Source organism: Paraburkholderia sp. JHI2823, from assembly GCF_038900695.1.
Taxonomy (GTDB): domain Bacteria; phylum Pseudomonadota; class Gammaproteobacteria; order Burkholderiales; family Burkholderiaceae; genus Paraburkholderia; species Paraburkholderia mimosarum.
Genome location: NZ_JAYMRY010000046.1, coordinates 1 through 56,924 on the forward strand (window position 1 = coordinate 1; position 56,924 = coordinate 56,924).

General features: G+C 66.2%; 51 protein-coding genes (1 of these 51 running past the window's edge). 32 read left to right on the plus strand and 19 right to left on the minus strand.

Annotation, left to right across the window (positions count from 1 at the left end; all coding sequences use genetic code 11):
• Positions 1–328: 328 nt before the first annotated feature.
• Positions 329–1,633: an MFS family transporter gene (locus VSR34_RS32150; RefSeq protein ID WP_028214173.1), complete on the plus strand. Its 1,305-nt coding sequence runs from the start codon at positions 329–331 to the stop codon at positions 1,631–1,633.
• Positions 1,634–1,657: 24 nt separating this feature from the next.
• On the opposite strand, the gene VSR34_RS32155 is transcribed toward VSR34_RS32150, so the two are convergent.
• Complete coding sequence (locus VSR34_RS32155; protein ID WP_342964516.1) at positions 1,658–3,076, minus strand: PLP-dependent aminotransferase family protein; 1,419 nt, start codon at positions 3,074–3,076, stop codon at positions 1,658–1,660.
• A gap of 120 nt (positions 3,077–3,196) precedes the next feature.
• Here VSR34_RS32155 and VSR34_RS32160 point away from each other — a divergent pair, with 120 nt between their 5' ends.
• From VSR34_RS32160 to kch, 4 genes are all read left to right on the plus strand, one after another.
• Positions 3,197–4,120 (plus strand): DMT family transporter, encoded by a 924-nt coding sequence (locus VSR34_RS32160; RefSeq protein ID WP_342964517.1) that lies wholly within the window; start codon positions 3,197–3,199, stop codon positions 4,118–4,120.
• A 108-nt stretch (positions 4,121–4,228) separates the two neighbouring features.
• Positions 4,229–4,771 (plus strand): GNAT family N-acetyltransferase, encoded by a 543-nt coding sequence (locus tag VSR34_RS32165; RefSeq protein WP_028214170.1) that lies wholly within the window; start codon positions 4,229–4,231, stop codon positions 4,769–4,771.
• 141 nt (positions 4,772–4,912) lie between these two features.
• Complete coding sequence (locus VSR34_RS32170; RefSeq protein WP_342964518.1) at positions 4,913–5,800, plus strand: mechanosensitive ion channel family protein; 888 nt, start codon at positions 4,913–4,915, stop codon at positions 5,798–5,800.
• On the plus strand, positions 5,797–6,978 hold the full coding sequence (gene kch / locus VSR34_RS32175; RefSeq protein WP_342964519.1) for a voltage-gated potassium channel protein: 1,182 nt from the start codon (positions 5,797–5,799) through the stop codon (positions 6,976–6,978). Before VSR34_RS32170 ends, kch begins: the two co-directional genes overlap by 4 nt.
• A gap of 33 nt (positions 6,979–7,011) precedes the next feature.
• Here the strand turns inward: kch and VSR34_RS32180 are convergent, their stop codons facing one another.
• Positions 7,012–7,593, minus strand: coding sequence for a putative glycolipid-binding domain-containing protein (locus tag VSR34_RS32180; protein ID WP_028214167.1), 582 nt, complete (start codon positions 7,591–7,593; stop codon positions 7,012–7,014).
• 281 nt (positions 7,594–7,874) lie between these two features.
• Here VSR34_RS32180 and VSR34_RS32185 point away from each other — a divergent pair, with 281 nt between their 5' ends.
• The 7 genes from VSR34_RS32185 (at position 7,875) to VSR34_RS32215 (ending at position 13,786) form a co-directional block, all read left to right on the plus strand.
• Positions 7,875–8,840 carry an urea transporter gene (locus VSR34_RS32185; RefSeq protein WP_063625111.1) on the plus strand — a complete coding sequence of 322 codons (966 nt, stop codon included), beginning with the start codon at positions 7,875–7,877 and terminating at the stop codon, positions 8,838–8,840.
• A gap of 10 nt (positions 8,841–8,850) precedes the next feature.
• Positions 8,851–9,627, plus strand: coding sequence for a class II aldolase/adducin family protein (locus tag VSR34_RS32190; RefSeq protein WP_342964520.1), 777 nt, complete (start codon positions 8,851–8,853; stop codon positions 9,625–9,627).
• A gap of 45 nt (positions 9,628–9,672) precedes the next feature.
• Entirely contained in the window at positions 9,673–9,861 is a 189-nt protein-coding gene (locus VSR34_RS32195; RefSeq protein ID WP_028214165.1) for a 4-oxalocrotonate tautomerase, read from the plus strand.
• Positions 9,862–10,261: 400 nt separating this feature from the next.
• Positions 10,262–11,701, plus strand: a complete 1,440-nt coding sequence (locus VSR34_RS32200) for a cytochrome ubiquinol oxidase subunit I (RefSeq protein ID WP_028214164.1) — start codon at positions 10,262–10,264, stop codon at positions 11,699–11,701.
• A 37-nt stretch (positions 11,702–11,738) separates the two neighbouring features.
• Positions 11,739–12,743: a cytochrome d ubiquinol oxidase subunit II gene (gene cydB / locus VSR34_RS32205; protein ID WP_167334433.1), complete on the plus strand. Its 1,005-nt coding sequence runs from the start codon at positions 11,739–11,741 to the stop codon at positions 12,741–12,743.
• Positions 12,718–12,918 carry a hypothetical protein gene (locus VSR34_RS32210; protein ID WP_028214162.1) on the plus strand — a complete coding sequence of 67 codons (201 nt, stop codon included), beginning with the start codon at positions 12,718–12,720 and terminating at the stop codon, positions 12,916–12,918. The genes cydB and VSR34_RS32210 overlap by 26 nt, the downstream gene beginning before the upstream one ends.
• A gap of 88 nt (positions 12,919–13,006) precedes the next feature.
• On the plus strand, positions 13,007–13,786 hold the full coding sequence (locus tag VSR34_RS32215; RefSeq protein ID WP_154671344.1) for a hypothetical protein: 780 nt from the start codon (positions 13,007–13,009) through the stop codon (positions 13,784–13,786).
• 7 nt (positions 13,787–13,793) lie between these two features.
• On the opposite strand, the gene VSR34_RS32220 is transcribed toward VSR34_RS32215, so the two are convergent.
• Together VSR34_RS32220 and VSR34_RS32225 are read right to left on the minus strand one after the other, a co-directional pair.
• A complete protein-coding gene (locus VSR34_RS32220; protein ID WP_028214160.1) occupies positions 13,794–14,471 on the minus strand; it encodes an isoprenylcysteine carboxylmethyltransferase family protein in 678 nt (225 codons plus the stop codon).
• 96 nt (positions 14,472–14,567) lie between these two features.
• Positions 14,568–15,434: an arylamine N-acetyltransferase gene (locus VSR34_RS32225; RefSeq protein ID WP_342964521.1), complete on the minus strand. Its 867-nt coding sequence runs from the start codon at positions 15,432–15,434 to the stop codon at positions 14,568–14,570.
• 305 nt (positions 15,435–15,739) lie between these two features.
• On the opposite strand from VSR34_RS32225, the gene VSR34_RS32230 reads away from it, so the two are divergent.
• The 6 genes from VSR34_RS32230 (at position 15,740) to VSR34_RS32255 (ending at position 23,636) form a co-directional block, all read left to right on the plus strand.
• A complete protein-coding gene (locus VSR34_RS32230; protein WP_342964522.1) occupies positions 15,740–17,254 on the plus strand; it encodes a carbohydrate porin in 1,515 nt (504 codons plus the stop codon).
• Between the two features lie 92 nt (positions 17,255–17,346).
• Positions 17,347–18,507 carry a hypothetical protein gene (locus VSR34_RS32235; protein ID WP_342964523.1) on the plus strand — a complete coding sequence of 387 codons (1,161 nt, stop codon included), beginning with the start codon at positions 17,347–17,349 and terminating at the stop codon, positions 18,505–18,507.
• A gap of 2 nt (positions 18,508–18,509) precedes the next feature.
• On the plus strand, positions 18,510–19,817 hold the full coding sequence (gene efeB / locus VSR34_RS32240) for an iron uptake transporter deferrochelatase/peroxidase subunit (RefSeq protein ID WP_342964524.1): 1,308 nt from the start codon (positions 18,510–18,512) through the stop codon (positions 19,815–19,817).
• Between the two features lie 95 nt (positions 19,818–19,912).
• The gene (locus VSR34_RS32245) at positions 19,913–20,869 is read left to right on the plus strand and encodes an iron ABC transporter substrate-binding protein (RefSeq protein ID WP_342964538.1); all 957 of its coding nucleotides are present in this window, start codon (positions 19,913–19,915) and stop codon (positions 20,867–20,869) included.
• A gap of 79 nt (positions 20,870–20,948) precedes the next feature.
• Entirely contained in the window at positions 20,949–22,568 is a 1,620-nt protein-coding gene (locus tag VSR34_RS32250; RefSeq protein ID WP_342964539.1) for an iron ABC transporter permease, read from the plus strand.
• 18 nt (positions 22,569–22,586) lie between these two features.
• Positions 22,587–23,636, plus strand: a complete 1,050-nt coding sequence (locus VSR34_RS32255) for an ABC transporter ATP-binding protein (protein WP_342964525.1) — start codon at positions 22,587–22,589, stop codon at positions 23,634–23,636.
• Here the strand turns inward: VSR34_RS32255 and VSR34_RS32260 are convergent.
• On the minus strand, positions 23,624–24,493 hold the full coding sequence (locus tag VSR34_RS32260; protein ID WP_028214153.1) for a LysR family transcriptional regulator: 870 nt from the start codon (positions 24,491–24,493) through the stop codon (positions 23,624–23,626). The genes VSR34_RS32255 and VSR34_RS32260 overlap by 13 nt on opposite strands.
• Before the next feature lie 146 nt (positions 24,494–24,639).
• Here VSR34_RS32260 and VSR34_RS32265 point away from each other — a divergent pair, with 146 nt between their 5' ends.
• The gene (locus tag VSR34_RS32265) at positions 24,640–25,566 is read left to right on the plus strand and encodes a DMT family transporter (RefSeq protein WP_028214152.1); all 927 of its coding nucleotides are present in this window, start codon (positions 24,640–24,642) and stop codon (positions 25,564–25,566) included.
• A gap of 28 nt (positions 25,567–25,594) precedes the next feature.
• On the opposite strand, the gene VSR34_RS32270 is transcribed toward VSR34_RS32265, so the two are convergent.
• Positions 25,595–26,896 carry an MFS transporter gene (locus VSR34_RS32270; RefSeq protein ID WP_028214151.1) on the minus strand — a complete coding sequence of 434 codons (1,302 nt, stop codon included), beginning with the start codon at positions 26,894–26,896 and terminating at the stop codon, positions 25,595–25,597.
• 217 nt (positions 26,897–27,113) lie between these two features.
• On the opposite strand from VSR34_RS32270, the gene VSR34_RS32275 reads away from it, so the two are divergent.
• From VSR34_RS32275 to mdcH, 8 genes are read left to right on the plus strand one after another with little or no spacing between them, the layout of a single operon-like run.
• Positions 27,114–27,893: a GntR family transcriptional regulator gene (locus VSR34_RS32275; RefSeq protein WP_028214150.1), complete on the plus strand. Its 780-nt coding sequence runs from the start codon at positions 27,114–27,116 to the stop codon at positions 27,891–27,893.
• Positions 27,877–29,550 (plus strand): malonate decarboxylase subunit alpha, encoded by a 1,674-nt coding sequence (mdcA, locus tag VSR34_RS32280; RefSeq protein WP_342964526.1) that lies wholly within the window; start codon positions 27,877–27,879, stop codon positions 29,548–29,550. The genes VSR34_RS32275 and mdcA overlap by 17 nt, the downstream gene beginning before the upstream one ends.
• Positions 29,551–29,555: 5 nt before the next feature.
• The gene (locus VSR34_RS32285; RefSeq protein WP_342964527.1) at positions 29,556–30,512 is read left to right on the plus strand and encodes a triphosphoribosyl-dephospho-CoA synthase; all 957 of its coding nucleotides are present in this window, start codon (positions 29,556–29,558) and stop codon (positions 30,510–30,512) included.
• Complete coding sequence (locus VSR34_RS32290) at positions 30,500–30,814, plus strand: malonate decarboxylase subunit delta (protein WP_028214148.1); 315 nt, start codon at positions 30,500–30,502, stop codon at positions 30,812–30,814. The genes VSR34_RS32285 and VSR34_RS32290 overlap by 13 nt, the downstream gene beginning before the upstream one ends.
• Complete coding sequence (locus tag VSR34_RS32295; RefSeq protein WP_342964528.1) at positions 30,811–31,692, plus strand: biotin-independent malonate decarboxylase subunit beta; 882 nt, start codon at positions 30,811–30,813, stop codon at positions 31,690–31,692. The genes VSR34_RS32290 and VSR34_RS32295 overlap by 4 nt, the downstream gene beginning before the upstream one ends.
• On the plus strand, positions 31,689–32,504 hold the full coding sequence (gene mdcE, locus VSR34_RS32300) for a biotin-independent malonate decarboxylase subunit gamma (RefSeq protein ID WP_342964529.1): 816 nt from the start codon (positions 31,689–31,691) through the stop codon (positions 32,502–32,504). The genes VSR34_RS32295 and mdcE overlap by 4 nt, the downstream gene beginning before the upstream one ends.
• Positions 32,504–33,190 (plus strand): malonate decarboxylase holo-ACP synthase, encoded by a 687-nt coding sequence (locus tag VSR34_RS32305; RefSeq protein ID WP_342964530.1) that lies wholly within the window; start codon positions 32,504–32,506, stop codon positions 33,188–33,190. The genes mdcE and VSR34_RS32305 overlap by 1 nt, the downstream gene beginning before the upstream one ends.
• The gene (gene mdcH / locus VSR34_RS32310) at positions 33,187–34,119 is read left to right on the plus strand and encodes a malonate decarboxylase subunit epsilon (RefSeq protein WP_036020518.1); all 933 of its coding nucleotides are present in this window, start codon (positions 33,187–33,189) and stop codon (positions 34,117–34,119) included. Before VSR34_RS32305 ends, mdcH begins: the two co-directional genes overlap by 4 nt.
• A gap of 142 nt (positions 34,120–34,261) precedes the next feature.
• Here the strand turns inward: mdcH and VSR34_RS32315 are convergent, their stop codons facing one another.
• On the minus strand, positions 34,262–34,870 hold the full coding sequence (locus VSR34_RS32315) for an alpha-ketoglutarate-dependent dioxygenase AlkB (protein WP_342964531.1): 609 nt from the start codon (positions 34,868–34,870) through the stop codon (positions 34,262–34,264).
• 94 nt (positions 34,871–34,964) lie between these two features.
• Positions 34,965–35,297, minus strand: a complete 333-nt coding sequence (locus VSR34_RS32320; protein WP_028231890.1) for a hypothetical protein — start codon at positions 35,295–35,297, stop codon at positions 34,965–34,967.
• A 409-nt stretch (positions 35,298–35,706) separates the two neighbouring features.
• Between VSR34_RS32320 and VSR34_RS32325 the strand changes: the two genes are divergently transcribed.
• Positions 35,707–36,876 (plus strand): metallophosphoesterase, encoded by a 1,170-nt coding sequence (locus VSR34_RS32325; RefSeq protein WP_028231891.1) that lies wholly within the window; start codon positions 35,707–35,709, stop codon positions 36,874–36,876.
• A 111-nt stretch (positions 36,877–36,987) separates the two neighbouring features.
• On the plus strand, positions 36,988–38,079 hold the full coding sequence (locus tag VSR34_RS32330) for an AI-2E family transporter (RefSeq protein ID WP_028214140.1): 1,092 nt from the start codon (positions 36,988–36,990) through the stop codon (positions 38,077–38,079).
• 45 nt (positions 38,080–38,124) lie between these two features.
• On the opposite strand, the gene VSR34_RS32335 is transcribed toward VSR34_RS32330, so the two are convergent.
• From VSR34_RS32335 to VSR34_RS32360, 6 genes are all read right to left on the minus strand, one after another.
• Positions 38,125–39,567 (minus strand): heavy metal sensor histidine kinase, encoded by a 1,443-nt coding sequence (locus VSR34_RS32335; protein ID WP_342964532.1) that lies wholly within the window; start codon positions 39,565–39,567, stop codon positions 38,125–38,127.
• Positions 39,564–40,253, minus strand: a complete 690-nt coding sequence (locus tag VSR34_RS32340) for a heavy metal response regulator transcription factor (RefSeq protein WP_028214139.1) — start codon at positions 40,251–40,253, stop codon at positions 39,564–39,566. The genes VSR34_RS32335 and VSR34_RS32340 overlap by 4 nt, the downstream gene beginning before the upstream one ends.
• 156 nt (positions 40,254–40,409) lie before the next feature.
• Positions 40,410–41,921: an efflux transporter outer membrane subunit gene (locus VSR34_RS32345; RefSeq protein WP_342964540.1), complete on the minus strand. Its 1,512-nt coding sequence runs from the start codon at positions 41,919–41,921 to the stop codon at positions 40,410–40,412.
• Between the two features lie 2 nt (positions 41,922–41,923).
• Positions 41,924–43,195, minus strand: a complete 1,272-nt coding sequence (locus VSR34_RS32350) for an efflux RND transporter periplasmic adaptor subunit (protein ID WP_342964533.1) — start codon at positions 43,193–43,195, stop codon at positions 41,924–41,926.
• The gene (locus VSR34_RS32355; protein WP_342964534.1) at positions 43,192–46,422 is read right to left on the minus strand and encodes an efflux RND transporter permease subunit; all 3,231 of its coding nucleotides are present in this window, start codon (positions 46,420–46,422) and stop codon (positions 43,192–43,194) included. Before VSR34_RS32355 ends, VSR34_RS32350 begins: the two co-directional genes overlap by 4 nt.
• A 246-nt stretch (positions 46,423–46,668) precedes the next feature.
• Positions 46,669–47,724: a LysR family transcriptional regulator gene (locus tag VSR34_RS32360; protein ID WP_081716188.1), complete on the minus strand. Its 1,056-nt coding sequence runs from the start codon at positions 47,722–47,724 to the stop codon at positions 46,669–46,671.
• A 288-nt stretch (positions 47,725–48,012) separates the two neighbouring features.
• On the opposite strand from VSR34_RS32360, the gene VSR34_RS32365 reads away from it, so the two are divergent.
• Together VSR34_RS32365 and VSR34_RS32370 are read left to right on the plus strand one after the other, a co-directional pair.
• Positions 48,013–48,720: an MgtC/SapB family protein gene (locus tag VSR34_RS32365; RefSeq protein ID WP_028214137.1), complete on the plus strand. Its 708-nt coding sequence runs from the start codon at positions 48,013–48,015 to the stop codon at positions 48,718–48,720.
• Positions 48,721–48,907: 187 nt separating this feature from the next.
• A complete protein-coding gene (locus VSR34_RS32370) occupies positions 48,908–49,159 on the plus strand; it encodes a GlsB/YeaQ/YmgE family stress response membrane protein (protein ID WP_028214136.1) in 252 nt (83 codons plus the stop codon).
• 90 nt (positions 49,160–49,249) lie between these two features.
• On the opposite strand, the gene VSR34_RS32375 is transcribed toward VSR34_RS32370, so the two are convergent.
• From VSR34_RS32375 to VSR34_RS32385, 3 genes are all read right to left on the minus strand, one after another.
• On the minus strand, positions 49,250–50,782 hold the full coding sequence (locus VSR34_RS32375; protein ID WP_028231893.1) for an acetyl-CoA hydrolase/transferase family protein: 1,533 nt from the start codon (positions 50,780–50,782) through the stop codon (positions 49,250–49,252).
• Between the two features lie 194 nt (positions 50,783–50,976).
• Entirely contained in the window at positions 50,977–51,198 is a 222-nt protein-coding gene (locus tag VSR34_RS32380) for a hypothetical protein (RefSeq protein WP_028214135.1), read from the minus strand.
• Between the two features lie 130 nt (positions 51,199–51,328).
• Positions 51,329–53,533 carry an FUSC family protein gene (locus VSR34_RS32385; RefSeq protein ID WP_342964535.1) on the minus strand — a complete coding sequence of 735 codons (2,205 nt, stop codon included), beginning with the start codon at positions 53,531–53,533 and terminating at the stop codon, positions 51,329–51,331.
• A gap of 169 nt (positions 53,534–53,702) precedes the next feature.
• On the opposite strand from VSR34_RS32385, the gene VSR34_RS32390 reads away from it, so the two are divergent.
• Positions 53,703–54,716, plus strand: a complete 1,014-nt coding sequence (locus VSR34_RS32390; protein WP_042290931.1) for a LysR family transcriptional regulator — start codon at positions 53,703–53,705, stop codon at positions 54,714–54,716.
• Positions 54,717–54,789: 73 nt separating this feature from the next.
• On the opposite strand, the gene VSR34_RS32395 is transcribed toward VSR34_RS32390, so the two are convergent.
• A complete protein-coding gene (locus VSR34_RS32395; RefSeq protein ID WP_342964536.1) occupies positions 54,790–55,899 on the minus strand; it encodes a cupin domain-containing protein in 1,110 nt (369 codons plus the stop codon).
• Between the two features lie 258 nt (positions 55,900–56,157).
• Positions 56,158–56,924 carry the 3' portion of an amino acid permease gene (locus VSR34_RS32400; protein WP_342964537.1) on the minus strand. Its footprint extends 322 nt past the window's final position, so 767 of the gene's 1,089 nt are visible here — the last part of the coding sequence; its start codon lies beyond the right edge, outside the window; its stop codon occupies positions 56,158–56,160.

The window sequence follows — 56,924 nt, forward strand, 5'->3', positions numbered from 1 at the left end:
GAGGTGAATGGTGGCTGGCGCTGGCGGTTTGAGCGGCTTTCTTTTGCCTACTTTTCTTTGCCGCGGCAAAGAAAAGTAGGTGCCGCCCCGCAAAGGGGCAACGCTTGCATACCGACGCGAACACAAGGAAGGCCAAAAAAGCAAAGAACCACGACAAAGACAACTCCTCAGCGCTTTCCCTGACGCGCACCCCACACACACTTACAGTTAGCTAAAATGCGCGAGGCATCGCGCACCGGCACCGGCGGCGCGCGTTCGTGCTCGCGCGGCGGCCACGCCCCCCCCCCGTCGCTCCCCACAAAAAAACACACAAAGGAAACACTCCCCCATGGACGTCCAGAGCGACCAAGCCACGCTATCCGCGCAAGATACGAGGCGACGCGTTTTCGCCATCGTCGGCGCCTCGTCGGGCAATCTCGTCGAGTGGTTCGACTTCTACATTTACTCGTTCTGCGCGCTGTATTTCGCACCCGCCTTCTTCCCGAGCGGCAACACCACCACGCAACTCCTGAACACCGCCGGCGTATTCGCCGCCGGCTTTCTCATGCGACCGATCGGCGGCTGGCTGTTCGGCCGCATCGCCGACCGCCACGGCCGCCGCGCCGCGATGATGATCTCGGTGCTCATGATGTGCGGCGGCTCGCTCGTGATCGCCGCGCTGCCCACCTACGCGCAGATCGGCGCACTGGCCCCGCTGCTGCTTCTGGTCGCGCGCCTCTTTCAGGGGCTCTCGGTGGGCGGCGAGTACGGCACCAGCGCGACCTATATGAGCGAAGTCGCGCTCAAGGGCCGACGCGGCTTTTTCGCCTCGTTCCAGTACGTCACGCTGATCGGCGGGCAACTCTGCGCGCTCCTCGTGCTCGTGATCCTGCAGCAGACGCTCTCCACTGAAGAGCTGAAAGCGTGGGGCTGGCGCATTCCGTTCGTGGTCGGCGCGTGCGCCGCGCTGGTCTCGCTCTACCTGCGCAAGTCGCTCGACGAAACCTCGACGAGCGAGTCGCGCCGCAAGCGCGACGCGGGCACGATCCGCGGCGTGTGGCAGCACAAGGGCGCGTTCTTCACGGTGGTCGGGTTCACGGCGGGCGGCTCGCTGATCTTCTACACGTTCACGACCTACATGCAGAAGTACCTGGTCAACACGGCCGGCATGCACGCGAAAACCGCCAGCAACGTGATGACCTGCGCGCTGTTCGTCTACATGCTGATGCAACCGGTGTTCGGCGCGCTCTCCGACAAGATCGGCCGCCGCACGTCGATGATCCTCTTTGGTTCGCTTTCGGTGCTCGCCACCGTGCCGATCATGCACGCGCTCAAGGACGTCTCGAGCCCGGTGGCCGCGTTCGTGCTGATCATCGTCGCGCTTGCCATCGTCAGTTTCTACACGTCGATCAGCGGCCTCATCAAAGCCGAGATGTTCCCGCCCGAAGTGCGCGCGATGGGCGTCGGCCTCTCTTATGCGGTCGCCAACGCGCTGTTCGGCGGCTCGGCCGAGTACGTCGCGCTGTGGTTCAAGTCGGTCGGCAGCGAGACCACGTTCTACTGGTACGTCACGGCACTCTGCGCGGTCGCGCTCGTGGTGTCGTGCCGCATGCGCGATCCGGGCAAGGAAGGGTATCTGCGCCACGAGCCGTGATCCGGCGCTCGCGCAGCCGGTGTCTCACGCCGGCTGCGCCGCGCGCTCCATCGCACGCTGCAACGTCTCATAGACTTTCGGTCGATTGCACTGCGAAACGTTGAAACGCAGAAACGCGCCCGCGCCGCGCGACACGCTGAACACATTGCCGGGCGCGAGCACCACGCCGTCCGCCAGCGCCTCGCGCGCGATGCGGGCGGCGTCGAGCCCGTCCGGCAGCTGTGCCCACACGAAGAGTCCCGCCTGGGGTCGCGTCCACGCGGTCAGGCCCGCCGCCGAAAGCCGCCGCAGCGTCTCGCCCATGGCCTCGGCCAGCTTCGCGCGCAGGCCGTCCATGTGCCGCCGGTACGTGCCGTCCAGGAGCAGCCGGTGCACCAGCTCGGCCGCCATCTCCCCATTGCCGAACGAAACCGCCAGCTTGAGATCCACGAGCGGCTCGATCCAGTCCGCGCGCGCCGCAATGAAGCCGCAGCGCGCCGCGGCCGACATCGTCTTCGAGAAACTGCCGATCGTGACGACGCGCGCGAGCCCGTCGAAGGCCGCGAGACGCGGCGCGGGCTCGATCTCGAAGTCGGCGAAGATGTCGTCCTCGACGATCAGCAGGTCGTGCTCCTCCGCGAGCTTGAGCAGCCGATGCGCGACAGCGGGTGCGAGCACCGCGCCGGTCGGGTTGTGGATCGCCGAATTCGTGACGTAGAGGCGCGGTCGCGATTCGGTCAGCGTGCGCTCGAACGCGGCGAGATCCGGTCCCGCTGGCGTGTACGGCACGCCGACCACGCGCACGCGGTGCGCGCGCAGCAAGGCCTGGAAATTGAAATAGCACGGGTCGTCCACCAGCACGGTGTCGCCCGGCTCCAGCAGAAAGCGGCACACGAGGTCGAGCGCCTGGGTGCCGCCGTCGGTCAGCACGATCTGCTCGGGCGCGGCCTCTACGCCGTGCTGGCCAAGCCGCCAGGAGAGCTGCTGGCGCAGCGCGGACAGGCCAAGCGGCGAAGCGTAATCCGTGAGTTGCGCCCGCGGATCGCGCGCGATGGCGCGCAGTGCGCGCCGCACGGCGTCCTGCGGCAGCCACGAGGCGGGCAGCCACCCGCAGCCGGGCCGCAGCGCGCCAGGCTCGGTCTCGAGCGACTGGCGCGTGAGCCAAAGCGGGTCGATCTCGCGGTCGAGCTGCGGCCCGAGCGCGGCAAGCGTGAGCGGCGGCACGTGCCCGGCCACGAAAAACCCCGCCCCGCGCCGCGCGACGAGCACGCCTTCGGCGACGAGGCGCTCATAGGCGTCCACCACTGTCGAATTCGATACGCCAAGCTGCTCGCCCATCGCGCGGATGGACGGCACGCGCGCGCCCGCCGCCAGCGCTCGCGCGGCAACGCGCTCGCGCAGCGCGTGCATCACCTGCTCGACGCGCGTCATGGGCACGGGTTGCACCGCCGTTTTGCCATTCATCTGTACTGCTCCATGTTCAATACAGTTCGGACGAATTGTACTGATCTGTAGCTTACCTTCTGCTGGCGAGGCGCGCATCATCGATGCTGATTTCCCGCTGCCTTTTCCGGCTCACTACCCATGCGCAAAACGCTCGACTCCACCACCGACGGCTGGCTCTGCGGCCTCGCCGGCGTCCTCATCTTCAGCGGCTCGCTGCCCGCCACGCGGCTCGCCGTGCTCGGCCTCGACCCGCTCTTTATCACCGGGGCGCGCGCCACCATCGCGGGCGTGCTCGGCGCGCTGCTGCTTCTTGCGCTTCGCGCGGCGCGGCCCGCACGTGCCGAGGTCGGGCCGCTCGTCATCGTTGCGCTCGGCGTGGTCGTGGGTTTTCCGCTCCTCACCGCCCTCGCGCTTCAACACGTGAGTTCGGCTCACGCCATCGTGTTCGTCGGCTTGCTGCCGCTCGCCACGGCCGTGTTCGGTGTGCTGCGCGGCGGCGAGCGTCCGCAGGCCGCCTTCTGGCTCTTTTCCGCGGCGGGCAGCGCGGCCGTGGTGGCCTTCGCGATGCGCCACGGCATCGACGCCTCCCCGCTGGGCGACGCGCTGATGCTCGCTGCGATCGTCGTCTGCGGGCTCGGCTATGCGGAAGGCGCGCGCCTCTCGCGGCGCCTGGGCGGCTGGCAGGTGATCTGCTGGGCGCTCGTGATCTCGCTGCCCGTCATGGCGCCGCTCGCGTGGTGGCTGTGGCCCGCATCGCTCGCCGCCGTGGGCGCCGCCTCGTGGTGGGGGCTCGCCTATGTGTCGCTCTTCAGCATGCTGATCGGCTTCGTGTTCTGGTATCGCGGGCTCGCGCTCGGCGGAATCGCGGGCGTCGGGCAATTGCAACTGCTGCAGCCACTCTTCGGCTTCGTGCTCGCCGCGCTGCTGCTGCACGAAACCGTGCCGCCCGCGATGATCGCCGTCACCGCGGTCGTGATCGCGTGCGTGGCAGGGGCGCGACGCTTCGGGCGCGCGACGCCCACCTCCCCGGCCCGCAACGGCACGCAGACCCAGCGCGCATGACGACGGTTTGACGACTTGCGAGCCGCCTGTTTTTTGGCGCGCTTCAAAAGCGCGCCAGGGCGGGGCATAGTGCGAGTTGCCACTCTCCTTCGCGTCTTGCTCGAACCGATGAACCCACACTCCGCCGCGCCAGCGCATGTGCGCGACGCCACCACAGACGACTTTCCCGCCATCGCCGCGATCTACGCGCACCACGTGCTGCACGGCGCGGCCTCGTTCGAGGAAACGCCGCCCTCGCTCGACGAACTCCTGCGCCGTCATGCCGCCGTGCGCGAACACGGCCTGCCCTGGCTCGTCGCGGAGATCGACGGCCGCGTGGCGGGCTACTGCTACGCCACGCCTTACCGGCCGCGCCCGGCGTACCGCTTCACGGTCGAAGATTCGATCTACATCGACGAGGCCTTTCGCGGACGCGGTCTCGGACACACGCTCCTCGGCGCGCTGATCGATCGCTGCGAGGCGGGCCCGTGGCGGCAGATGATCGCCGTGGTCGCCGACCCGCGCGGCGGCTCGCTGAAGTTGCACGAGCGCCACGGCTTCGTGCTGACCGGCACGCTGCGCGGCGTCGGCTTCAAGCACGGCGAGTGGCGCGACACGGCGCTCATGCAGCGCACGCTCGGGCAAGGCGCGGACGCACCGCCCAAAGGCTGACACAGCGGCTGACACAGCGCCCGAAAACGCCCGGCGTTCGGGCGCGCGCGCGCCGCAAGTGAAACGCCGCTCGTACAATACGTCCTTTCGCAACGGAGCCGGGCCTCGTGCCGCCGCTCCGAAGACAAGGACTTTTCACCCATGCAATCCCTCCTCGTCCAGGTACACCCGTCGAACTGGAGCTTCCTGTGGGACGCGCTCGCCGCGCTCGCGCTGCGGCTGTGCGCGGCCGCCGCGATCCTGTGGATCGGCTGGTGGGTCTCGCGGCGCGTGGCCAACTGGATCGCGCGGCGCGGCGGCGGCATCGACCCCACGCTGCGCCCCATCGTGCGCGATACGGCCGTGTGGGGCGTGCGCCTCATCGCCGTGATCGGCGCGCTCTCGCAGATCGGCATCCAGACCGCCAGCATCGTCGCGGTGCTCGGCGCGGCCGGTCTCGCCATCGGCCTCGCGCTGCAAGGCACGCTCCAGAACATCGCGGCCGGCATCATGCTGTTGCTGCTGCGGCCCTTCAGGGTGGGCGACTATATCGACGGCGGCGGCGGGAGCGGCGTCGTCGCGGGCACCGTCGAGGAAGTGAATCTCTTCACCACGCGCCTCACGAAACCCGACGGCATCTGCGAATACGTGCCGAACGGCGCGCTGTGGAGCAATTCGATCCGCAATTACAGCCGCAATCCCACGCGGCGGCTCGACCTCGAAGTGGAAGTGTCGGTGCGCGACGACGTGAACCACGCGATCGACGCGCTGCGCGCGCTGGCCGCCGCCGACCCGCGCGTGCTGGCTTCGCCCGCGCCGCAGGTGATGGTGAGCCGCTTCGACGACAGCATCGCCGTGCTCAATGTCCGCGTGTGGTCGAACATCGACACGTTCTGGGAAATGCGCTGGGAGCTTTCCCGCAAGGTGCGTCAGACGCTCAATGACGCGCAATGCTCACTGCCGCTGCGCACGCGCGAGCTGCACATCGTGCAGACGCAAGCGGCCGATGCCGGACAAGACCAGCGACGGGTTCAGCAATCGCCGCAATGAAGGCGTTCGCGCGCCGCCTGCGCGGCTACGCCAGAGGACTCGTGCCGCACGGCTACCTGGCCTTGCTGATGGTGCTCGACGGCCTGTTGCTCGTGCGCCCCGTCGCACAGAAAGCGCTCGAACACGCGCGCGGCAACTGGTTCGACGACTGGATCACGCTCATCAACGCGTTCGGCGTGCTCGCCCTGCCGCAGGCGCTGGCCGCCACCGGCCTCACGATGATGTCATTCGGCATCGCGCTGCGGGCCCGCGTGGCGTGGGTGCTCTCGCTGGTGCTGCTAGCCGGCGCGGCCAGCATTTGCCTATGGGGCGACTATCGCAGCCACGCGCTCGCCGCCTTCTCGCTTGCAATCGCCTGCGCGCTCATCTATTACTGGCGCCGTTTCGATCGCGCGAGCGTCGCCGCGGGCTCCTTGTTCGCATTCCTGAGCATCGGCTCGTTGATCGTCTACGCGGTGTTCGGCGCACTGTATCTCGGCGACGACTTCGCACCGCCCATCCGCAACCTCGTCACGGCGTTTTATTTCTCGATCGTGTCGATGTCCACGGTCGGCTACGGCGATATCGTGCCGCACTCGGACACCGCGCGGCTGTTCACGGCTTCGGTCATCGTGCTGGGCATCACCGTGTTCGCGACCTCGATCAGCGCCGTGATCGGGCCCGTGATCGGCGGGCATCTGAAACGCATCGTGAAAGGAGGGATTTCCAACGTGACCCGCAAGAACCACTATCTGATCGTCGGCGCGTCGCCGCTCGCGCATAGCGTGTACGCGGGGCTCCTCAAGCGCGGCTATTCGGCAACCGTGATCGTCGCGCCCAATAGTCCCCACACTTATCCGAACGAGGCGGACCTCATCGTCGGCGATGCGAGCGACACCGCCACGCTGCACAACGCGGGCGCAGAGACGGCGCTCGCCGCGCTCGCGCTGCGCTCGGACGACGCGGAAAACGCCTTCGTGATACTCGCGATCAAGGAGATCGCGCCGAAGGTGCGCACCGTGGCGCTCGTGAACGACAGCCGCAACCTGCAGCGGCTGCGCCTTCTGCAACCCGACATGGTGTTTTCGCCGCAACTGCTCGCAGGCGAACTGCTCGCGCGCACGCTCAACAACGAGACCATCGACAACACGCTGATCGAGCAGTTGCTGTTCGGCAAGAGCACAGGCGCCGCGGCTTGACGTTTTGCGTCTTTCGTTTCTCCTGGCCCGGCCCTACCGCTGCGGCAACGGCAAGCGCCGGAACAGCGTGGGATAGTCGATGACGAGGCCGTCTTCGTCCACACGCAGATTTGCCGTGAAGTCGCGGAAAATGCCCTCGTAACGGTATTCCCGGTCGCGCTCGATGCAGACGTACGCCTGCTCGACGGGCCTCGGCTCCAGTTCGGGCGCGGCGATGTACACGACGCGGATCGGCTGTCGCTCGCCGCGTGCGAGGCCGAGGCGCCGGATGGGCAGCGTGTTCGTGAACGGCGTCGCGGCGATATCGATGTCGATGCAGCCTTCGAGCGCGTGCAGCACGCGCCCCTCGCCGTCTTGCCAGTGACCCTCGCCGTCGCCGTGAAGGACGAGCGAGCGGCCGCCCATCACGCGCAGCGCCGCCCAGCGCACGCGCCAGCGCGCATCGCACTCGATCGCGTAGCACAGGCCATAGGACTTGCCGTAGCGCTCGCCTGCGACCACGCTTTCGGCACGGATCGTGGCGCCTTTCTCGCCAGACTTCGGGCCGTAGTTCGCATCGAACGCCAGGTGCTCGATGCCCTCGCCCGTCTCGGATGCCCAACGCACTTCACGCATTGCTCGCCTCCTGTTCGGCGGAGTGGGTGCAAAGCCCTTCTCCGGCCCCATGCGGAGCTGTGGTAACAGTCATCGCCGCTTGCGTATCGTAACGCGGGTGCTCGCGAAGCGAATACGGCGTGGCCACCCGCATGGCCCGCGCGAAAAATATCGACTATCAACCTGCGAGCATGCCCGAGACCGCCTGCATCGCCTATGATCGCCACTCCGGCCGTCCGCGCGCGCCTCGACGGCTCAGGATCCGGCCTTATCCACCCATACCCGCAAGCCACGCGTTCGCGATGCCCGCCCGTTCTCCCGCCGATTCCGGCACCATCGCATCAGCGCAACCGGCCGACGCCGCCGGCAGCGCTTCGGGCGCGCTGTTGCGCAGCCTGGGCCAGGTCGTGCTGCAAGCGCATGCGGGAACGGGCGCGTGCCTGCTCGCGGCGCTCGCGCTCACCGACTTGCGGCTCGCCCTGGCCGCGCTGCTCGGCGCCGCCGCGGCCAACGTCTGCGCGCTCGTGGCGGGCCACGCGCAAGCGTCGATCCGCGACGGCCTCGCGGGCTACAACGGCGCGCTTGCCGCGCTCGCGGCGTACACCTTCGTCGGCGATGCGGGCACGGCGGCGGCCATCGCGCTCATGGCGGGCGGCGCGACTGCGTGGATCGCCGAGCCGCTGAGCCGGCACCTCCTGCGCGTGCGGCTCGCGCTCTATTCCGCGCCCTGCCTCGTTGCGACCTGGATCTGGCTGCCGCTGCATCCCGGCCCGGTAACCACCGCTGCAGCGAACGCCGCTGCACTGTCCGCCCCGGATGGCACGCTGCTCGTGCTCGCTACGCACGCCGCAGCCGGCGCATTGAGCGGCCTCGCGCAAACCACGTTCGCCTCGGGCGCGGCGGCCGGTCTGTGCGTGTTTGCGGGGATCGCGTGGTCGTCGCGGCGCGCGGCGGCTTATGCGCTCTGCGGCGCGGCGCTCGCAAGCGTCGTCGAACTCGCTTGCGGCACGACGCCGGACGCCGTCGGCGCGGGTCTCGCGGGCTTCAACGGCGCGCTCGCCGCACTCGCGCTCTGCGCGCTCGGCGCACGCGCCGCGATCTGTGCGACCATGCTCGCTGCGGCTCTGCATCTGGCCGCCGTGCGCTGCGGACTGCCCGCGCTGAGCGCGCCGTTCGTGCTGGCAAGCTGGTGCGCGCAAGCCGCGTCGCGCCGCTCGCGGCCCATGCGCGCGCCACTGAGGCCATCTGAAACGCCCATCGCCCGCTGAAGGAGTCGCCATGTCTTTCGCCCATCGCCCGACGAGCACCTGCGCCGAAACCGCGCCCCGCTCGGCCGCCGAGCAGCAGTTGCGCATCGATCTCGCCGCCGCTTACCGCCTCATCGCGCTCAACGGCTGGGACGACCTCATCTATACGCACGTCTCGGCTGCGGTGCCCGGCGAGCCCGGCCGTTTTCTCATCAATCCCTTCGGACTCGCCTTCGACGAAGTGCGCGCCTCGAATCTCGTGAAGATCGACACCGAAGGGCGCATTGTCGGCAAGAGCGAGCACCCCGTGAACGCGACCGGCTTCGCGCTGCACGCCGCGGTGCATCTCGCGCGGCCCGACGCCGTATGCGTGATGCATCTGCACAATACGGCGGGCATCGCGGTATCGATCCAGCGCGACGGCCTGCTGCCGGCCTCGCAGCACGCGCTGCGCTTTTACCGCCAGCTTGCGTGGCACGACTACGAAGGCCTCGCCTTCACGCCCGCCGAAGCTGCGCGCCTCACGGAGAGCCTCGGCGCACACCCGGCCATGCTGCTGCGCAATCACGGCACGCTCACGACCGGCCGCACGGTGGCCGAGGCCTATGTGCTGATGGCGACGCTCATCAAGGCCTGCGAAATCCAGCTGCAGGCGCAGGCCGGCGGCGTGCCGCTCGTCGTGCCGCCGGCCGGGGTCGCCGAACGCGCAGCGGAGCAGTTGCGCGACGGCGGCGCCGTCGAAGGCGCGCTCGAATGGCCAGCGCTCCTGCGCAAACTCGATCGCATCGATTCGTCGTATCTCGACTGAGGCCTCGTTTTTCATCGCCATCCCAACCTTGCCACGGAGACCCCCATGCCGACTTTCCATATCGAGATGTTCGAAGGCCGCAGCGTCGAGCAAAAACGCCAGCTCGCCGCGGCGTTGACCGAGACGACCTGCAAGGTGCTCGGCGTCGAGCCGCAATCCGTCGACATCGTCTTTCACGACGTGAAGCCGGAAAACTGGGCGACGGCCGGCAAGCTGTGGAGCGATCCGCGCTGACGCCTCGATTTCAATCGGATTCCTTATCTTTCCTTGCCGCGTTCGCAGCGCTCGCGCGGCAAGGCGCGCCTGAATTCCCACACGATAGCCTGGCGCCGCACGCCGAGGCCCATCGACGCACCCCGCTCCACCGCGCGGTCTATTGACGCAGCGAGCCATCCTTCTGCCGCCCCTCAGCGCAATGAACGTTTAATCTAAATTGATCGTTATCAATGCATTAGCGCATGTTTTAGTTTCATCGAGCTTGACCAGTGCGACATGCTGGCACACGTCGCAGTGCAGCAGAATCGCCGCGGTTCCCCTAGGCTTACGTCCATCGCACGCAGAGCCGCGCCCCGCTAAAGGCGCCTCGCGAAGATTTCACCAGCGTTACTCCGGTACGTAAGCAACAGGCACGCACATGCACACGTCACTTTCCGCCTTCGACCTGGCCCGGCTGCAGTTCGCCTTCACCGTCTCGTTCCATATCGTCTTTCCGGCGCTCTCCATCGGTCTTGCGAGCTTCATCGCCGTGCTCGAAGGCTGCTGGCTCAGAACGCGCCAGCCGTTCTACAAGGACCTTTGCCTCTTCTGGTCGAAGGTCTTCGCCGTCGCCTTCGGGATGGGCGTCGTTTCCGGCGTCGTCATGAGCTACGAGTTCGGCACGAACTGGGCGGGATTCTCGTCGTTCGCGGGCCCCGTCACCGGGCCGCTGCTCATGTACGAGGTCATGACCGCGTTCTTTCTCGAAGCGGGCTTCCTCGGCATCATGCTGTTCGGCTGGAACCGCGTGAGCCCGCGTGCCCACTTCGGCGCGACGCTGATGGTCGCCGTCGGCACGCTCATCTCCACATTCTGGATTCTCGCCTCGAATAGCTGGATGCAAACGCCACAAGGCTTCGAAATCATCGACGGCCGGGTCGTGCCGACTGACTGGTTCAAGATCATCTTCAATCCGTCGTTCCCGTACCGTCTCGCGCACATGGCGATCGCCGCGTTCATCGTGGCCGCGCTCGTCGTGGCCGCGAGCGGCGCGTGGCACCTGCTCAAGGGCCGGCGTGACCCCGCCATCAAGAAGATGTTTTCGATGGCGCTCGGCCTCCTGCTCGTGCTCGCGCCGGTGCAGGCCTTCGTCGGCGATGCGCACGGCTTGAACACGCGCGAATATCAGCCCGCGAAAATCGCCGCGATCGAAGGACTGTGGGACACCGTACAGGGCGGCACTGCGCTCAACCTCTTCGGCATTCCCGACATGCAGGCGGAAACGACGCGCTACGCGGTTTCCGTTCCGCACCTGGGCAGCCTGATCCTCACGCACAGCTGGGACGGCGAGATCAAGGGCCTCAAATCGTTTCCCGCCGACGAGCGGCCCAATTCGCTGATCCTGTTCTGGAGCTTCCGTGTCATGGTTGGCTTAGGTATCCTGATGATCGCGCTCGGCGTGACCGGCTGGGTGCTGCGCCGCCGCGGCACGCTCTACGAATCGCGCGGTTTCCAGCGCTTCGCACTCGCGATGGGGCCGACCGGCTTCATCACGCTGCTCGCGGGCTGGGTCACGACCGAAGCCGGCCGCCAGCCCTGGGTGATCTATGGCGTGATGCGCACGGCGCAAGCGGTGTCGCCGCTCACGGCGCAACAGGTGGGCGTTTCGCTGATGGCGTTCGTGGCCGTCTATTTCCTCGTGTTCGGCACGGGCATTTACTACCTGCTCAAGCTCCTTCGCACTGGCCCTGCGCTGCCCGGCGAGACGCCGCACGAGCCGCACGAGCCGCATGAACCGCGCCTTGCCCGCCCGGCGCTCGCCGCGAATCAGGCAGCACGCCGCCCCATGTCCGCCGCCGATCAGCTGATCGACGCCTGAGGCTCCCCGCATTCATCGTTACGAGGCTAGCAAGCAAATGGATGTCACCGTCATCTGGGCCGCGATCATTGCGCTCGGCGTTCTTCTCTATGTGGTGCTGGACGGCTTCGACCTCGGCATCGGCATCGTGTTTCCACTGTTCCCCGACGAGGAGGAACGCGACCTCATGATGAACACGGTCGCCCCCGTCTGGGACGGCAACGAGACCTGGCTCGTGCTCGGCGGCGCGGGGCTCTTCGCCGTGTTCCCGGTCGTCTATTCGACCGTGCTCTCCGCGCTCTACCTGCCGCTCGTTTTCATGCTCGCGTGCCTGATCTTCCGCGGCGTGTCGTTCGAGGTTCGCGCCAAGGCCAATCGTACGAAACATCTGTGGGATCTCGCGTTCATCGGCGGCTCCACGGGGGCGGCGTTTTTCCAGGGCATCGCGCTCGGCGCCTTCCTGCAAGGCATTCCGATCGACGACGGCCGCTTCGCCGGCGACGCCTTCGGCTGGCTCACGCCGTTCAGCCTGCTCTCGGGCTTCGGGCTCGTCGCGACCTATGCACTGCTCGGCTGCTGCTGGCTGGTGGCGAAAACCGAGGGCGACCTGCAACGCCGCCTGCACAAGCTCGTATGGCCGCTCACGGTCATGCTGCTCGGCTTCATCGCGCTCGTCAGCCTGTGGACGCCGCTGCAGGACCCGGCGATCGCAGAACGCTGGTTCGGCTCGGGTCTCTTCTGGCGGCTCGCGCCGGTGCCGCTGCTCGTGCTCGCGTGCGCCGCATGGATGCGCTGGGCCGTGCACGCGCGCCATCACAAGACGCCGTTCATCGCGGCCATCGGCCTCGTGCTGCTCGGCTACGCGGGCCTGCTCGTGAGCCTGTGGCCCTATGCGATTCCGCAAAGCCTCACGCTCTGGGAAGCGGCCGCGCCGCGCGAAAGCCAGGTGTTCACGCTAGCGGGCGCGGCGTTCATTCTGCCCGTCATCCTCGCGTACACGGCGCTCAGCTACTGGGTTTTCAGAGGGAAAGTGCGTCATGGCGACACCCATCACTACCACTAATGCGAAGCGCGGGCGCCTTCGCCGCTCGAGTCGATCCAGCCGCTCCAGCCGAGCCTTCCCTGGCTGGCTCTGGTTCGTACTTCTCTGGTGTGCGGGCGCCGGCGCGGCCGTCTCGCTCGGCTTCGCGTTCAAGGTCTTCATGAACCTCACGCTGTTCGCCGTCAACCAGGCGTAAAAGCGAACGGAACCTGGCGGCAGGCGCACCTTCGTTTCCGGCGTGCCGCGTTAGACTGTAGGCTCTCTGTTATCCGTGTCAAAAGTCCATGCAACAGATGACCTTCATGGAATGCGTCAAGCGCGCGTGGGCGAGCGCCTGGCAGGCCGCCGTGCAAATGCCGCTGCTCGTCGTGGGCACCTTCATCGCCTACGCGGTGCTCGGCTGGTTCGGGCTCGCCGGGCGGCCCGTGCCGGCCGAGGGCGTGGCTCCCTCGGGCGCGCTCATCGCGCTCGGCAATCTCGCTTCGCTTCTGAATTCACTGATCTACCTCTGGTTCACGCTCAAGATCTCGCGCTTCGTGCTGCTGGGCGAGCGCACCACGCCGCTCATGCCGGCGCGAGCGAGGCCGTTCCTGCGCATATTCGCGGTCGGCCTCATTCTGGCGGTCGCGCTCATCGGGTTCGCGCTCACGCTCTGGTTCGTGCTGCGGCCTCAATACCAGGGCGGCGCGGCGTTTCTCATGCTCGTGGTCATCGCGGCCTGGGTGTTCGTGGCCGTGCGCCTTTCGCTGCTTTTTCCGGCACTCGCGATCGGCAGCCCGATTGCCTTCGGCGCCGCCTGGCGCGATAGCCGCGGTCACTTCTGGAGCCTCTTTGGCGTGATATTCGTCGCCGCGCTGCCGGTTGCCGTGTGCGGCCTGCTCGTATTGATCGTCATGGGCCTCGCAGGCGTTTCCCCTGCGATCGTGCAGAAGCCCGGCTGGCTCACGGCGCTCGCGATCGGCCAGAGCATCGGCAATATCGTGTTCGCGCTGCTCACCACCACGGCGCTCGCCTGGCTTTATCGCCGTTACGCCGACGCCCTGGCCGCACCGGCCACGCCATAGCTGCGCACTACCACACGCCCGGCACGAAGCGGTAACGCACGCGGTCCAGATACGCGCGGTATCCGGGCAGGTTCTCCGCGAGCGTCTCTTCCTCGCGCACGGCGCGATAGCCGAGGCCCACGACCATGAACGGCACGCACGCGAGCCCCCACCACGATCCGAGCATGAGCGGCGTGCCAACGAGAAAGAGCAGCGCGAAGCCATACATCGGATGGCGCACGTAGCCATATGGGCCGCTGTCGCTGACCGTATGTCCGCGCTCGCGCTGGATCTTTACGACCGGCGCCGCATAGCGGTTCGCCGCGAAGACCGCACGCGTCGCATAGATATCGACGAAGATGGCGACGGCGCCCAGCACGCTTAGCCACAGCGGCACGCGCGACCAGCTCATGCGCACGGCGTCGATGCCCATCAGGCAAAGCCACGCGCAAAACCCCACGGACACGCACAGCATGAACACGCGGTCCCACGCCTGCTGCTCGCGTTGCGCAAGCGGCGCGAGGCGCTCGGCCAGCAAGCCGGGATCCTCGCGCGCGAGCCACAAGCCGATCCACACGCCGCAAGCGGCCCACTCGAGCAGCCAGAGCCAAGCCGCCGTCCACGCGATCGTGCCCGCGGAACCGAAGAGCAGCACGCCCATCAGCCCGAACCAGATCACGATTTTCACGATCAGCTTCGTCATCAGCGGTTTGGTCATCTGCGGCTCAGTCATGATGCCCTCCTTGCGCGGCGGCGCAGTGTGCGCTTCGCACGGTGCGCGACTGCTTGCGCTCGCTCGCGCTTATCCCTTCTCCATATGCGTCGACATGCGTGCGAAGAGCGCGTCGGCGTCCAGGCGCTGCGCCGCATCGCCACGCGCGCAGTCGATGCCGAAGCGCTCACGCAAGCATTGCGCGAGTTCCTCGCCATTGGCGATCGTACGTTCCTCGGTTACGCGGCCCTGGGCGTCGCGCTCGGTAAAGCGCTCGTTGAACAGGATCACCCGACCGCCTTCGCGCGCAATACACGCGATCACGCTGAACGTGAAGAACGAATCGGGCGAAGCGGACGTGTACCAGTTCGCCATTTCGTAATCGACCCACTCGGCAGGCGTCAATTCGAAGCGGTAAAGGTCGATCCATTCGTCGCCATCGTGCAACTGCAACTTGCGCTCGTTCGCCGACAACGTCACGAGCCGCGCCGGTTCATGCGGCGTTGGCTGTGGCGCGTCGGTCGAGAACGAAAGCGGTGCGCGCAGCGTCGCGGCGCCGAAGCCCACGTCGACGAGCCACGCGTCGCCTTGCGCCTCCACGCGCAGCAGCATATGCGTGCGCGGCGTACGCGCTTGCGGTTCACGTCCGTACAGCACACGTGCGGCGAGCGGTGTCACCGTAAAGCCCAATTGCATGAGCGCGTGCGCAAGCAACGTGTTGTGCTCGAAGCAGTAGCCGCCGCGACGCCGCGTCACGAGCTTCGCGACGATGTCCGGGAGCTTGATCGACACGCGCCGCCCCGCCAGCGGATCGAGATTCTCGAAAGGAATGGCGAGCGGGTGCAACCGGTGCAGTTCGCGCAGCACGGCGACTGTCGCGGCGCGCGGACCGTCATAACCGATGCGGGCGAAGTACGCGTCCAGATCGAGTTCCTGGCGAGTCGTGAGGTCGGTCATGGGCTCTTCTTGTTGACGAAATGATTGATGTGCATACGCTCCCGCCTTTGATGATAAGCGAGTCCGGCCATCTGATCGATTCGGCGGGACTGACTATCTGTAATGGCAAACCTCAGCAGAGAAAGCAACTTGAAAGAATATCGCCGCACCACGTAAGGCGATTGCGAATCATTCTCGTTTTTGTTGACGATCGCATTTTCTATCAGTACGATGGCGCCGTCTGGGATCTCGGGTATTCAGCGATTCGCGAATAGCAAACGCCAGCGCGACCGATCTAGCATTCATTTCAATAAGTAAGGAATCCGATGAAATTGAGCCGATCCGTCCAGGTCACTTCGCCGGCCTGCTCGCGCAGTGCGGCGCGCCGCCGTCCGGCGCCGCGGCGTGCGCCGGCGTTGCACGCCATCGCGGCGCTCGCCGCCAGCGCGACATTCGCCTGCGGTGCGGCGCATGCGCAAAGCAATGCCAACCCCGACGCCGCCCCTGAAGCGCCCGAGGCCGATCTCGCCATCCAGGCGCAGCCGTCGAACTTCTGGACCGGCTTCTGGACTCGCCAGACCATGCTCGGCGACATGGGCGGACTGCGGCCGTGGCTCGGCAAATACGGCGTGACCTTTCAGCTCACGGAGACGAGCGAATACCTCGCCAACCTGCGCGGCGGCCTCAAGACTGGCGGCGCATATGACGGCCTCACGACCGCGACCGTGCAGGTCGATACGAGCAAGGCGCTCGGCATTCCGGGAGGTCTCTTCAACGTGAGCGGCCTGCAGATTCACGGCACCAACCTGAGCACGTCGAACCTCGGCACGCTGAACACGGCGAGCGGCATCGAAGCCACGCCCACCACGCGCCTCTGGGAGCTGTGGTACCAGCAATCGTTCCTCGACAAGCGCCTTGACGTGAAGATCGGTCAGCAGAGTCTCGACCAGGAATTCATCACGAGCCAGTATGCGGCGCTCTTCATCAACACGATGTTCGGCTGGCCCGCGCTGCCTTCGTACGACATGCCCTCGGGCGGGCCGGCCTATCCGCTCGCGGGTCTCGGCGTGCGCGTGCGCGGGCAGATCACGCCATCGCTCACCGCGCTCGCGGGCGTGTTCGCTGGCGACCCGCTCGGCAACGACCCGAATAACCTTAGTGGTACGAACCTCAATCTTCGCAACGGCACGTTGTGGATTGGCGAGCTGCAGTACGCCATCAACCAGCCGTCCGAAGGCGAGCTCGTGAGCGCCGACGGTCGCGGCCTGCCGGGCACCTACAAGATTGGCTTCTGGTACAACAACAACCCGTTCGACGACCAGCGCCACGACAACACCGGCCTTTCGCTCGCGAATCCGGCCTCGACCGGCATTGCGGCGACACATCGTGGCAATTACAGCGTCTACGCGGTGGCCGACCAGATGATCTGGCGTCCCGATCCGGACGAACCGCGCAGCATCGGCGTGTTCGCGCGCGTGATGGGCGCGCCCGGCGACCGCAATCTGGTGAGCCTCGCGGCCAACCTCGGCATCGTCATGAAGGCGCCGTTCAAGGGCCGCGACAACGACAGCGTGGGCCTTGCCGCCACGTACATCAAGGTTGGCAACAACGTGCACAACCTCGACCTCGATCAGCGATTGTTTAGCGGCGGCCCTTACGGCGTGCGCACGCAGGAAACGGCACTCGAAGCCACCTATCAGTACCAGGTCACGCCGTGGTGGATTCTCCAGGCCGACGCGCAGTACACGTTCAACGCGGGCGCGGGCCAGAACCCGCAAGACCCGACGGCGCCGCTGCGCAACACGTTCGTGATCGGCGTGCGGACCAACATCACGTTTTAACCCGGGCAAGCGCTACCGGTCCATATCCACCCCAAGTCCTCGCGTATTTCCGCCGGCCTGCGCGCCGGATTCGCGAGGCACGGAGATTCAAAATGAAACATGCTACGCGCACGCTCCTGCGATGCACGGTCCACGCCGTCCGGTCCGCACTCGCGCTTGCCGCCGCAGCCGCGCTCGCCGGCGCGCCGCTCGCGGCCCACGCTGACCCGCAGGGCCTGCTCGAGACCGTCAAGCACCACACCACGCTCATCAACACCGTACCCGACAACGGCGACCAGAACCCGTATGCGATCGTCGTGGCGCCGGTCTCGTCCGGCACAGTGAAGCAAGGCGACGTGATGGTGGACAACTTCAACAACGCGTCGAACCTCCAGGGCACCGGCAGCACGATCGTCGACTATCGCCCGGACACGAAGCAGATGACGCTGTTCGCGACCATCCCGCGCGATCTCAAGGAATGCCCCGGCGGCGTGGGTCTCTCGACTGCGATGACGATGCTCAAGTCGGGCTGGATCATCGTAGGCAGCACGCCGAGCAACGACGGCACGACCAGCACCAAGGGCGCCGGCTGCCTGATCGTGCTCGACAGCAACGGCAGGATTGCGAAGACCATCAGCAGTCCGAATATCAACGATCCCTGGGGCAACATGGCCGTGCTGGACAACGGCGACCATGCCACGCTGTTCGTGAGCAATGCCGGCTTCGGCGTGGGCCGCGCGGATGGCAACCCGCCTGTGTTCAAGCAGGCGACGGTGCTGCGCCTCGACCTCGACATCCCGGGCGGCGAGGCGCCGGTCGTAAAGAGAGAAACCGTGGTGGCGAGCGGCTTTGGCGCGCAGGCAGACAAGGGCGTATTCCTCGTCGGCCCCACCGGCCTCGCGCTTTCGACGGACAACAAGCTGCTCTACGTGTCCGACGCGATCGGCAACCGCATCAACGTGATCGAAGATCCGCTCACGCGCGACACGAGTGCAGGTGTGGGCCGCCAGCTCACCGCCGACGGCCTGCTGCACCGCCCGCTCGCCATGATCGCCACGCCCCACGGTCACCTTTTAGTGACGAACGCGCTGAACGGCCAGGTCGTCGAGATCGACCCCGTGGCGGCCAAACAGCTTTACGCGCGCTGGCTCGATACCGACAAGGCGCAAAGCCCGCCGGGCAACGGCGACCTGTTCGGCATCGCGCTGACCCCGTCAGGCGACGGCTTCTACTACGTGGAAGACGACGTGAACACTCTCGTGCTGGCTCAATAAACATGTCCTCCGACGATACCCTCGACAACCCGTCGCGCCCCGCGCGGCGCGGCTTCCTGAAAGCTGGCGCAGCACTCGGGGCGAGCCTCGGCGCAGGCGCGGCCACGAGCGGCCTCGCCCAGGCCGCCGAGGCGAAGCATCACGCCATGCCCGTCGACCCGATGCTCGCCGTCGAGCCGTTCTACGGCGAGCACCAAGGCGGCATCGTGACGCCGCAGCAGGCGCACACCTATGTCGCGGCCTTCGACCTCACGACGACCTCGCGCGACGACGTCATCAACCTGCTGCGCAAGTGGACGCAATCCGCCGCGCGCATGAGCCAGGCGCAGCCCGCGGCATCGCTCGACGGTACGGGCGAAGATCATCCCGCGCCCGACTCCGGCGACGCGCTGGGCCTCGGCCCGGCCGGCCTCACGGTGACGTTCGGCTTCGGCCCCGGCCTCTTCACCTCGCAGGACAAGGACCGCTACGGTCTCGCACACAAGCGCCCTGCCGCGCTCGTCGATCTGCCGCGCTTCAACGGCGACCAGCTGATCGCGCAGAAAACCGGCGGCGATCTCTTCGTCCAGGCCTGCGCTAACGACGCGCAAGTTGCCTTCCACGCGGTGCGCCAGCTCGCGCGCCAAGGCTATGGAGTCCTGACGATGCGTTGGGGCCAGGCGGGCTTTCTCTCGGGCCCGCGCGCGCAGACGCCGCGCAATCTCATGGGCTTCAAGGACGGCACCAACAATCCGCCGACCGCGGATCCGAAAGCGATGAACCAGTTCGTTTGGGCCACCGCTGCCGACGCGCCGTGGATGCAGGGCGGCACCTATACGGTGGTGCGGCGCATCCGCATCACGCTGGAGCACTGGGACCAGATGGAGCCCGGTTTCCAGGAGCAGGTGTTCGGCCGCCACAAGTACAGCGGCGCGCCCATCGGCATGAAGAAGGAGTTCGACACCGTCGACCTCGACGCGAAAGACGAGGACGGCAATCTGCTGATTCCCGAGAACTCGCACGTGCGCCTCTCGAACCGCGCATCGAACAACGGCGCGCAGATCCTGCGCCGCTCGTACTCGTACAACGACAGCACGGACTTCTATATCGAGCGGTGGCCGCCGTGGCGCCAGGAAACCGAATACGACGCGGGCCTCATCTTCGTCGCGCACCAGAGCGACCCGCGCACGGGCTTCATTCCGATCAACGAGCGCCTCGCGAAGTTCGACATGATGAACCAGTTCACCACGCACGTGGGCAGCGCGATCTTCGCGTGCCCGCCGGGTGCGAAGCCGGGCTCGTTCATCGGTGCGGAGCTGTTCAGCGCTTGATATCGGTCGATAACATCGGATCTCTAATCAATATGAAACTTTCCTCGAAGCGCGCCGCGCTGCGCGCCGCCGCATTCTCGCTCGCCATCGCCGTCATGCTGCCGCCCGGCGCCCACGCCGCCTCAATCACGATCTACAACGCGCAGCACGAGCAGGTCGTGAACCAGCTCGCGAAGGACTTCGAGCAACAGACGGGCATTGGCGTGAAGATCCGCAGCGGCGAAGGCCCGGCACTCGCGGCGCAACTCGTCGCCGAAGGCACGAAGACGCCCGCCGACGTCTACTTCACCGAGAACTCGCCCGAGCTGATGCTGCTCGAGGAGAAGGGCCTGCTCTCGCCCGTGCAGCAAGCCACGCTCGCCGTCGTGCCCGCGCGCTACAACTCGCCGCAAGGACAGTGGGTGGGCGTGACCGCGCGCGAGAACGTGCTTGCGTACAACACCGCCAAGGTGCAAGCGGGGCAGTTGCCGCAATCGCTTCTCGATCTCGCGAAGCCGGAATGGAAGGGCAAGGTCGGCATCGCCCCGAGCGACGCCGACTTTCTGCCGGTCGTCGACGCCGTGCTCGCGATGAAGGGTGAGGCGGCGACGCTCGAATGGCTCAAGCGCCTGAAGACCAACGCGCAGATTTTCGACGACGACGAAGGCGTGGTCGCCGCCGTGAATCGCGGCGCCGTGGCGACGGGCATCATCAACAATTACTATTGGGCCCGCCTGCACGCCGAGCTAGGTGACCAGAAGACGCGCAGCGCCGTGGCGCACTTCGCCGATGGCGACGTGGGCGCGCTCGTGAACGTCTCGGGCGCGGCAGCGACGAAGTCGGCGCACAACGTGGACGGCGCGCAGAAGTTTCTCGCCTACCTCGTGAGCGAGCGCGCGCAGAAGCTCATGGCGCAGGACCACATCAGCTTCGAATATCCGTTGCGGCCCGGCGTGGCGAGCGATCCCATCAACAAGCCGTTCGACCAGCTGAAGCCGCCCGCACTGACCATCCAGCAGCTAGGCGACGACAGCCAGGCGGGCAAGCTGCTGCGTCAGGCAGGCCTGCTTTAATCACCACGGAGTCCGAAGCAAGATCGTGAGCGAAGCCGTCACTACGGTGCAAGCCGTGCCTGAGTCTCATCAAGAGACTATCGCGAGGGCGCCGTCCCAAAGCGCGCGACGCCATGCGCCGCGCGCGCTGCTCGCGACGGCCGCGCTCGGCCCGCTGCTGGTGCTGCTGCCGCTCGCGCTCACGTTCTGGCGCGCGCTCTCGTTCAGCTTCGCCGATGCCGCCGAGCTGATCTTCCGGCCGCTGGTTGGCGAGCTGCTCGTCAATACGCTCTCGATCACCGTTTCGGCCACGCTCGCTTCGGCCATGCTCGGCACGGCCGTGGCATGGCTCGTCGAACGCACCGATGTGCCGGGGCGGCGCGCATGGGCGCTCCTCGCCGCCGCGCCGCTCGCCATGCCCGCGTTCGTCACGAGCTATGCGTGGGTCTCGATGAGCCTGGATTTGCAGGACTTTCTCGGCGCGTTCATCGTCATCACGACGGCCTACTTCCCGCTCGTTTATCTCCCCGTGGCCGCCGCGCTGCGCGGTCTCGACCCGGCGCTCGAAGAGTCGGCGCGCGCGCTTGGCTGCAACCACTGGGCCGTTTTCGTGCGCGTTGTGCTGCCGCAATTGCGGCCCGCGCTGTTCGGCTCGATGCTGCTCGTCGCGCTCGGCGTGCTCTCCGAATTCGGCGCATTCACGCTATTGCGGTTTCGCACGTTCACCACGGAAATTTATGCTGAATACCGCACGAGCTTCGATGGCGGCGGCGCCTCGTTGCTCGCTTGCGTGCTAATCCTGCTCTGCCTCGTGTGCCTCGTGCTCGAGTTTCGCGTGCGCGGGCGCGCCCGCTATGCGCGCGTGGATCGCGGCACGCGGCGCGCGAACGTGCGCCATGCACTCGGGCGCTGGCGCTGGCCTGTCACGGCGGGCTTCGTCGCGCTCAACGCCGCCACCCTGGGCGTCCCGCTCGCGATGATCGGCTACTGGCTCACGCAGCCGGGCGCAGCGGCTATCACGCCGGCCGAGGTCTCGCCCGAGTTGCTGGTCTCGACCACCTTCGCCTCGCTGCGCCTCGGTCTGACGGCCGCATGCTTCACCACGCTGCTCGCGCTGCCGCTTGGGTATCTGCTGGCGCGTTACCCGGGCCACGCAGCCACGTTCCTCGAACGTACTGCCTTTATCGCGCAAGGCGTGCCGAGCCTCGTCATTGCGCTTGCGATCGTCTCGCTCGCCGTGCGCGCGCTCGAACCGCTGTACCAGGGCACCACGCTGCTGATCGCGGCCTACGCCATCCTCTTTCTGCCGCTCGCGCTGGTGAGCGTGCGCGCCGCGCTCATGCAGGCGCAGCAGCGCCTCGAAGAAACCGCACGCGCGCTCGGTTTGGGCTGGTTCGCGACGCTGCGCCGCGTCGTGCTGCCGCTCGCGGGCCCCGGTCTCGGCGCGGCGGCCTCGATGGTCTTCATCTCCGTGGTGACGGAACTCAACGCCACGCTACTGCTCGCGCCGATCGGCACCCACACGCTGGCCACGCAAGTCTGGACCGACACTTCTACGCTCGCCTTCGCGGCCGCAGCGCCCTACGCCGCCCTGCTCACCGCGCTGTCGCTCGCGGCTTCGGGCCTGCTGTTCGCATTTGCTGGCCGCTCGGCGCTCGCGGGCCATGCGGCCGCGCCGACGCCGGCCGCCCCTTCCGATATGCCCGCCAACGGCGCCTGAGTCCCGTTTCGCATCCCCATGAGCACACTTCGCATCTCCGGCCTTCAAAAGGCCTTCGACGGTCATCCGGTCCTGCACGGCATCGATCTCGCCGTGCGCTCGGGTTCGCTCGTCGCGCTGCTCGGCCCCTCGGGCAGCGGCAAGACGACGCTGCTGCGCTTGCTGTGCGGTTTCGAGCGTGCCGACGCCGGCACGATCACGATCGAGGGCCAGCGCGTGGCTGGCGACGGCCTGCATCTGCCGACCGAACAGCGCCGCATCGGCTATGTGCCGCAGGAAGGCGCCCTCTTCCCGCATCTCTCGGTCGCCGGGAACATCGTGTTCGGCCTGCCGCGCGCACAGCGCCGTGCACGCCATCGCGTGGCCGAGATGCTCGAACTCGTCGGGCTGCCTCAAGCGTATGCATCGCGCGCGCCGCAGCAGCTCTCGGGCGGGCAGCAGCAGCGCGTGGCGCTGGCCCGCGCGCTCGCGCCCTCGCCCGGCCTCGTGATGCTCGACGAACCGTTCTCGTCGCTCGACGCCGCGTTGCGCGTCGAAACCCGCGAAGCCGTGGCGCGTGCGCTCGCCGCGGCCGGCGCGACCGCCGTGCTCGTCACCCACGACCAGGCCGAGGCGCTGTCACTCGGCCATGAAGTTGCCGTGTTGTGGCGGGGAAGACTTCTGCAAAGCGGGCCGCCGCAAACGCTCTACCGCCGCCCGGCCACGCCCGAACTCGCGGCTTTCATCGGCGAGGCGGTGCTGCTGCCCGGCACGGTAGCGAACGGACGGGCGCATTGCGTGCTCGGCGCGCTGCCGATCCAGCAAGAGCAGCACGCCGAAGATGGCGCCGTGGACGTGATGCTGCGCCCCGAGCAAATCGACGTGCTGCCCGAAACCGTGCAACGCGAGGGCACGCTCGAAGCCATCGTGCGCGCCATCACCTTCCACGGCCAGGACGCCGCGCTCACGCTGCAACTGATCGATGCGGACACAACGATCCGCGCACGCGTGCCCGGCTATCGCACGCCGCGTGAAGGCAAGCGCGTGCGGCTCGCGGTGGGCGGCGAAGTGAGCGTCTACCCGCGCTGACGCGGCACCGAAAGATCCTGCACCATCTGCTGCGCGAGGTAGTCGCACGTGGGCCGGTTCGATTTGGCGCTGCGCGCCACCACGATTTCCAGCGGCTCTATTTTCGGCAGGCCCTGCGCCTCGCCGAGAATCGCAAAGCGCGGCGGCACGCTGCAGCGCGTGAGCGCCACGATCGCAATGCCCGCTTCCACGGTCGCCAGGAGCCCCAAAAGGCTCGCGCTGCTATATGCCGCCCGATAACGGATGTGCGCGGCATCGAGCGCCGCCACCGTATGCGCGCGCGCCACGCAGCCGTGCTCGTATAGACCCACCGGCAACGGCGACATGGCAAGCGGCGCGGGATCGGTGGCGGAGCCCACCCATACCAGTTCCTCAGCGCGCACGAATTCGCCGCGCAACTTGCGGTCGCGCGTCACGAAGGCGATGTCGATCTTGTTGTCCGCGAGCATGGGCCCGAGCGCCGAGCTTTGCGCGCATACGATCTCGATCTCCACATGCGGATAAAGCGTCGAAAAGCGCCGTAAAACCGGCGAGAGCAGCGAGGCCATGTAGTCGTCGGGGGCACCTAGCACCACGCGCCCCGTCACTTCCGGCCGCACCATCGCCGCCCACGCTTCCTCCTGCAAGTCCAGTGCCCGCCGCGCGTATTCGAGCAACGTGGTGCCCGGCCGCGTGAGCGCGAGATTGCGCGTGTCGCGCGTGAACAGCGTGGCGCCGAGCATCTGCTCGAGCCGTTTGACCTGCATGCTCACGGCCGCCTGCGAGCGGTGCACGGCTACGGCGGCCTTCGTGAAGCTGCCCGCGTCGGCGACGGCAGCGAAGGTGCGCAGCAAGTCGATGTCAAATTCGGGGTTCAAGCGGGGCTGGCTCCGGGCTACAGGTGGGGGCGGCGATTCATAAGCTGAATTGATGGAATTCTTCAATTTAATTCGTTTGCCCGCGCCCAGCAACTGGCAAATACTGGAGCCGTTTTCAACCCCCTTTCGATTTTGCCGCGTAAGCCATGCAATCCGATCATCAAGGTAACCGTCAGCAAGGCGTCCTCATGCTCGCGGGCGGCGGCCTCCTGATGGGCACGATCGGCGTGTTCGTCGAGGAGGCGCGCCTTGGCGCGCTCACGCTCGTGTTCTTCCGCTGCTTTTTCGGCATGCTCGCGCTCGCCGCGTACTGCGCGTACAAGGGCTGGCTCACGCCCCGGCAGTTCACGCGCCGCACGTTCGCGCTCGCGCTCATTTCGGGCGTGCTGATGGTGACGCAGTGGGTGGCCTTCTTCGACGCGATCCATCGCACGAGCATCGCGGTCTCGACGGTCGTGTTCCACGTGCAGCCGTTCTGGGTCGTGCTGATGGGCGCCGCGCTCTTCCACGAGCGGCTCGGCGCGGACCGGCTGGGCTGGATCGGCATGGCGTTCGTGGGCCTCGTGCTCGCTTCGGGCGTGCTCGCGGAAAGCCATATCGCCGATCGCACGAGCTACACGATCGGCATCGCCGAATCGCTGGGCGGCTCGGTGCTCTACGCGAGCGTCACGCTCATCGCCAAGGGCCTGCGCGATTTTCGCCCGCATCTGCTCACGCTCACGCAATGCGCGGTGGGTGCGGTGTGTCTGCCGCTCATCGCGCCGTTTTTCGCGCCGCTCCAGCTCGCGCATATCTCGGCCGTGCAATGGGGCTGGCTAGTCGGCATGGGGGTGCTGCACACGGGGCTTTCGTACGTGCTGATCTACGGCGCGTTGCCGATGCTCACCACGCCCGTGATCGCCGTGCTGCTGTTCGTGTATCCGCTCACGGCGATCGCCGTCGATGCGATCGTCTACGGGCGTGCGTTGAGCGCGCTGCAACTCGCCGGCATGGCGCTGATCGTGGCGGCGAGCCTCGGCGTGAATCTCGGCTGGCGCCTGCTGCCGCCGAGGCTCGTGAAGGTGCGCCGCTAAAGCGCGCGGCGCACGTCAAGGCACAGCCTCAGGTCGGCAGCGTCTTACCCCTGGTTTCCGGCGCGAACGGAATGATCAGGAGTCCTGCGACGAATGCCAGCGCCGTGAGCGCGACCGGCGTGCCGAGCGTGTGCATGTTCAGCACCGCGGCGCCCAGCAGGAAGTTCACCCCCGCGCCCACGAAGCGGCCGAACGACGTGCAGAACGCGAACGCCGTGGCGCGCACGCGCGTTCCGAACTGCTCGGGCAACCACAGGCTGAAGAGCGCGAAGTTGCCGCCAAAGAAGCCGAGCACGAACAGCAGCGCGATGAACGGCACCAGCCCGTTCTTGAGGTAGAACGCCCAGCCGAAGCTCGCGGCGATCGCCACGGCCATGCCCGCGAAATAGACGGCGAGCGTCCATTTGCGGCCGATGCGTTCGGCCAGCGGCGGCAGCGCGAGACAGCCCAGGATCGTGCCGATGGAGAGAATGCCGGTAGCGATCGAAGCGGTGCGGATCGCCTCGGCCTTGCTCGCGCCCGCCTTCGTCGCGAGCTGGATCACGGCCGAAGGCTCATAGACGGCGCCCGCCCACAGGCCGATGATCGCGATCGTCAGCAATGCGCACGCCACCACGGTACGCACGCGATACACGCTGCCGAAGATTTCACGCAGCGGGTGACCGTGGTGCACATGGCTCGCCTCCGACTTCTGCCACGTCTCCGGCTCCTCCACGCGCGTGAGCACCAGAATCGCCACCACCACCGGCACCGCGCCCGTGAGGAACATGGCCCGCCAGCCGAAGTGCACGCCGATCGTGTAATTGAGCGCGGCCGCGATGAAAAAGCCCGCGTAATAGCCGGTCTGCAGATAGCCCGCCCCCATCTTGCGGCGATCTTCGGGCCACGATTCGGCCACGTAGGTGCCCGCGAGCGCCCACTCGCCTCCAATGCCCACGCCCGCCAGAAAGCGGTAGATGCCGAGCGCCCAGACGCTCTGCGCGGTGGCGGAGAGGCCCGTGAAGATAGCGAACATGAAGATGGTGCCGGCCAGCACGCGCGTGCGGCCAAAGCGGTCGGCGAGCGGCCCCCAGATGAACGACAGGCCCCAGCCCACGAGGAAGAGCGCGAACAGGATCGAGCCGGCGAGCCCGATGTTCGCCGCACTGGCCTCGTAGCCCGAGCGCGGCAACAGTTCGGTGAGCGCGGGCGTGAGCACGAGTGCGTAGATGAACGAGTCCATCCCATCGAGCGTCCAGCCCGCCCAGGCGCCCCAGAAACCGGCGATCTGCGACCGGTTGAGCGGTGTCTTGCTGCGAGTACGCCGCGCGGACTCGGTGATCGAATTCATGATGCTCCTCTCTCCTTTGATGTCTCGCCCTGCGCGCATGCCTGTATGCGTGCGCGCCGCGAAACGCGGAAATGCAGGCCGCTGCAGAAGCCGGCCCTCGTCAGGAACTTCCTGTAAGCCCCCGTTCTCCCTACCCGTCTATAGTGAATCCGATGCTTCTGTGGTGCGGGTTTTCGAGGCTTTCGCCTTCGTCTTTTTATATATAATATGTGATCCTATGAACGACGCAACGGATGGTTTTCCCCTGGAAGGCGCTAGCGCGCCCCGCACCAGCACCTCGCGCATGATCGCCGACGCCCTGCGCAGCGCGATCGTCGAGGGCAAGCTCGCGCCTGATGCGCCGCTGCGCCAGGACGCGATCGCGCGGCATTTTTCGGTCAGCGCCATTCCCGTGCGCGAGGCGTTGCGCCAGCTCGCGAGCGAAGGCTGGGCCAAGATCGAAGTGAACAAGGGCGCGAGCGTCGCCTCGCTCTCGGCCGACGAAGCGCGCGAGATCTACGAGATCCGCTCCGCGCTGGAGAGCCTCGCGCTCGGCCTTGCGATTCCGAACCACACGAGCGCCACGCTGCGCGAAGTGAGCGCGCTCGCCGCGGCCGCGAAGCGTGAACGCGATCCGTCGCTCTATGTCGCGCGCAACGAGGCCTTTCATATGAACCTCTACGCGCCCGCCGGCCGGCCGCAGTTGATGGAGATGCTCACGACGCTCCATCGCCGCGGCGAACGCTATCTGCGTCTGAAATTCGGCTTTCCCGAGTACAAGGGCGAATCCGATAGCGAGCACGCCGAGATCCTCGCCGCCGTGAAGCGCGGCGACGTGCCCACCGCGCAAAAGCTCGTGGCGGAGCACCTGCTCGGCACGGGCGAACTCATCTACCGTTTCCTGACCGAGCGCGCCGCGCCGCCTGCGGCGGCGACCTCAGCGCCCCCTGCTGCACCGAAGCCGCGCGCCGCCTCTTCCCGCTCACGGAGCCGAACCGCCGATGAAGCCTCAAGCTGATACGCAACCCTCGCCCGGCCTCGCGCCGCGCTCGTGGACCACGCGCCGCGACGAGAAAGCCCGCCGCCTCGCCGCCATCTCGCACTGGCTCGAAGACGGCATCCTTCCCGCCGCGCGCACGACCGAAGCGCTCGAACTGCTGATCCGCCCCGGCGACCGCGTCGCGCTGGAAGGCGACAACCAGAAGCAGGCCGACTTTCTCTCGCGCTCGCTGGCAAAAGCCGATCCCGCAAAGCTCAACAACATCCACCTCCTGATTTCGAGCATCAGCCGGCCCGAGCAACTCACGCTGTTCGAGCGCGGCATTGCGCATCGCGTTGACTTCGCGTTCGCGGGGCCGCAGAGCTTGCGCGTCGCGCAGCTGCTCGAAGACGGTCAGCTCGAAGTGGGCGCGATCCATACCTATGTCGAGCTATACGCGCGCATGTTCGTCGACCTGATTCCGCAGGTCGCGCTGCTTTGCGCCGAGAAGGCCGACCGCCACGGCAACCTCTACACCGGCCCGAACACCGAGGACACGCCCACCATCGCCGAGGCCGCTGCGTTCAGCCAGGGCATCGTGATCGTTCAGGTAAACGAAATTGTCGACGAACTGCCGCGCGTGGATATCCCCGGCTCGTGGGTCGACGTGGTCGTGCAAGCCGACCGGCCGTTCGCGGTCGAGCCGCTGTTCACGCGCGACCCGCGTCATATCGGCGACTTGCAGGTGCTCACCGCGATGATGGTCATCAAGGGCATTTACGCGCCTTATGGCATCGCGTCGCTCAATCACGGCATTGGGTTCGACACCGCCGCGATCGAATTGCTGCTGCCCACGTATGGCGAATCGCTCGGCCTGAAAGGCAAGATCTGCCGTAACTGGACGCTCAATCCGCATCCCACGCTCATTCCAGCGATCGAATCGGGCTGGGTGGAAAGCGTGCACTGCTTCGGCAGCGAAGTGGGCATGGAGGCCTATATCGCCGCGCGGCCCGATGTGTTCTTCACCGGCAGCGACGGCAGCCTGCGCTCGAACCGCGTGCTGTGCCAGCTCGCGGGGCAATACGCCGTCGATCTCTTCATCGGCTCGACGCTGCAGATCGACGCCGACGCGAACTCGTCCACCGTCACACGCGGGCGCCTCGCGGGTTTCGGCGGCGCGCCGAACATGGGCCACGATCCACGCGGCCGGCGCCACGCGAGCGAAGCGTGGCTCAAGCTGCTCAGGGACAACGGCCCGGTTTCGCGCGGCCACAAGCTCGTGGTGCAGCTTGCGGAGACCTGGAAGAAAGGCGGCGAGCCGACCTTCGTCGACGAACTCGACGCCATCGCCGTGGGCCGGAAGAGCGGCATGCCCGTCGCCCCCGTGATGATCTACGGCGACGACGTGAGCCACGTCGTGACCGAGGAAGGCATTGCGCACCTGCATCGCGCCGAAGGCATCGACGAACGCCGCGCGGCGCTTGCGGCCGTGGCGGGCGTGACGCCCATCGGGCTGCGCGCACAGCAGCAGAAAACCGACGAGCTGCGCCGCCGCGGCATCGTGCAGTTCCCCGAGGATCTCGGCATCCTGCGCGGCGACGCCAAACGCTCGCTGCTCGCGGCGCGCAGCATCGACGATCTGGTGACCTGGTCGGGCGGCCTCTACACGCCGCCCGCGCGCTTTCGCAGCTGGTGAGCGCGATGCGCACGTTCACCCTTACGCCGTTCGCCGAGGGCGCGGCGGGCCTCGCGCGGCGCGTCCCGTGCAGCGCCGGTGCACCGTCGCCGGGTTCGGCCGCACAGCTCGCACGCTTCGCCCGCGACGCACTGATCGAAGAGGCGCGCCTCACGCCCAAGCCCGCGCTCGTGGACGCGCGCGGTAGTGGCGCGCACAACGATCTCGATCTCGCGACGATGCTGCGCTCGGCGCACGCGCTCGAACCCACGTTCGAAGCGCTCGCGCGCGCGTCGTGCGGCGCCGCGCCGGGCACGGCGCTGCGCACCGACCTCGCGCGCATCGGACGCGCCGGCGAAGCCGCGATGATGCGCGCGACGCAAGGCAGCAATGCGCATCGCGGCGCGATCTGGATCGTCGGCCTGCTCGTGGCGGGCGCGGCGATCGTGCACACGCCTCACGTCAGCCATGGCGCGTACGCCCATGCGGCGCACATCTGCGCAACCGCAGCGACGATTGCACGCTTCGACGACCTGTTCGCGCGACCCACGCAAAGCCACGGCGAGCGCGTGCGCCAGCGTTTCAAGGTAGGCGGCGCGCGCGGCGAAGCACAGGACGGTTTTCCGCACGTCGTGCGCGTGGGTCTACCCGCGCTGCACGCCGCACGGGCGCAAGGTTGCGACGAAGCCCACGCGCGCGTGGACGCACTGCTCGCGATCATGGCGTCGCTCGACGACACCTGCGTGCTCCATCGCGCGGGGCTCGCCGGGCGCGAGGCCGCGCAAGCCGGCGCGCGGCGCGTGCGCGACGCCGGTGGCGTTGCGACACAGGCCGGGCGCGCGGCCTTCGATGCGCTGGAACGCGCGCTGCTCGCGCTCAACGCATCGCCGGGCGGCGCGGCCGATCTGCTCGCCGCGACGCTCTTCATCGACAGACTGCTTCAGCACCGCATGGGCGGGAGGACGGCTTCATGGAACAACTGACATTCGACTACCCGGCGCAACGCGCCGTGACGACGCGCGCCCATGTGGGCGTGGTGGGTTCGGGCGATCTCGAAGTGCTGCTGCAACCCGCCAGCGACATGCAGGCGCGCGTGGTCGTGCATACGAGCGTGGACGGCTACGGGCACATCTGGAAGAGCGTGCTCGACCGCTTCTTCACGCGCTACGACGGCGCGGCGCTCATCGAGATCAACGACTTCGGCGCGACGCCCGGCGTGGTGGCGCTGCGGCTCGCGGAGGCTGTGGAAGCGGCTCAGGGCGGTGAACGAGGAGCACAGTCATGAGCAGCGCTAATCAAGTGGGGCCGGGCGCGCTGCTGCGCGAAAGCTTCATCGAGTTGAGCGCCCGGGAACGCGCGGCCGCCGTGCTCGACGCGGGCACGTTCCGCGAACTCCTCGGCCCATTCGACCGCATCGAATCGCCGTGGCTCCCGTTGCAGGGCATCGTCTGCCAGGCCGACGACGGCGCGGTGATCGCGCGCGGGACCATCGACGGCCAGCCCGCCGTGGTCGCCGCCATCGAATCCGCGTTCCAGGGCGGCAGCATCGGCGAAGTGTCGGGCAGCAAGATCGCCGCGGCGCTCGAACTCGCACTCGCCGACTGCGAGCGCGGCAAGATCGTGCGGCCCGTCATCCTGTTCGAAACGGGCGGCGTGCGCTTGCAGGAAGCGAATCTCGGCCTCGCCGTGATCGCGGAGATCCAGTCGGCCATCGTCGCGTTGCGCGCTCACGTACCCGTGGTCGGCGTGATCGCGGGCATGGTGGGTTGCTTTGGCGGAATGTCGCTCGCTGCGGCACTGTGTTCGATGCTCGTGATGACGAAGCAAGGCCGCCTCGGCATGAACGGCCCCGAGGTGATCGAGCAGGAAGCCGGCATCGAGGAACTCGATTCGAGCGACCGCCGCCAGGTATGGCAACTGATCGGCGGCGAGCAGCGCACGCAGACAGGCTTCGCCGATGCGCTGGTGGACGATGCCGTCGACGACGTGCGCACCGCCGTGCGCGCGGCGTTTTCGCAAGGCGTGCCGCACTCGCATCGCTCGGCGAACGTCGATGCGATGCTCGCCAGGCTCGCGCAAATCGATCCCGCCAGCGTCACCCCAGAATCGATGCGCGCGGTGTTTGCCGCATCGCCCACGAACCTCCGCGGAGAAACGGCATGAACGACACGACGACGAGCCGCGGCACACGCTGGCTGCTCGCCCTGGCGGGTGTTGACGCACGAGGCGCCTGCGTTCAATACGCCGATGCGCCGCTCGGCGACGAAACGGCGCGCTTCATCACCGTGGCGCCCGATCCCGCGAACCGCTTTCCGCGCGCGCGCGACAACGTGGTGGGCCTCGAGCAAGGCTGGCTTCTCGCGAAGGCCGTGCGCGACGCGATTGCCGAAGATGCCGCGAGCGGCAAGCGCCGCCCCATCATCGCGATCGTCGACGTGAAGAGCCAGGCATACGGCTACCGTGAGGAGATGCTCGGCATCCACCTCGCGTGCGCATCGGCCGTGGACGCCTACGCGAGCGCGCGCCTCGCCGGGCATCCCGTGGTGGCGCTGATCGTCGGCCCCGCGATGTCGGGCGCGTTCCTCGCGCACGGCTACCAGGCCAACCGCATCGTCGCGCTCGACGCGCCCGGCACGATGGTCCACGCCATGGGCAAGGAAGCCGCGGCGCGCGTCACGCGGCGCAGCGTCGAGGAGCTCGACGAACTTGGCGAAAAGATCGTGCCGATGTCCTATTCGATGGCGTCGTTCGCGAAGCTCGGTCTGCTCGACGAGCTGATCGAAGGCGTCGACGCGGACGCGCCCAGCAACGCGCAAACCGCGCGCGTGCGCGACGTGCTCGCGAAGAAGGTGCGCGAAGCCCGCGGCGACAAGAGCGGCCTCGCGCATCGCTTGCAGGGCGAATCGGCACAGCGCACGCGTGTGGCGTCGATCGAGGTGCGCAAGCGCCTTGCGCAACAATGGGACGCTAGCTGATGCGCGTCTGCGCTGCCCCGCCCTTCGCAGAAGACGCGCCGCGCCAGGACGATGCGCGCTGGCACGCCCACGATCTGCTGCAGATTCGACGCGGCGCATCGATTGCGCACTCGAGCGACGAGCCGGACTGGGTACGCGACGCCCTCGCGCGCGCACCCTGGGTGGTCGTGCGGCGTACGCGCGCGGCGGCAGGCTTCGTGGCGGTCGGCGTGCGCGGCAGTGCACGATCACAGCGTTTCGGCACGTGGCTCGATACTGAGGATATCGAATCGTCTTCTGCGCCGGAAGACCTGCGCGATATCGAGCCGCTGCGCGAGCGCCGCGCACTGCCCGCGTTCATCGCGCTGGCCGCCCTGCGCGAAACCGCCTCGCCGCTACGCGATTACGCCTGGGGCCCCACGGGCAGCGCGGGTTTTGAACTCGCCGCGGGCATCCCCACGCTCACGGCGTCGAGCGATCTCGACGTCCTGATTCGTCTGCCGCAACGCGTCTCGCGCGCCGCGATCGACTCGCTTGCGCAAACGCTCGCGCGAGCCGCGAGCCGCGCCGGCACGCGCATCGACGCGCAACTCGAAACGCCATCGGGCGGCGTCGCGCTGGCCGAACTCGCCGCGCACAAGCCGCGCGTGCTGGCGCGCGCTTCGAGCGGCGCGCAGCTCGTTACCGATCCCTGGCGCACACCATGACGCTCGCGCTGCTCTTTCCCGGCCAAGGCGCGCAAAGCCCCGGCTTTCTCCACAAGCTGCCGCAGCACGACGCGGTGCGGGCGACGCTCGCCGAGGCATCGGCCGCGCTTGGCCTGGACGTCCTCACGCTCGATAGCGACGACAGCTTGCGCTCCACGGTTGCGGTTCAGATCGGGCTGACGGTCGCTGGCGTTGCCGTTGCGCGCGCGCTCGCGCACGAAGGTCTCGTTGCCCAGTTCTGCGCAGGGCTATCCGTGGGCGCCTATGCGGCAGCGGTAACGTGCGAAGCCCTGTCGTTCGGCGACGCGCTGCATATGGTGCGCAAGCGCGCCGAGCTGATGGAGAACGCGTGGCCCTCGGGCTACGGCCTGGCGGCCGTCGCGGGGTTGAGCGAGACGCAGGTGGAAGCGCTCGCGCAAGCACATGCGCGCGAAGGCGGCGAACCCGTGTACGTGGCGAACGTCAACGCCCCGCGCCAGATCGTCGTGGCCGGGGCCGACGCGGCGCTCGCGGCGTTCTCCGCGCGCGCGCTTGCTGCCGGCGCGCGCAAGGCGCAACGGCTCATGGTTGCGGTTCCTTCGCATTGCGAACTATTGGCCGATGCCGCCGACAAGCTCACCGCGTGGGCGAAAGACATCCCCTTCACGGCGCCGCGCAGTGTCTACGTCGACAATCGCGGCGGCCGCCCGCTCCACAGCGCAAACGCGATCCGCGCCGATCTCGCCACCAACATGCGCTATACGGTGCGCTGGTACGACGCACTGACGGTCGTGATCGAATCGGGCGCCAGTGTGCTGGTCGAGGCGCCGCCTGGCCAGGTACTCACCGACATCGCGCGCGAGCACTATCCCGAAGAAACGACGGCGCTCGCGGCATCGACGTTGCCTCATGAGCGGCTCGTCGCTATCGTGCGGCGGCGGTTGGGTTGAGCTTCGCTTGAGTCGTGCGCGCCGCCGCCAAATAGGGCGTTTATGCGCATAAAGTCTTATTTGATTTCTACGGCGACGCGTGGAAGCTCGAGGCTAATCGCATGTTCATTGATTTCGCGGCCATCTGGCGCCATCTAGCGTCTTATTTACGCAAAGCTGCGGTCACAATACGAAACGTCAGATTGACGCGCTCACCGCACACGGCGGGCTCCTTCGGCACCCGATGCCGCCACTGCGCCTGAGTCATGCCCTGCATCACGAGCAGGCTGCCGCTCGTCAGCCGGAAGGAGCGCACCACGCCCGTTGCGTTGTGGCGCAGATCGAAACGCCGCGTCGCGCCGAGGCTCAGCGAGGCAATGACCGGTTCCGGGCCCAGCTCGGGTTCGTGATCGGCATGCCACCCCATGCTGTCTGCGCCGCTGCGATAACGATTGAGCAGCACGCTGTTAAAACGCACGCCGCACAGCGCCGAGATGGCGTCGCGCAATTCGGCCACCGTGGCGGACCAGGGCTGCGGCACGTTGCGAATTCCAGAGTAGACGTAGACCGCGCCCTCATCGCCTTGCCAGGCCGTGAGACGCGGCTGGTCCACCCAGCCGCCGGGCGTGCGAATGCGCTCCTGGCGCCAGTCGGCCTCGGCGATGATGCGGGTGAGCGCCTCGGCCGCCGCATCGTCCGCGAGCCATGACGGATGCCACCTCACGTCGGGGTGAGGCGCGGACTGGGGCGTGTCGTCGAAGAGATCGAACATCGCGAACGCTTGAATCGAGCGGGAAACGCACAGTTTCGCACGGCGCGAATGCGCCCGCCGCGCGCCGCCCATTTCAGCAGTTGTGCTTGCGGGATCAGGTAAGCAGCGCGATATAGAACACCGCTGCACCGATGAGCGCGCCGACGAAACAGAAGCCCTCGGCGGGCTCGTCGGTGGTGCGCGAGCGCAGCCACGCGCCCACTACGCCGAACATGCCCGCGATACCTAACGCGACGAACAACATCACGACGTCGAATAACGCGCTTCGGCCGATATCGAGGATATCGACTCGCTTGACGGCGAAATAGACTACGACGGCCATGATCGAGAGCACGACCATCGGCAGCATGACGTGGCTGCCCTCATAACCGACGTGACGACCATGCAGACCCTCGTGCACCCCATGCGCAGGCCGGATGATTTTCATGATTCGTCTCCCCCAGGAGCGCCCGAAAAGCACGGGCCTCGATTCAAGCATAGTCCATCGCCGAGGCTAATTCAATGGACGTTTAATAGTGTGGCGCAGCCCCGCAAGAAAATAGTGCAACCAGCGAGATCGCATTGGCAATCCAGGGAAATGCCGCAGCGCCACAACCCTGCCCCGCGTACCGCGCGAGCCCCATTCATACACGCATGCATGTATGTCGAGTCCGCGTTCCTCAGGGCTTCGATGGCGCATCGCAGCAAGCACCGGGGACGCCGCCATGTCACAGCGCAAACGCAGCCGTCCCGGTAAAATCCAACGCAGCCTGCCTGAACGCCGTCCTTACGCGTTCCCGGTGTCCGGGCCTTTGCCGCAGCGCCCTGCGCCGCCCCTGCCATCCGTTCCCGCCGCCATGCCCCGACTCTCGTTTCTGGTCCGCTTCATTGCCATCGGCGTGCTGCTGCACGCCTATGTCGGCTTTCGCCTGATCCCCGATCTGCCCGTGCCGGCCGCCGGCAAGTGGCTCGCGGTGCTGTGGCTCGTGCTCTCGGTGCTGTTCATCCCGCCCGGCATGCTCGCGCGGCGCTTCAAGCGCCAGCCGCTCGGCGACCGTCTCGCGTGGATCGGCATGCTTGCCATGGGATTTTTCTCGTCGCTGCTCATGCTGACGATCGCGCGCGACATCGTGCTCGCCTCCGCCATGACCGTGGAGGCGCTGTGGCCCCGCGCCATCGATCTCGCGAACTGGCGCACCGCGAGCGCCGCCACGGTGATCACGCTGGCCTTCGTTTCCTCCGGATTCGGCTTCTTCAATGCGCGGCGGCGCGCGCGCGTGCGCAACGTCGAGGTGCCGATTCGCGGCCTGCCCGCCGCGCTCGACGGCTTCACGATCGTGCAGCTGAGCGACATTCACGTCGGGCCCACGATCAAGCACGGTTACGTCGATGCGATCGTGCGCGCCGTGAATCAGCTCGACGCCGACGTGGTGGCCATCACCGGCGACATCGTGGACGGCAGCGTGGCCCATCTCGCCGATCACACCGCGCCGCTCGGCAAGCTCAATGCCCATCACGGCGTGTATCTCGTGACCGGCAATCACGAGTACTACTCGGGCGCGGACGCGTGGATTGCCGAGTTCCGCCGCATCGGGCTCACGGTGCTGATGAATCAGCACGTGGTGATCGAACATGGCGGCGAGCGGCTCGTGCTGGCCGGCGTGACCGACTTCACGGGCGGCCAGTTCGATCCCGCGCACCGCAGCGATCCGGCCGCAGCACTGCGCGGCGCGCCCGCGGACATCCACACACGCGTGCTGCTCGCGCACCAGCCTCGCACCGCGCACGCCGCCGCCGCCGCGGGCTTCACGCTGCAACTGTCCGGCCACACGCACGGCGGCCAGATCTTCCCGTGGAATTTCCTCGTCCGGCTGCAGCAGCCGTTCACCGCGGGGCTGGAAAAGCTCGGCGGCCTCTGGGTCTATACGAGCCGGGGCACCGGTTACTGGGGGCCGCCCAAACGCCTTGGCGCGCCTTCGGAGATCACGCGCGTGCGGCTCGTGGGTGCGGTATTGAGCGCGGACTGAGCGTGCATTGCAACCGGCGACGGCCGGCACGATCTTGTCGGTATGATTGGGCAATGTCGCCACTCGTCCGCCGTTAGTCCACTATTCGGCCTCAACGGGAATTTATCGCTCATGGAAGGCAACAAGGCTCTTCACCAGACATCGTTCTACCTGCTGCTGCTGACGGTATCCGTCGCGCTGTGCTTCATCCTCGCGCCGTTCTTCAGCACGGTGCTCTGGGGCGCCATTCTCGCGTTGATCTTTCAGCCGGTGCAGCGCAGGCTCGTCGCACAGCTCGGGCGCAGGCGCAATCTCGCCGCGCTCATCACACTCATGATCTGCCTTGTGATCGTGATCTTCCCGCTCACGCTCGTCGCGGGAACGCTGGTCCAGCAGGTCGCCCTGGCCTACCAGCAGGTGCGCGCCGGCAGTCTCGATTTCGGGGCGTACTTCAGCCAGATCGTCCATGCACTGCCCGTCTCGATCCAGAACCTGCTGGCGCGCTACGACCTCATGGATCTGCCGGGGCTGCAGCAACGGCTTTCGGCGGGCGCCGCGGAAATCAGCCAGTTCATCGCCACGCGCGCGCTGAGCGTCGGGCAGAACACCTTGCAGTTCCTGGTGAGCTTTGGCGTCATGCTCTATCTGTTCTTCTTTCTCGTGCGCGACGGAAGCGAAATCTCGCGGCTGATACGCGACGCCATTCCGCTCGACAAACAGCACAAGCTGCATCTCATACGCAAATTCACGACGGTGATACGCGCGACGGTGAAGGGCAACCTGGTCGTCGCGGTCGTGCAGGGCGGGCTGGGCGGCGTTGCGCTCTGGGTGCTCGGCATTCAGGGCGCGCTGCTCTGGGGCTTCGTCATGATGCTGCTCTCGCTGCTGCCGGCCGTGGGCGCGGCGCTGGTGTGGGGGCCGGTCGCCATCTATTTCCTTTCGACGGGCGCGATCGCGAAAGGCGTCGGACTCATCGTCTTCGGCTCGGTGGTCATCGGCACCGTGGACAACGTGCTGCGCCCGCTGCTCGTGGGCAAGGACACGCGCCTGCCGGACTGGGTCGTGCTGATTTCGACGCTGGGCGGTATTTCGCTCATCGGCATCAACGGCTTCGTGATCGGGCCGCTGGTGGCCGCGCTCTTCATCAGTTGCTGGGATCTCCTGCGCAAGGGTCAGCACGACATCGAAAACGAGCGCGCGCCCGTTGAGGACGAGCCCGTATGAGGTCGATCGTCTAGCCGGCGTCGGCGCCGGACGTCATGCGCAACGTCAGGGCGAAACGTGCAGCGGCAAGCCGGCGCGACCCTGACGCACGATCCCGGCATCGACAGGCGACTGCTGCGCATCGCCGCCGTCCACGGCCACCGAGAAGCCAAATGTATTCACACCGTCGGCACTGCGCACGAACACCGTGCCGCCGTGCATCTCCGCCACGGCCTTGACGATCGAAAGCCCTAGCCCGTGATTTTCGTGGCTGTTGGAGCGCGCTTCCTGAAGGCGGTAGAAGCGGTCGAAGATATGCTCGCGTACTACCGGATCGAGCGGCTCACCGGGATTCGAAACGGCGATCTCCACGTGTCCGTCCTGCGGCGCGACGGTGGCGCACAGCGTCGTTCCGGGCTGCGAATGCTGGATCGCATTGACGAACAGATTGCTCACCGCGCGCCCGATCAGCGACGTGTTCACCCATGCGCGGGCGTCGCCCTGCACTTGCACGCGCAACTGCGCTTCTTCCAGCGGCATCTCCAGAAAGTCGAGCATGCGCTCGATCTCGGCGCGCAACGAGACTTCCGCGAGATCCGTCGCCCGTTCGCCGCGGTCGCTGCGCGAGAGAAACAGCATGTCGTTCACGATCACGCGCAATCGTTCGAATTCCTCAAGATTCGATTGCAGTGTCTGTTGCAACTGCTCGACGGAACGGTCGCGCGTGAGCGCCACCTGGGTCTGGCCGATCAGAATGCTCACTGGCGTGCGCAATTCGTGCGCCACGTCGGCGTTGAACGACTCGAGGCGCTCATAGGCCTTGTCGAGGCGCTCCAGTGCGCCGTTGAACGACGTGGCGAGTTCATGAAGCTCCTCGGGCAGCGCGTCCGAATGCAGACGCTGGCGCCGGTTCGACGGACTCAATTGCGCCGCCTCGCGCGAGAGGCGCGTGAGCGGGGCGAGCCCGAAGCGCGTGACCGCACGGCTCAGGAGCGCGACCACGATCGTGGAAAGCACGATCAGCACGCCGAGCACCATGCCGAAGCGCCGCAGCATGCCTTCGGTGCGCACGCAATCAGTGCCGACCACGAGCTTCACCTCGGGCCGCTCGCCGCTCGCCGGCACGATATAAGTCGATGTGATGATGTCGTAGCTGCTGCCGGGCGGGCGCACGCGCAGATGATTCGGGCCAACATCGCCCGTGACCTTGCCGACGATGGGTGAGCCGAAGCGAAAGCGCGGATCGGGCCCCTCGACGTAGTAATGCATGCGGCTGTCGGCGGGCGAGAGGTCGCGCAGCTTTTCCTGCACGAAGGCCCACTTCTCAACGTTGGGTGCGTGCGCAACGATCAGATTCGCGATGCGCGCCCGCGTGTCGAGCGTCTCGCGCAGCTCGTTGAAGAGCTGACGCTGCATCAGGAGGAAAAGGCCCGCGCCCGTGAGCGTGAACACGATCAGCGACACCGCCGCGAACATCGCCGAGAGCCGCAGCGAGATCGAGCGTTTCATGGCGTCTGGCCTCCTTCCTCGCGCACTTCGAGCACATAGCCCATGCCGCGGATGGTGTGCAGCAGTTTCGCCGCATGCGGGCCGTCGAGTTTCGCGCGCAGCCGCTTGATCGCCGTCTCCACCACGTTCGCGTTGCTTTCGAAATTGACGTCCCAGACCAGCTCGGTGATGAGCGTCTTCGAGAGAATCTCGCCGCGCCGGCGCGCGAGCACGGAGAGCAACTGAAACTCCTTCGCCGTGAGATCGAGGCGCACACCGTCGCGCGTCGCCCGGCGGCTGATGAGGTCCACCTGCAGATCGCCCACCGAAATCAGCGTGGATTCCTGTGAGCGTGCGCGGCGCGTGAGCGCGCGCAGGCGCTCGACGAGTTCGAGAAACGAGAACGGCTTCGTGAGATAGTCGTCGGCGCCGTCGCGCAGGCCATGGACGCGGTCGTCCACGCGGTCGCGCGCCGTCAGCATGATGACCGGCGTGTCCTTCTTCGCGCGCACGGCGCGCAGCACGCCGAAGCCGTCGAGCTTCGGCAGCATGACGTCGAGCACGATCACGTCGAAGTCGTATTCCGTGGCCATCCACGCGCCTTCCTCGCCATCCATGGCGACGTCCACGACCCAGCCTTGTTCCGTGAGTCCGCTGCGCAGATAGTCCACGACCTTGCGCTCGTCTTCGATTACCAATACTTTCATGCCCGCCCTCCTCTTCGCGCGGTGTCCTGCGATCTCGCCCGGCGTTCTTTCATATTCCGCCAGCGGGCCGCCGCGGCTCATGACCGCGGTTTCGCGCGCTTTTTTCGGTCCTGATGCCGGGCTCGTTCAAGCCCTGCCATAAGCCTTTTTCACGACTCAGCCTCTATCCGCCGCCTTCTGCACTTCGCGGCACGTTCCCGCGCTGCACGCCACCTCACGCTCGCTGGCGCTCCAGCCGCCGCCCAGTGCTTTTGCCAGAAAGACCACCGTGGCCACCTGCTGCCCGTGAATCTGCACTTCCTGGCGCTCGCTGGCAAGCAACTGCTGCTCCGCATTGAGCACGTCGATGAACGCGACGAGTCCGCCCTGATAACGGTCGTTGGCGAGATCGAGGGACTTGCGTGCATCATCCACGGCCGACTGCCCCTGTGTCGATGCGCGCTCTAGCACCGAGAGACCCGTTACCGCATTTTGCACCTCCTCGAACGCGGTGAGCACGGTCTGTCGATACGATGCCTGCGCCGACTCGTAACCGCCCTGCGCGAAATCCACACCCGCTGCGCGTTTGCCGCCGTCGAACAGCACCTCGCTGGCCGTCGCGCCCACGGACCACATCAGGCTCGGCACCGAGAAAAGACTGCCGAAACGCGTGGATTCCCAGCCAAACGTGGGGGAGAGCGTGATGTCGGGAAAGTACGCCGAGCGCGCGACGCCGATCTGCGCATTGGCGGCCGCCATGGCCCGCTCGGCCGACGCGACGTCGGGCCGCCGCTGCAACAGCTCGCTCGGCAGGCCGGTGGGCAGCGCCGGTACCGGCAACGGCGTGACCTTCCGTGCGATCGAGAACTCGGGCGCGGGCTGGCCGACCAGCACGGCAATCGCGTTCTGCTCCTGCTGGCGCTGATTTTCGAGCAGATGCACCTGCGTGAGCGTCGCGGCGAGCTGCGCCTTCTGCTGCAGCAGTTCGAGACCCGAAACAGCGCCGAGATCGTGCTGCGCGGTCACGAAATCGAGCGCCCTTTGCTGCGATTGCGCCGAGCGATTCACCACGTCGATCTCATTGTCGAGTTCGCGCATGGCGAAATAGTCGGTGGCGAGTTCAGCGGTGAGCACGAGGCGCGCGTTGGCGAGATCGTCGCTCGCCTGCTGCGTCGAGGCTTGAGCGGACTCGACCATGCGCCGGATGCGCCCGAACAGATCCAGCTCGTAGCTCACGGTCGCGCCGACGGCAACCTGGTTTTGCACCGTCGATGTATTGGGCGTCGCGTAGTTCGTGAGCGGCCGGTTTGCGGAAATGCGCTCGCGCGCGAGGCTCCCATCGACGCCCACCTGCGGGCTTTGCTGCGACGAAACCGATGCCAGCGTGGCGCGCGCCTGGGCGTAGTGAGCGGCGGCCACGCGCAGCGTCTGGTTGCCGTCGAGCGCGGCAGTTTCGAGGCGGTCGAGTTCGGCGTTGTCGAACGCCTTCCACCATTGCGGATCGAGCGGCGCATGCGAGGGCTGCGCCGCGTGCCAGTATGAATCGGCCGAATCGATTCGCCACGCCGCCGGGCTTTCGGTTTGCGGGGCGTGGTAGTCGGGGCCCACGGTGCAGCCCGTGAGACCGATCGCACTGAGCGCCGCGGCGTATGCGAGCCACGTCAGCCGTTGCGGCGTGTGTCGCGGCATGCTCACGTCGCGCTCCGTTTCGGCGCCTCGCGCGCCGCATCGGTCTTCGCTTCGCTCTTCGCTTTGGTCATGTTCGGCGCGACCACCACGACGCTGTCGCCATCGGCGATCGAATCGCTCGGGTTCAGCACGACGCGGTCGGTCGCTTCGAGCCCGCCGCTGATTTCGAGCGTTTGCCCGAGGTCCAGCGCGATTTCAACGGGTTTGAGCTTGACCTTGCCATCGGCATCGACCACTGCGAGACGCGGGCCCTCGGAGCGGAACAGTAGCGAGTTGGCCGGCACCGTGAGCAAGCCTTTCGCGTCGGTCTGCAATGCGGCCTGTACGTACGCGCCAGGCAGCAGCTTGCCGTCGTGATTGGGCAGCGCAATTTCGGCCTGCAGCGTGCGCGTAGCCACGTCGATGGCCTCTGCCGTACGCGTGACGGTGCCGTCGAAAGTGACCCCCGGCAGCTCCTGCTCGGTCACGCTCACGTGCTGGCCAACCGCCACTTGCTGCGCGTAGGTCTGCGGCACGTCGAGGTAAAGGCGCAGCGGATCCGCCTGCGCGATCGAAAAGAGCGCATGCCCCGCGCCCCCATTGCCCGCGTTCACGAGGTCGCCGATATCGACGTTGCGCTGCGTGATGATGCCCGTGATGGGCGCGACGATACGCTGAAACGATTTCATCTGGGCGAGGCGGCGCACGTTCGCCTCGGCGGCGGCGAGGTTCGCCTCGTCCGTGTTGAACGCACCCTGACGATCATCGAGCTCCTGCTGCGAGACGGCATCGCGCTGGCGCAGTTGCTGCGCGCGATCGAACGAGGTCTTCGCCAGCGCAAGTGTCGACGCGGCCTGCTCGCGCTGCGCCTCGGCCTGCGCGAGTTCCTGATCGATCTCGGGCGTATCGATCTCGGCAAGCAGCTGGCCTTGCTGCACGTGCGCGCCGATATCGGCGTACCAGCGCCGCACGTACCCGTTCGCACGCGAATAGATGGGTGCTTCGACATAGCCGCGCAGCGTGCCCGGCAGCACGACGCGACCATCCGCGCCTGCCGCGACGGGTTGCACGACGCTCACGTACTGCCTCGCGTTCTGCTTCGTCGCCTCGGCGAGATGGTGGGCGTTCATGAGGTTCGAGACGACCGTGCGCGCCGCGCCCGCCGCCAGCAGCAGCGCGACCACGATCACCGCGAGGCGCGCGCGCTTGGCCGCCTGGCCGCGCGCCGGCAGGTCCATGCCCTGCTCGCCGCCCACGGTGAAGTCGAGAGATGAATGGTGGTGAGGTTCGTTCATGTCATCGGCCAGTTTTGACTTGACGTGTCGCCACGCGCACCATGCCTGCGCGCCTCGCGCTCGCGCTTCGCGACGGCACGGCGGGCGAGCCGCGTATGCACGGTCGCAAACATAAGTGGTACGAAAAATAGTGTGGAGACCGTAGCGAACAGCAGGCCGCCGATCACCGCACGCCCGAGCGGCGCATTCTGCCCGGCGCCTTCGCCGAGACCGAGTGCCATCGGCACCATGCCGATCATCATTGCGAACGCCGTCATCAGCACGGGGCGTATGCGCGTGGCGCCCGCTTCGAGCGCGGCCGCGAGCGGCGTCGCGCCGCCGGCGAGACGCTGGCGCGCGAACGCAACCACGAGAATGCTGTTCGCGGTCGCCACGCCCACGGTCATGATCGCGCCCGTGAGCGCGGGCACGCTCAGGTGCGTGCCGGTGAGAAACAGCATCCACGCAATGCCTGCGAGCGCAGCGGGCAACGCGCTGACGATGATGAGCGGATCGGCCCACGACTGGAAGTTCACGACGATCAGCAGGTAGACGAGCACCACCGCCATCGCAATGCCGATGCCGAGACCCACATATGATGAGCGCATCGTGCCGATCTGCCCGCGCATCGTGATGGTCGTGCCGCGCGGCGCGTGCGCCTGCACCTGCCGGACGATGTCGTTGATGTTCCCGCCCACGGAACCCAGATCGCGGCCCTCCACGCTCACGAGCAGGTCGATCACGGGCCGGATGTTGTAGTGGGTGACAATGGCAGGTCCATCGTGCGGTTTGAGCTGCACGAGGTTGCTCACCAGCTGCAGCGGTGCGTTGGCGTTCGCGCTGCGCGCGGAAACGGGCGTCCCCATTACCTCGTTCACGGAGGTTTCGCGATACTGCGGCGTCTGCACGGTGAGCGGGTATTCCACGCCGGTTTGCGGGCTCACCCAGAACGCGGGCGAGGTCTGCGTGCTGCCCGAGAGGGCGATCAGCACGTCCTGCGCCACGTTCTGCGGGCTCAGATTCAATTGCTGCATACGCGTGCGGTCCATCGCGAGCGTGAGCGCGGGTTCGTCGTTGCGCTGCTCGATGTGCGCATCGACGGCGCCCGGCAATTGCCGCACCTTCTTGAGCAGCGTGCTCGCAAGCGCCATGTTCTCCCCGGGATTGGCGCCCACGACCTGCACGTCGATTGCCGCGGGTTGCCCGAAGTTGAGAATCTGCGTGACGATGTCCGCGGGCTGGAAGAAGAACTCGACGCCCGGAAAGCGCTGCGGCAACAGTGCGCGCAGCTTGTCGATGTAGATGCGCGAGGGGTCATGGTCGGGCTTCAGCGCGATCTGGATCTCGCCGTCGAGCGTGCCCATCGTCCCTGCATTGCTGTACGAGAGATTGATGCCGCTATACGGCAGCCCGAGGTTGTCGACGATCGTTTCGAGCTGGTCGGGCGGCACGACTTCGCGAATCGTCTGCTCGACCTGGTCTGCGAGTCGCGCGGTCTCCTCGATGCGAAAACCCGTTGGGCCGCGCATGTGCAGTCGAATGTTGCCCGCATCGACGGAGGGAAAGAAATCGCGGCCGAGGAAGAACACGAGGCCGAGCGAAAGCAGGCAAAACGCGAGGAACGTACCGCCGAAAAACTTTCGGCGCGAGAGCAGCAGGCTCAGGAGCGCGATGTAGTTGGCGCGCACGCCCTCGAACGCGTGATCGAAGCGCCAGTGTATGCGCGCGAAGAGCGAACGATCCGCGCGCTGCGTATGCGCGGCAGGATCGTGACCCTCGAACAGCAGCATGGCGAGCGTCGGCACGAGCGTGCGCGAGAGGATGTACGACGCGATCATCGCGAACACCACGGCCTGCGCGAGCGGCACGAACAGAAATCGCGCCACCCCGGTGAGGAAGAACATCGGCACGAACACGATGCAGATGCACAGCGTCGAAACGAGCGCGGGCACCGCGATTTCACCGGCGCCATCGAGAATGCCGTCGTGCAGCCCCGCGCCCAGATGCAGGTGGCGCTCGATGTTTTCGATGGTGACCGTTGCGTCATCAACGAGTATGCCGACCGCGAGCGCGAGGCCGCCGAGCGTCATGATGTTGATGGTCTCGCCCAGTGCGTAGAGGACGATGATCGAAGCGAGAATCGACAGCGGTATCGACACGGCAATGATGAGCGTGCTGCGCCAGTTGCCGAGAAAGAGCAGGATCATCGCCGCCGTGAGCACGGCGGCGATTAGCGCCTCGCGCATGACGCCCTGCACGGCGGCGGAAACGAACACCGACTGGTCGAAGAGCGGCTTGACGACGAGGTCGGCAGGGAGCGTGTCGCGCGCCTTCGGCAAAAGATCGCTTAGCGCGCCGACCACCTGGAGCGTGGAAGCATCGCCACTCTTGAGGATCGACATCAGCACGCCGCGCTGCCCGTCCTGGCGCACGACGTTGGTCTGCGGCGTAAAACCGTCGCGCACGTGCGCCACCTCGCCTAGATAGGTGGTCGCGCCATTCACAGTCTGCACCGGAATGCGGTTCAGCCCGGCGATCGTATCGGGCGACGCATTCGTGTCGACGCGATACTCGGTTTGTCCGAGCTTGGCCGTGCCGGTCGGCAATATGAGGTTCTGCGCGTTGACGGCATTGACGATATCGGCAGGCGTGAGGCCCTTTGAGATGAGCGCGCGCGTGTCGAGGTCCACCGAGATCACACGCGTCTTGCCGCCGTACGGGTAAGGCACCTGCGCGCCGGGAATCGTGATGAGCTGCGGGCGCAGGAAGTTCATCGCAATGTCGGCCAGGGCCTGCTCGCTCATCGACTTGCTCGAAAGTCCGAGCTGGATCACCGGAATGCTCGACGCCGAATAGCTGATGACGAGCGGCGGCGTGGCGCCGGGCGGCATCTGCTTCACCTGCGCCTGTTCGGAGGCAACGGCTTGCGCGATGGCCGTTTGCAGGCTCGCACGAGGCTGCAGGAACAGCTTGATGATGGCGATGCCCGGCAGCGACTGGGATTCGATGTGCTCGATATTGCTGACCGTGGTCGTGAGGCTGCGCTCGTTGACCGAGGTGATGCGGTCGGCCATGTCCTTCGCGGAGAAGCCGTTGTACGACCAGATGATGCTGATGACCGGAATGTTGATGTTCGGCAGCACGTCGGTGGCCATCGACATCAGCACGAACGGCGTAGCCAGCACGATCAGAATGGCCATCACGATGAACGTGTAGGGCCGCTTCAGCGCGAGATCGACAATCCACATGTCAGCGTTTTGGACAATTCAGGCGAGAGGTTGAGACGCAGACGCATTCGTCCATCGGGTGCCGCATGCCAGGCAATGGCGGTGGCGGATCGCCGGCGCCGACATGACGAAATTGACAGAGAACACACGAGCCGCGCGAGAGCGCAGAGCGATCGCTGCTAAAACGGTGGAAAGCGGCCTCGCGACGCGCCGTACGGCCATACCCGCGAGAATGGCGCTTCGCGAGCACATCCCTCTGTAACTGCTTCAATTCACGAGGCGCAATCGCTCCTGGTCGTGCAACTGGCGCCCGCTGCGGCCGCGTCTGGATTGCTCCCGCGCATGCGAACCGTGCGAGCCCGCGTGCGCCTCTGCCTGGCGGCGCACCGGCGCGTCGCGGGCGATGAGCGCGGCTTCCTGTTCGGCAAGGACGAGCGGCACTTTTTCGCGGAGAAACTCGACGAAGGTGCGGATCTTCGCATCCAGATAGCGGCGCGAGGCATACAGCGCGTAGATATTGAGCTTCTGAAGCGTGTGCGTGGGCAGCACACGCACGAGGGTGCCGTCGGCGAGACCGGGCAGCGCCACCGGCACCGGCAGCGGGCCGATGCCCATCCCTTCGCGTATCGCGAGCGCGAGCGCTTCCGGGTTGTTCACCTGGAACGGCGTCACGCCCGTGTGCCGGAAGGTCTCGCCGAGTGGGCCTTCGGAGACCCATTGGCCAGCAGGCAGACTCGCATCGGTGAGATGCAGGCAGGTATGCGCCGCGAGATCGTCGAACGATCGCGGCACGCCGCGCGATTGCAAATAGGCGGGCGAGGCGCAGAGAATGGCAGCCGTGCTGCCCAGATGCTGGGAAATCAGCGCGGAGTCCTCGAGTTCTGCGGCGACCACGACCGCCACATCGAAGCCCTCCTCGATGATGTCGGGCATCTGCTGCGCGATCGTGAGGTCGACCGAGACCTCCGGCAAATGCTGCTGGTAGCGCGCGATGAGCGGCATCACATAGTGCTGGCCGAAACTCGTGCCGCCATACACGCGCAGCTTGCCCGCGGGGTTCGCCTGGGCGGCGGCGGCTTCGGCCTCCGCCTGCTCGATGTCGGCGAGAATGCGCTTGCAGCTCTGAAAATAGCGCTCGCCCGCTTCGGTGAGCGACATGCGCCGTGTCGTCCGATTGAGAAGCCGCGTGCGCAGCCGCGATTCGAGGTCGGTCACCGCGCGCGAGACTTGCGCCGTCGTCATCGTTTCGCTCGCCGCAGCGCGCGTGAAGCTGCCGGACTCCACCACCCGCATGAAGACCCGCATATTGCGCAGCGTATCCATCAGAGACTCCTGTCGATCCGAAGCTGGCGCTTTCGCGCCATGCTCCGGTCCCACGCAAGTTGATTGCTTTCCATTCGGCCAGCCCCCGTCTCGAACTGGATGGGACCAGTTTCGCTCAGGAGCCGTGGCCTCATGCTGACTCGAACATGACAGCGCGGACAGCTTGGCGCAGCGCCCCGTCCCGCGTATGATCCACGAGCCCACGGGGTGTACGCCGATGCCCCCGTCAAGCCTTGCGCGAGAGCCGCAAGACGTGGGCGGCCGTCTGGCGCTTTTCATGACAAAACGATGACTCTCGAATTCACCATTCGCCTCCTCGCGGCATTCGCCTGCGGCGTCGCCATCGGACTCGAACGCCAGATGCGCCAGCGCACGGCCGGCCTGCGCACGATCACGCTCGTGGCGAGCGGCGCGTGCCTGTTCGTCACGCTCGGCGTGCTGACCGGCAATGGGTCGAGCGGCGTGACGCAAATCGCGGCCTATGTCGTTTCGGGCGTGGGCTTTCTGGGCGGCGGAGTCATCATGCGCGAGAAAGGCTCGATTCAGGGCATCAATACCGCCGCGACGTTGTGGTGCTCCGCGGCCGTGGGCGTACTGTGCGGCGCCGGTCACTACGGTCCGGCGGTCGCCGGCACCGCCGTCGTGCTGCTCACGAATACGGTGCTGCGCGAGGTGAGCCGCATCATCAACGCAACGCCCGTTTCGAATGCCGACCTCGTGCGCGCCTACGTGCTGACCGTGGTTTGCCGCGAGGAAGACGAGGTGCATATCCGCACCGTGCTTTCGAATTCCATGTACTCCACGCCGCTTTCGTTTCAAAGCCTCACGAGCGAAGACATGCCCGGCGATCCGCAGCGCCTGCGCGTGACCGCGACGATGCGGCTGCATCCGAAATACCAGTCGAAGCTCGAACTCATGGCGAGCCGCCTGAGCATGGAGAAAGGCGTTTCCAGTGTGAGCTGGACCGCCGCGGAACCCGAGATCGCGCCGGAGTAATGCTGCGGGTCTGCATTCAACCGCATTCCTTACGAATGCATTTCCGATTCATTGCGATTCTTTAAATTATCCTCGGCAATATTCAGGAAGCGTCAATTCTGGGCAGGTTTCGTGGACGCGTATGCGCCCTTGGACTAAGCTCCACTCACCGTGATTCATTCACGCCAACAAAGGGGAGTCTGTTCATATGCAACACGGCATCATTGCCTGGCTCATCATCGGCGCAATCGCGGGCTGGCTCGCTGGCGTCCTCGTCAAGGGCGGCGGTTTCGGATTGTTCGTCGATATCATCGTCGGCATTGTCGGCGCGTTCATTGGCGGCTGGCTTGCGGGGCTGCTCGGCATCCATATCGGCACCGGCATGATCAGTTCGATCATCACCGCGATCATTGGCGCGGTCATTCTGCTCTTCGTTATCCGGTTGTTTAAAAGAGCATAGCGAATCCGCGGTATCAATAAAAAACGGGAGCAGCCCTTCAGCTGCTCCCGTTTTGTTTTGGATGCGTCAGAATCGCTGGCGCGTCATCCCTTATGCGTTGACGGCAAGTCCACCTTCTCCCGTCGCGTTGGGCAGCATCGAGCCGGTTTGATTGAAGCGCAAATGCATTTCGTAAGCACGTGCGAGATCGTGCGGCGTCTGACCGCCGATTTTGAGCGCATCGCGATAATAGTCGCGCAGCACGTCGCGATAGAGCGGATGCGCGCAACGCTCGATGATGAGACTTGCGCGTTCGCGGGGCGCGAGGCCGCGCAGGTCGGCGAGACCCTGCTCCGTCACGATCACGTCCACGTCGTGCTCGTTGTGATCGACGTGCGGCACCATCGGCACGATGCTCGAGATGCGGCCGTCCTTTGCGATGGCCTTCGTCGCGAAGATCGCGCACGAGGCATTGCGCGCGAAATCACCCGAGCCGCCAATGCCGTTCATCATGTGCGTGCCGCCCACATGCGTGGAATTCACGTTGCCGTAGATATCGCATTCGAGCGCGGTGTTCAGCGCGATCAAGCCGAGGCGGCGAATCACTTCCGGATGGTTGCTGACTTCCTGCGGGCGCAGCACGAGCTTGTCGCGATAGCGGTCCAGTTCGGCTAGCACCTGGGCCTGGCGCGAGGCGGAAAGCGTCATCGAAGCGCCCGAAGCGAACACCATCTTGCCCGAGTCGATCAGATCGAACGTCGAGTCCTGCAATACTTCGGAGTACATCGTGAGTGCTTCGAATGGCGAATCCACGAAGCCCGAGAGCACCGCGTTCGCGATGGTGCCGATGCCGGCCTGCAGCGGCGGCAGTTGCGCGCTCATGCGGCCGTGCTTCACCTCATGTTGCAGGAACTCGATGAGGTGGCCGGCAATGCGCGCGGTTTCCTCGTCGGCCGGCAGCACCGTCGAAGGGCTGTCCGCTTCGTTCGTGATGACGATGGCCGCGATCTTCTCGGGCGGGATCTCGATGGCGGTCGTGCCCACGCGGTCTTCGGGCCGCACGATCGGCAGCGGATCGCGATGCGGGCGGCGGCCGGGGATCCACACGTCGTGCAGGCCTTCGAGCGCGAGCGGCTGCGCGAGGTTGATCTCGACGATCACTTTTTCCGCGAGAATCGCGAAGCTCGCCGAATTGCCGACCGAAGTCGTGGGCACGATCGCGCCGGTTTCGGTGATCGCCGCGGCCTCGATGATCGCGAGGTCCAGCTTGCCGAGCAGGTTCGCACGCAGCATCTCCACGGTTTCCGAAAGATGCTGGTCGACGAACATCACCTCGCCGCGGTTGATCGCCTTGCGCAGCGTGGCGTCGACCTGGAACGGCAGGCGGCGTTCGAGCACCCCTGCTTCGGTCAGCATGCGGTCGACGTCGTGCCCGAGCGACGCGCCCGTCATCAGCGTGATGCGCAACGGCTCTTTCTCTTCGCGTGCGCGGCGCGCCAGTTCGATCGGCACGGCCTTCGTGTCGCCGGCGCGCGTAAAGCCGCTTGCGCCGACGCGCATGCCATTGCGCACGAGTTGAGCCGCCTCGGCGGCCGACGTGATCTTTCCGCGCAAAGCGGCACAACGAATACGGTCTTCGTACATCATAGTCTCCACAAACTCTCTGATCGCCTGGTGGCCATTTTCAGGTCTCGGATCGGCGGCCGTGCACTGCGGTTTGACAAAACACTGTTGCAAGTTTTTTGCAGCCACAATGCGCAAAGCCGCGGCGCCCCTGTGAAGGCGTCGCGGCGAAAGATGTCAGCGTGCGCCGGCACATGGTGTGCGGGCTCCCGGTCTCAGCTACCGAAGTAGATCGTGCAGAAGCTGACCGGGCCAACGCATTCGTCCTGACCTGCGGGCTTCGCGATAGCGCGATTGGCGGGCGCCTGCGCGGCCTGCGGGGCAGCCGATTGCGCGACCTGCCCGGGACCGCTCGCTGCCGGTGCCTCGTTCTGTGCATGAGCAGCGGCAGCGGCAAACAGCGAACAGACAACAACAGCGATCTTTACGGACTTCATTTTCCTCTCCAGTGCTAACGGGTACTGCGAAAGCAGTGATGTGACTATATGACTCGGGGTCGTATTGATTAAGCAGGCTGGTTGGAACGGATACTTCCAGACTTTGGCAAGATCGCGCGAGCCGCCTTTTTCATTGTGTTTTCAACGACCTGGCAAGCTGGCGGCGCGCCAAAGGACCAAGCGGCGCGTCGCGGTCGAGCAGCGCGCTACGGATGAAGTGCAGATGGCTGAGCAGTCGCTGCACCTCGTGCCGCCGCTCGCGCTCGTGATGCACCGTTGCCAGGGCCTCCTGGCCGATCCAGGTCGCCGCACGCACGGAGATGAGCGCGCATTCGAGCAAGGCCCCGTCCGGATGCTCAAAAAGGCGTGCAAGGTCTTCAAGCACACGTTCTAGCGCGGCGTTCCAGCGCGGGTCATGACGGCCGAGCCAGGCGGCCGTCTGTGCCTCGTTGCGCAGATCGACGACGGCATGACCCACTTCGAGGGTGACGAGCATCCACCGCAACGCGCGCCGGTGAGCCTGATGACGTCCGCTCAGCAGCAACCTCAACTGGTGCATCAGGTCATGCGTACCGGACTGGAATCGCTGCCCGAGGCCTTCTATGTCGCCATGGCAAGCCAGGACGACCTGGCCGCGCAACGACACGCATATGCGCTCGACGAGCCAGTCCATATGCGGCGGAAATACCACCAGGAAGGCTAGCGAGGCCACCAGCATCGCGGCGACGACGGCGATGCCGTTGTTGAGCAGCAGATCCGGCGTGTAGGCGATCACGTTATCCGGCCCCGCGAGCAGACAGAAGAACACCGCGAAACCGATGCCGTAGCCCGCTATGCGCGGCCGGGTGGCGAGAAAGGCGCCGATTGCCAGCACCGGGGCGAGCGTTGCACACAGCAGGGGGAAGCCATCGACATTGGGGTACACGTAGCAGGTGAAGAGATAGCCGGTCACCGCGGCAAACGCCGCGCCGACGGCCATCTGCACGGCCATGCGCGACGCGCTCGGCGACGAAGAGGTCAGCGCGCAGGTGATCGCGGCGGCGATCATGGCGAGGCCGCCGCTCGGCCAGTCGGTCTCGACCCAGAACCAGCCCAGGGCCGCCACCACCACGGCCGTGCGCACGAACGTGAACGCCACGACGTACCAGCTCGTGCGGGGCATGTAGCGCGCGACGCGTGACTCCTGCGCGGGCCACGCCTCCATCAGCGACGCCCAGGTGCGGCTGTAGCGCACGATCTCGGTCGTGAAGCGGTAGATGAGTTCGGCCGAAGTATCGAAGTCAGGAAGCGCATCGGGCAGCGCGCTTTCGAGTGGACGGCGCGTCTCACGCACGTGACGCGGCAAGGTGCGCTGGAAGGCCTCGAGTCCTTCCGCAAGTCGCAGGGCGTAGGTCCGATCGCTCTCTTCGCGACGCGGCCGCTGCGCGAGCAGTGCCGCGAGCTCGCTGAAATAAGGCGCGAGCGGCGCGATCGCCGCGTCGCTCCAATGCAGCCGTTTGAGCAGCTGACGCAACGCATGCAGCCGCGCGCAAGCGTCCATGAACTCGGAGTTCAGGCGCGAGAGCAGCCCGCTGCGCGAGCGCATCGTCGGGTCTTCGAAAAACGAGAAAGCGCGCGTGGCTTCGAAACCGACGACATCGTCGACGAGGCTCGCAAATCGCCCTTCGAATACGCCCCTTTCGAGCCGCCCGGCCAACACCGCCGAGGCGAACGCAGTAAAATTGACATAGCGTGATCGCAAGGTGCGATCGAGTAGCGAGCCCAGCTGCCGGGGCACGATCACCGCACTGACCATACCGGAGCAAAGAATCCCCACGGCCACTTCGGCCCCGCGCCCAAGCGCGGCAAGAAAGAGACCGTTGGGCTGCATCACGAGCGGAATACCGATCAGCGCCGCCGTATAGCCGGCGAGCACGAAACCGTACCAGCGAAAATGGCGATTTCTCATTGCAGCGGCCGTACAGGCGGCCACCCAGCCCGTCATCCCAAGAATGTAGAGTTCGGGCTGCTGGACGAACACGGCGCCCAGCACCACCGCCGCGATCATTCCCACGGCGGTGCCAACGATGCGATAGACGCTCTTCGCGAACACCATGCCCGAGAGCGGCTGCATCAGCACGAACACCGTCGTCATTGCAATGCGGGGCTGCGGAAGATCGAGCAGCATTGCAATGCCCATGGCGAGCAATCCGGCGGCGACCGTTTTCAGCAGATGAATCCAGATCGCGCCATCACTGACATGCCAGTCGCGCAGCGCCCTTCTGGCGGCGCGCCATATGATTTCCGCGCGCCGACGCGAGTCGATCGCTCGATGTATCGCAGGCTGGCGGCTCATGAAAAACGCTCGGGCTGTTTCGAAGACAGGGGCCGATTGTAGGAGCGTCAATGCGCCGCATTAATGGGACGCGCGGGGAACCTCCGTTCCAGAACGCTCAACAATGGCGAGGCCCGGCAGGCGGACAATATCGTTTCTGTACCGAATAAAACAAGGTCAAGAAGGTCTGATGGATACGTTACAAAACATGCGCGTGTTCGTTCGGGTCGTGGAAGCGGGTAGCTTCACCGCTGCGGCCCAGTCACTGAACTCGACTACCGGCGCGATGTCACGCGCGGTATCCGAACTCGAGGCGCATTTGCGCACCCGCCTGCTCAACCGCTCGACGCGCCGGCTAGCGCTCACGCCAGCGGGGGAGCGGTATCTCAAACGCTGCTCGCAGATTCTCGCGGACGTCGATAGCGCAGAAGAAGAAGCGAGCTGCGCGCACGAACGCCCGGCCGGCGCGCTGCGCATGCACAGCTTCGCGAGCATTGGCCAGCAGTACGTGCTGCCCGCAATTTCGCGTTACCGCGCGCTGCATCCCGAGGTAACGGTCGAGCTGACGCTCTCGCAACGCATGCCGGATCTCTTCGAAGGCAGCAGCGATGTCTCGGTGGTGACGGCGTCGTCTTTGCCGAACTCCGATCTCGTCTCGCACCAGCTAGGTTCGACGTACAGCATCTTGTGCGCATCGCCGGGCTACTTGCATACGCACGGCGCGCCGCTCACCCCCGCCGATCTCTCGCATCACGATTGTTTGATTCTGAAGTCGCCGGCGTTTCCGGCGCACGAGTGGACGCTCGAAGGGCCCGAGGGCAACGTCGAGATGCACGTGGACGGACCTGTGCAGGTGAATATCGCCGAATCGCTCGCCGTCGCAATACGCGAAGGCATGGGGATTGGCATGCTGCCGGTCTACGCGGCAATCGAAGGGCTGCGTAACGGGACACTCGTGCGGGTACTGCCGCTGCACAAGCTCCAGAAGTCGAACGTGTACGCGCTCTATCCATCGCGTAAGTTCGTCGATGCGAAGACGAAGACGTGGGTGGAATTCCTGCGCGCCCATCTTCCGCAGGTCATCGCGCGCGATCTGGCGCTGCTCGAAGAGCTGACGCAAGAGCAGCTTGCGGACGAGGTGGAGCATGTGGCATTGGCGAAGGACGCGGCGCTCGCAGCCGCCGGACCGAAAGCCGTGCAATAGGTTGCGTCATTGAATGCTGCGGACACAAAGAGCCGTCCAAAGGACGGCTTCTTTGTTTGCCGGCGCGTGTCGATCAGGCCAGTTCGAACGTGGCAGGCAGTGTCACTTCGAGCAGTTCGAGATCCGCGCTGCAAGCGGCAAAACCATATGCGAGACCGCCAGGAAGAGTCAGACTGTCGTCCGCGCGCAGCGCGTGCGAACGACCCTCATGCTCGAGAGTCAACGACCCGCTCAGCACGAAGAAGAAGCAAAACTCGGTGGCATGGCAGCGCACCGTTGCCGGTTTCGCCTGCGCCGGCCGGACAACGCGAATGCCGGCGAGCAGCCCATTCGTCGCAGCACCAATTCCCGTGTCGGTCATCACGAATCCGTCTGAATTCCAGGGCCGCCATTGCGCTTCCCCGGCGACATGGCGCACAAAGCGCTGGCCGCCGAAATCATGATCGCGCGGATAAATTTCCGTCGGCAATGTCATCTGGTGATCGACTATCGTAATGTGTTCGGCGGGGCTACTGATTTCGATGACCTCCGCACCTGCCGAACTTTCAAGCACGCGATGACGGATTTCCGGAGGCTGCAGCACGCAATCGCCGGATTTCATCACGATCGGTTCGCCCTGACCTTCGTAGACAACGCGCACCCAGCCCTTACGGCAGAAGATCGCCTGGAACCGGACCTTGTGATAATGCACGTAGTCCGGCACCGGACCTCCTTCAAGAATGCGGATGTGCGACGCAATAAAAGCTCCGCCGTGCCGGTTCGGGAGCAGGTCTCGATAGCGCAGGCCAGCCCGGCCGATGCTCCACAATACGTTGTCAGTCGCCGAAGCCAGCACCAATTCCTGGCGGGTGGCCGGCAGCCGCATCGGCGGGTCGGCATGGACAAGCCGGACGACAACGCCATTCGGCGCAACCAGTTCGCGCTTGCCATCGAGGTGTCGCCCAGGATCGACGCACAACAGTTGTAGCTCACGCACGCCACGATCAGGTGTGCCAACCGAAAGCCGCAGCGTCAGGTTGTGTGCCGAGAGGATCGCTGTCTTCGGGCTGTCGGCCGGAAAAATCGCGTCGATCCGAAAGCCGAGTTGATCGGTGAATAATTTCATCGTTTCAACGAGATCCGTGCAGGTCATCGGAACCTGGAAGCCGCGGATATCATCGATCAAAGATTGGGAATCGGTCATGATTTCGTGTCACATTAAGTAAAGACGGCCGCCGGGCGGCAGCATTGACGCCGGAAGAGTGCCATCTGCCCGGTGGCGGCCCCGTCAGGACGCACGAGATGCCGACACGGCGCGGGGCCCGCGACTCGGGCCTGCAATGTGACAATCGGATAAGTTCCACAATCGCAGCATGAGGCGCCCCAACGTTGCGGTGTTGCTCGACATCCGCTGAGAACTGCTCTCGTAATTGACGCATGACCCCCTCTTCCTCGTCCAGAATCAGGTGCCAGCGACATCGGCGAGCAGAGCCTGCGCAATCCGCTTGCGATAGACGAAGTAGACCACCGAGACCGCCGCGAGCCATGGCACACCCACGATCCACGAGATGTTCCAGAACTCGGTGTCGAGGCCCATTGTGACGAGAATCGCCACGAGCAGCGCGATGCCCGTGATCTGCGCCACCGGAAAGAACGGCATCCGGACCGGCAGCGTGCGGCCACGCCACGCGCGCCGGAAACGCAGGTGCGTGACGAGAATCACGATCCACACGAAGATGCCGCCGAAGAGCGCGATGCCGAACAGGTAGTTGTACGCGAGCGGGCTGAAGAACGACACCCCTGCGGCAACCAGCGTGCCGACACCCGAAATCAGCGTCGCGACAAGCGGCGTGCCGTTGGCCGAGAGCTTGCCGATCCACGACGGCGAGTAGCCGCCACGCGCCAGCGAAAACAGTGTGCGCGACGACAGATAGATATTCGTATTCATGCTCGACAGGGCCGCCGTGATCACCACGAAGTTCATGACACCTGCCGCGTGCGCAATGCCAGCATGGGCGAACAGTTTCACGAACGGGCTTTGCTGCACGACCTTCGCCCCCGCTTCCGTCCATGGCAGATACGCCACCATGATGCCCAGCGCGAGAATATAGAACAGGGTGAGACGCAGCACCATCGAGCGCAATGCTTGAGGAATCGCCTTCGATGGATCCTTCGCCTCGCCCGAGGTCACTGCCACGATCTCCACGCCATAGAACGAGAAAATCGCCA

Coding starts and splice junctions, on each gene's coding strand:
- VSR34_RS32150 (WP_028214173.1), top strand. CDS start 329: ATGGACGTCCAGAGCGACCAAGCCACGCTATCCGCGCAAGATACGAGG.
- VSR34_RS32155 (WP_342964516.1), bottom strand. CDS start 3,076: ATGAATGGCAAAACGGCGGTGCAACCCGTGCCCATGACGCGCGTCGAG.
- VSR34_RS32160 (WP_342964517.1), top strand. CDS start 3,197: ATGCGCAAAACGCTCGACTCCACCACCGACGGCTGGCTCTGCGGCCTC.
- VSR34_RS32165 (WP_028214170.1), top strand. CDS start 4,229: ATGAACCCACACTCCGCCGCGCCAGCGCATGTGCGCGACGCCACCACA.
- VSR34_RS32170 (WP_342964518.1), top strand. CDS start 4,913: ATGCAATCCCTCCTCGTCCAGGTACACCCGTCGAACTGGAGCTTCCTG.
- kch (WP_342964519.1), top strand. CDS start 5,797: ATGAAGGCGTTCGCGCGCCGCCTGCGCGGCTACGCCAGAGGACTCGTG.
- VSR34_RS32180 (WP_028214167.1), bottom strand. CDS start 7,593: ATGCGTGAAGTGCGTTGGGCATCCGAGACGGGCGAGGGCATCGAGCAC.
- VSR34_RS32185 (WP_063625111.1), top strand. CDS start 7,875: ATGCCCGCCCGTTCTCCCGCCGATTCCGGCACCATCGCATCAGCGCAA.
- VSR34_RS32190 (WP_342964520.1), top strand. CDS start 8,851: ATGTCTTTCGCCCATCGCCCGACGAGCACCTGCGCCGAAACCGCGCCC.
- VSR34_RS32195 (WP_028214165.1), top strand. CDS start 9,673: ATGCCGACTTTCCATATCGAGATGTTCGAAGGCCGCAGCGTCGAGCAA.
- VSR34_RS32200 (WP_028214164.1), top strand. CDS start 10,262: ATGCACACGTCACTTTCCGCCTTCGACCTGGCCCGGCTGCAGTTCGCC.
- cydB (WP_167334433.1), top strand. CDS start 11,739: ATGGATGTCACCGTCATCTGGGCCGCGATCATTGCGCTCGGCGTTCTT.
- VSR34_RS32210 (WP_028214162.1), top strand. CDS start 12,718: ATGGCGACACCCATCACTACCACTAATGCGAAGCGCGGGCGCCTTCGC.
- VSR34_RS32215 (WP_154671344.1), top strand. CDS start 13,007: ATGCAACAGATGACCTTCATGGAATGCGTCAAGCGCGCGTGGGCGAGC.
- VSR34_RS32225 (WP_342964521.1), bottom strand. CDS start 15,434: ATGACCGACCTCACGACTCGCCAGGAACTCGATCTGGACGCGTACTTC.
- VSR34_RS32230 (WP_342964522.1), top strand. CDS start 15,740: ATGAAATTGAGCCGATCCGTCCAGGTCACTTCGCCGGCCTGCTCGCGC.
- VSR34_RS32235 (WP_342964523.1), top strand. CDS start 17,347: ATGAAACATGCTACGCGCACGCTCCTGCGATGCACGGTCCACGCCGTC.
- efeB (WP_342964524.1), top strand. CDS start 18,510: ATGTCCTCCGACGATACCCTCGACAACCCGTCGCGCCCCGCGCGGCGC.
- VSR34_RS32245 (WP_342964538.1), top strand. CDS start 19,913: ATGCTGCCGCCCGGCGCCCACGCCGCCTCAATCACGATCTACAACGCG.
- VSR34_RS32255 (WP_342964525.1), top strand. CDS start 22,587: ATGAGCACACTTCGCATCTCCGGCCTTCAAAAGGCCTTCGACGGTCAT.
- VSR34_RS32265 (WP_028214152.1), top strand. CDS start 24,640: ATGCAATCCGATCATCAAGGTAACCGTCAGCAAGGCGTCCTCATGCTC.
- VSR34_RS32270 (WP_028214151.1), bottom strand. CDS start 26,896: ATGAATTCGATCACCGAGTCCGCGCGGCGTACTCGCAGCAAGACACCG.
- VSR34_RS32275 (WP_028214150.1), top strand. CDS start 27,114: ATGAACGACGCAACGGATGGTTTTCCCCTGGAAGGCGCTAGCGCGCCC.
- mdcA (WP_342964526.1), top strand. CDS start 27,877: ATGAAGCCTCAAGCTGATACGCAACCCTCGCCCGGCCTCGCGCCGCGC.
- VSR34_RS32285 (WP_342964527.1), top strand. CDS start 29,556: ATGCGCACGTTCACCCTTACGCCGTTCGCCGAGGGCGCGGCGGGCCTC.
- VSR34_RS32290 (WP_028214148.1), top strand. CDS start 30,500: ATGGAACAACTGACATTCGACTACCCGGCGCAACGCGCCGTGACGACG.
- VSR34_RS32295 (WP_342964528.1), top strand. CDS start 30,811: ATGAGCAGCGCTAATCAAGTGGGGCCGGGCGCGCTGCTGCGCGAAAGC.
- mdcE (WP_342964529.1), top strand. CDS start 31,689: ATGAACGACACGACGACGAGCCGCGGCACACGCTGGCTGCTCGCCCTG.
- VSR34_RS32305 (WP_342964530.1), top strand. CDS start 32,504: ATGCGCGTCTGCGCTGCCCCGCCCTTCGCAGAAGACGCGCCGCGCCAG.
- mdcH (WP_036020518.1), top strand. CDS start 33,187: ATGACGCTCGCGCTGCTCTTTCCCGGCCAAGGCGCGCAAAGCCCCGGC.
- VSR34_RS32315 (WP_342964531.1), bottom strand. CDS start 34,870: ATGTTCGATCTCTTCGACGACACGCCCCAGTCCGCGCCTCACCCCGAC.
- VSR34_RS32320 (WP_028231890.1), bottom strand. CDS start 35,297: ATGAAAATCATCCGGCCTGCGCATGGGGTGCACGAGGGTCTGCATGGT.
- VSR34_RS32325 (WP_028231891.1), top strand. CDS start 35,707: ATGCCCCGACTCTCGTTTCTGGTCCGCTTCATTGCCATCGGCGTGCTG.
- VSR34_RS32330 (WP_028214140.1), top strand. CDS start 36,988: ATGGAAGGCAACAAGGCTCTTCACCAGACATCGTTCTACCTGCTGCTG.
- VSR34_RS32335 (WP_342964532.1), bottom strand. CDS start 39,567: ATGAAACGCTCGATCTCGCTGCGGCTCTCGGCGATGTTCGCGGCGGTG.
- VSR34_RS32340 (WP_028214139.1), bottom strand. CDS start 40,253: ATGAAAGTATTGGTAATCGAAGACGAGCGCAAGGTCGTGGACTATCTG.
- VSR34_RS32345 (WP_342964540.1), bottom strand. CDS start 41,921: ATGCCGCGACACACGCCGCAACGGCTGACGTGGCTCGCATACGCCGCG.
- VSR34_RS32350 (WP_342964533.1), bottom strand. CDS start 43,195: ATGAACGAACCTCACCACCATTCATCTCTCGACTTCACCGTGGGCGGC.
- VSR34_RS32355 (WP_342964534.1), bottom strand. CDS start 46,422: ATGTGGATTGTCGATCTCGCGCTGAAGCGGCCCTACACGTTCATCGTG.
- VSR34_RS32360 (WP_081716188.1), bottom strand. CDS start 47,724: ATGGATACGCTGCGCAATATGCGGGTCTTCATGCGGGTGGTGGAGTCC.
- VSR34_RS32365 (WP_028214137.1), top strand. CDS start 48,013: ATGACTCTCGAATTCACCATTCGCCTCCTCGCGGCATTCGCCTGCGGC.
- VSR34_RS32370 (WP_028214136.1), top strand. CDS start 48,908: ATGCAACACGGCATCATTGCCTGGCTCATCATCGGCGCAATCGCGGGC.
- VSR34_RS32375 (WP_028231893.1), bottom strand. CDS start 50,782: ATGTACGAAGACCGTATTCGTTGTGCCGCTTTGCGCGGAAAGATCACG.
- VSR34_RS32380 (WP_028214135.1), bottom strand. CDS start 51,198: ATGAAGTCCGTAAAGATCGCTGTTGTTGTCTGTTCGCTGTTTGCCGCT.
- VSR34_RS32385 (WP_342964535.1), bottom strand. CDS start 53,533: ATGAGCCGCCAGCCTGCGATACATCGAGCGATCGACTCGCGTCGGCGC.
- VSR34_RS32390 (WP_042290931.1), top strand. CDS start 53,703: ATGGATACGTTACAAAACATGCGCGTGTTCGTTCGGGTCGTGGAAGCG.
- VSR34_RS32395 (WP_342964536.1), bottom strand. CDS start 55,899: ATGACCGATTCCCAATCTTTGATCGATGATATCCGCGGCTTCCAGGTT.